This window comes from Sporosarcina sp. JAI121, assembly GCF_013408665.1.
In the GTDB taxonomy this organism is placed as follows: Bacteria; Bacillota; Bacilli; order Bacillales_A; family Planococcaceae; genus Sporosarcina.
The window spans coordinates 343663-401071 of record NZ_JACCCL010000002.1; the positions used below are offsets into that span (position 1 = coordinate 343663).

Annotated in this window: 62 protein-coding genes and 1 pseudogene (2 of these 63 running past the window's edge); 48 read left to right on the forward strand and 15 right to left on the reverse strand. The window is 44.5% G+C overall.

Going from position 1 to position 57409, the window contains the following annotated elements:
* From HDC33_RS13335 to HDC33_RS13395, 13 genes are all read left to right on the forward strand, one after another.
* Positions 1–442 carry the end of an ABC transporter permease gene (locus HDC33_RS13335; protein WP_179393060.1) on the forward strand. Its footprint begins 509 nt before the window's first position, so the window shows 442 of its 951 coding nt (coding positions 510–951); its start codon lies beyond the left edge, outside the window; the stop codon is at positions 440–442.
* Positions 435–1385, forward strand: coding sequence for an iron chelate uptake ABC transporter family permease subunit (locus HDC33_RS13340; RefSeq protein WP_179393061.1), 951 nt, complete (start codon positions 435–437; stop codon positions 1383–1385). Before HDC33_RS13335 ends, HDC33_RS13340 begins: the two co-directional genes overlap by 8 nt.
* Positions 1382–2143, forward strand: coding sequence for an iron ABC transporter ATP-binding protein (locus HDC33_RS13345; RefSeq protein WP_179393062.1), 762 nt, complete (start codon positions 1382–1384; stop codon positions 2141–2143). Before HDC33_RS13340 ends, HDC33_RS13345 begins: the two co-directional genes overlap by 4 nt.
* A gap of 86 nt (positions 2144–2229) precedes the next feature.
* Positions 2230–3204, forward strand: coding sequence for a siderophore ABC transporter substrate-binding protein (locus HDC33_RS13350; RefSeq protein ID WP_179393063.1), 975 nt, complete (start codon positions 2230–2232; stop codon positions 3202–3204).
* A gap of 286 nt (positions 3205–3490) precedes the next feature.
* Positions 3491–4300: a zinc transporter ZupT gene (zupT, locus tag HDC33_RS13355; RefSeq protein WP_179393064.1), complete on the forward strand. Its 810-nt coding sequence runs from the start codon at positions 3491–3493 to the stop codon at positions 4298–4300.
* Positions 4301–4382: 82 nt separating this feature from the next.
* Positions 4383–5585, forward strand: coding sequence for an MFS transporter (locus HDC33_RS13360; protein ID WP_179393065.1), 1203 nt, complete (start codon positions 4383–4385; stop codon positions 5583–5585).
* A gap of 136 nt (positions 5586–5721) precedes the next feature.
* On the forward strand, positions 5722–6369 hold the full coding sequence (locus HDC33_RS13365; RefSeq protein ID WP_179393066.1) for a uracil-DNA glycosylase: 648 nt from the start codon (positions 5722–5724) through the stop codon (positions 6367–6369).
* 102 nt (positions 6370–6471) lie between these two features.
* Complete coding sequence (locus HDC33_RS13370; protein WP_179393067.1) at positions 6472–7440, forward strand: ABC transporter ATP-binding protein; 969 nt, start codon at positions 6472–6474, stop codon at positions 7438–7440.
* Positions 7437–8075 (forward strand): ABC transporter permease, encoded by a 639-nt coding sequence (locus tag HDC33_RS13375; protein ID WP_179393068.1) that lies wholly within the window; start codon positions 7437–7439, stop codon positions 8073–8075. Before HDC33_RS13370 ends, HDC33_RS13375 begins: the two co-directional genes overlap by 4 nt.
* 14 nt (positions 8076–8089) lie before the next feature.
* Complete coding sequence (locus HDC33_RS13380; protein ID WP_255457417.1) at positions 8090–8980, forward strand: glycine betaine ABC transporter substrate-binding protein; 891 nt, start codon at positions 8090–8092, stop codon at positions 8978–8980.
* A gap of 192 nt (positions 8981–9172) precedes the next feature.
* Positions 9173–9766 carry a DNA-3-methyladenine glycosylase gene (locus tag HDC33_RS13385; protein ID WP_179393070.1) on the forward strand — a complete coding sequence of 198 codons (594 nt, stop codon included), beginning with the start codon at positions 9173–9175 and terminating at the stop codon, positions 9764–9766.
* 63 nt (positions 9767–9829) lie between these two features.
* Complete coding sequence (locus HDC33_RS13390; RefSeq protein WP_179393071.1) at positions 9830–10345, forward strand: type 1 glutamine amidotransferase domain-containing protein; 516 nt, start codon at positions 9830–9832, stop codon at positions 10343–10345.
* Between the two features lie 185 nt (positions 10346–10530).
* A complete protein-coding gene (locus HDC33_RS13395) occupies positions 10531–11586 on the forward strand; it encodes a YkvI family membrane protein (RefSeq protein WP_179393072.1) in 1056 nt (351 codons plus the stop codon).
* 95 nt (positions 11587–11681) lie between these two features.
* On the opposite strand, the gene hmpA is transcribed toward HDC33_RS13395, so the two are convergent.
* Positions 11682–12869 carry an NO-inducible flavohemoprotein gene (gene hmpA / locus HDC33_RS13400; protein WP_179393073.1) on the reverse strand — a complete coding sequence of 396 codons (1188 nt, stop codon included), beginning with the start codon at positions 12867–12869 and terminating at the stop codon, positions 11682–11684.
* A 162-nt stretch (positions 12870–13031) separates the two neighbouring features.
* On the opposite strand from hmpA, the gene HDC33_RS13405 reads away from it, so the two are divergent.
* Positions 13032–13475, forward strand: coding sequence for an RrF2 family transcriptional regulator (locus tag HDC33_RS13405; RefSeq protein WP_179393074.1), 444 nt, complete (start codon positions 13032–13034; stop codon positions 13473–13475).
* Between the two features lie 40 nt (positions 13476–13515).
* The gene (locus HDC33_RS13410; protein ID WP_179393075.1) at positions 13516–14442 is read left to right on the forward strand and encodes a manganese-dependent inorganic pyrophosphatase; all 927 of its coding nucleotides are present in this window, start codon (positions 13516–13518) and stop codon (positions 14440–14442) included.
* A 159-nt stretch (positions 14443–14601) separates the two neighbouring features.
* Here HDC33_RS13410 and HDC33_RS13415 read toward each other — a convergent pair whose 3' ends face one another.
* Both HDC33_RS13415 and HDC33_RS13420 read right to left on the reverse strand, forming a co-directional pair.
* A complete protein-coding gene (locus HDC33_RS13415) occupies positions 14602–15387 on the reverse strand; it encodes an AAA family ATPase (protein ID WP_179393076.1) in 786 nt (261 codons plus the stop codon).
* A gap of 49 nt (positions 15388–15436) precedes the next feature.
* Positions 15437–16810, reverse strand: a complete 1374-nt coding sequence (locus HDC33_RS13420) for an FAD-dependent oxidoreductase (RefSeq protein ID WP_179393077.1) — start codon at positions 16808–16810, stop codon at positions 15437–15439.
* A 103-nt stretch (positions 16811–16913) separates the two neighbouring features.
* Between HDC33_RS13420 and HDC33_RS13425 the strand changes: the two genes are divergently transcribed.
* Positions 16914–17555, forward strand: a complete 642-nt coding sequence (locus HDC33_RS13425; protein WP_179393078.1) for a DsbA family oxidoreductase — start codon at positions 16914–16916, stop codon at positions 17553–17555.
* A 130-nt stretch (positions 17556–17685) separates the two neighbouring features.
* Here HDC33_RS13425 and HDC33_RS13430 read toward each other — a convergent pair whose 3' ends face one another.
* The gene (locus tag HDC33_RS13430) at positions 17686–18213 is read right to left on the reverse strand and encodes a YceI family protein (protein ID WP_179393079.1); all 528 of its coding nucleotides are present in this window, start codon (positions 18211–18213) and stop codon (positions 17686–17688) included.
* 400 nt (positions 18214–18613) lie between these two features.
* On the opposite strand from HDC33_RS13430, the gene murB reads away from it, so the two are divergent.
* Positions 18614–19534 carry a UDP-N-acetylmuramate dehydrogenase gene (gene murB, locus HDC33_RS13435; RefSeq protein WP_179393080.1) on the forward strand — a complete coding sequence of 307 codons (921 nt, stop codon included), beginning with the start codon at positions 18614–18616 and terminating at the stop codon, positions 19532–19534.
* A 53-nt stretch (positions 19535–19587) separates the two neighbouring features.
* On the opposite strand, the gene HDC33_RS13440 is transcribed toward murB, so the two are convergent.
* A complete protein-coding gene (locus tag HDC33_RS13440; RefSeq protein WP_179393081.1) occupies positions 19588–20259 on the reverse strand; it encodes a universal stress protein in 672 nt (223 codons plus the stop codon).
* A 363-nt stretch (positions 20260–20622) separates the two neighbouring features.
* Here HDC33_RS13440 and HDC33_RS13445 point away from each other — a divergent pair, with 363 nt between their 5' ends.
* The 7 genes from HDC33_RS13445 to HDC33_RS13475 are packed head-to-tail and all read left to right on the forward strand — an operon-like array spanning position 20623 to position 26438.
* Complete coding sequence (locus HDC33_RS13445; protein WP_179393082.1) at positions 20623–23037, forward strand: Na+/H+ antiporter subunit A; 2415 nt, start codon at positions 20623–20625, stop codon at positions 23035–23037.
* Positions 23024–23446, forward strand: coding sequence for a Na(+)/H(+) antiporter subunit B (locus tag HDC33_RS13450; RefSeq protein WP_179393083.1), 423 nt, complete (start codon positions 23024–23026; stop codon positions 23444–23446). Before HDC33_RS13445 ends, HDC33_RS13450 begins: the two co-directional genes overlap by 14 nt.
* A 3-nt stretch (positions 23447–23449) precedes the next feature.
* Positions 23450–23788: a Na(+)/H(+) antiporter subunit C gene (locus HDC33_RS13455; protein WP_179393084.1), complete on the forward strand. Its 339-nt coding sequence runs from the start codon at positions 23450–23452 to the stop codon at positions 23786–23788.
* Complete coding sequence (locus tag HDC33_RS13460; protein WP_179393085.1) at positions 23781–25265, forward strand: Na+/H+ antiporter subunit D; 1485 nt, start codon at positions 23781–23783, stop codon at positions 25263–25265. Before HDC33_RS13455 ends, HDC33_RS13460 begins: the two co-directional genes overlap by 8 nt.
* Before the next feature lie 48 nt (positions 25266–25313).
* Positions 25314–25796, forward strand: a complete 483-nt coding sequence (locus tag HDC33_RS13465; protein ID WP_179393086.1) for a Na+/H+ antiporter subunit E — start codon at positions 25314–25316, stop codon at positions 25794–25796.
* Complete coding sequence (locus tag HDC33_RS13470; RefSeq protein WP_179393087.1) at positions 25796–26080, forward strand: Na(+)/H(+) antiporter subunit F1; 285 nt, start codon at positions 25796–25798, stop codon at positions 26078–26080. Before HDC33_RS13465 ends, HDC33_RS13470 begins: the two co-directional genes overlap by 1 nt.
* Positions 26058–26438, forward strand: a complete 381-nt coding sequence (locus tag HDC33_RS13475; RefSeq protein ID WP_179393088.1) for a Na+/H+ antiporter subunit G — start codon at positions 26058–26060, stop codon at positions 26436–26438. The genes HDC33_RS13470 and HDC33_RS13475 overlap by 23 nt, the downstream gene beginning before the upstream one ends.
* 176 nt (positions 26439–26614) lie before the next feature.
* Here HDC33_RS13475 and HDC33_RS13480 read toward each other — a convergent pair.
* A pseudogene (locus tag HDC33_RS13480) lies at positions 26615–26788 on the reverse strand (hypothetical protein); the annotation flags it as partial.
* A gap of 179 nt (positions 26789–26967) precedes the next feature.
* On the opposite strand from HDC33_RS13480, the gene HDC33_RS13485 reads away from it, so the two are divergent.
* The 3 genes from HDC33_RS13485 to HDC33_RS13495 are packed head-to-tail and all read left to right on the forward strand — an operon-like array spanning position 26968 to position 30571.
* Positions 26968–27336, forward strand: a complete 369-nt coding sequence (locus tag HDC33_RS13485) for an ArsR/SmtB family transcription factor (RefSeq protein WP_179393090.1) — start codon at positions 26968–26970, stop codon at positions 27334–27336.
* Positions 27323–29431 carry a heavy metal translocating P-type ATPase gene (locus tag HDC33_RS13490; RefSeq protein ID WP_179393091.1) on the forward strand — a complete coding sequence of 703 codons (2109 nt, stop codon included), beginning with the start codon at positions 27323–27325 and terminating at the stop codon, positions 29429–29431. Before HDC33_RS13485 ends, HDC33_RS13490 begins: the two co-directional genes overlap by 14 nt.
* Positions 29432–29458: 27 nt before the next feature.
* Positions 29459–30571 carry a GNAT family N-acetyltransferase gene (locus tag HDC33_RS13495; protein ID WP_179393092.1) on the forward strand — a complete coding sequence of 371 codons (1113 nt, stop codon included), beginning with the start codon at positions 29459–29461 and terminating at the stop codon, positions 30569–30571.
* 263 nt (positions 30572–30834) lie between these two features.
* Here the strand turns inward: HDC33_RS13495 and HDC33_RS13500 are convergent, their stop codons facing one another.
* The gene (locus tag HDC33_RS13500) at positions 30835–30990 is read right to left on the reverse strand and encodes a lmo0937 family membrane protein (RefSeq protein WP_179393093.1); all 156 of its coding nucleotides are present in this window, start codon (positions 30988–30990) and stop codon (positions 30835–30837) included.
* 121 nt (positions 30991–31111) lie between these two features.
* Between HDC33_RS13500 and mntR the strand changes: the two genes are divergently transcribed.
* The 5 genes from mntR to HDC33_RS13525 all read left to right on the forward strand — a co-directional run bounded on the left by mntR (position 31112) and on the right by HDC33_RS13525 (position 34577).
* A complete protein-coding gene (gene mntR / locus HDC33_RS13505) occupies positions 31112–31549 on the forward strand; it encodes a transcriptional regulator MntR (protein ID WP_179393094.1) in 438 nt (145 codons plus the stop codon).
* Positions 31536–32393: a CvfB family protein gene (locus HDC33_RS13510; protein WP_179393095.1), complete on the forward strand. Its 858-nt coding sequence runs from the start codon at positions 31536–31538 to the stop codon at positions 32391–32393. Before mntR ends, HDC33_RS13510 begins: the two co-directional genes overlap by 14 nt.
* Before the next feature lie 66 nt (positions 32394–32459).
* Complete coding sequence (locus tag HDC33_RS13515) at positions 32460–33350, forward strand: DUF1002 domain-containing protein (protein WP_179393096.1); 891 nt, start codon at positions 32460–32462, stop codon at positions 33348–33350.
* A gap of 61 nt (positions 33351–33411) precedes the next feature.
* Entirely contained in the window at positions 33412–33693 is a 282-nt protein-coding gene (locus HDC33_RS13520; RefSeq protein WP_179393097.1) for a GNAT family N-acetyltransferase, read from the forward strand.
* 413 nt (positions 33694–34106) lie between these two features.
* Positions 34107–34577, forward strand: a complete 471-nt coding sequence (locus HDC33_RS13525) for a DUF4064 domain-containing protein (RefSeq protein ID WP_179393098.1) — start codon at positions 34107–34109, stop codon at positions 34575–34577.
* 49 nt (positions 34578–34626) lie between these two features.
* On the opposite strand, the gene HDC33_RS13530 is transcribed toward HDC33_RS13525, so the two are convergent.
* Positions 34627–35121 carry a GNAT family N-acetyltransferase gene (locus tag HDC33_RS13530; RefSeq protein ID WP_179393099.1) on the reverse strand — a complete coding sequence of 165 codons (495 nt, stop codon included), beginning with the start codon at positions 35119–35121 and terminating at the stop codon, positions 34627–34629.
* 98 nt (positions 35122–35219) lie between these two features.
* Here HDC33_RS13530 and HDC33_RS13535 point away from each other — a divergent pair, with 98 nt between their 5' ends.
* From HDC33_RS13535 to HDC33_RS13560, 6 genes are all read left to right on the forward strand, one after another.
* Complete coding sequence (locus tag HDC33_RS13535; RefSeq protein ID WP_179393100.1) at positions 35220–35672, forward strand: GNAT family N-acetyltransferase; 453 nt, start codon at positions 35220–35222, stop codon at positions 35670–35672.
* A gap of 77 nt (positions 35673–35749) precedes the next feature.
* Entirely contained in the window at positions 35750–36103 is a 354-nt protein-coding gene (locus HDC33_RS13540) for a hypothetical protein (RefSeq protein WP_179393101.1), read from the forward strand.
* A gap of 136 nt (positions 36104–36239) precedes the next feature.
* Positions 36240–37028, forward strand: coding sequence for a helix-turn-helix transcriptional regulator (locus tag HDC33_RS13545; RefSeq protein ID WP_179393102.1), 789 nt, complete (start codon positions 36240–36242; stop codon positions 37026–37028).
* 82 nt (positions 37029–37110) lie between these two features.
* The gene (gene yidC, locus HDC33_RS13550) at positions 37111–37953 is read left to right on the forward strand and encodes a membrane protein insertase YidC (protein WP_179393103.1); all 843 of its coding nucleotides are present in this window, start codon (positions 37111–37113) and stop codon (positions 37951–37953) included.
* Positions 37954–38001: 48 nt separating this feature from the next.
* Positions 38002–38253, forward strand: a complete 252-nt coding sequence (locus tag HDC33_RS13555) for a hypothetical protein (RefSeq protein ID WP_179393104.1) — start codon at positions 38002–38004, stop codon at positions 38251–38253.
* Between the two features lie 245 nt (positions 38254–38498).
* Positions 38499–39401, forward strand: coding sequence for a M15 family metallopeptidase (locus tag HDC33_RS13560; protein WP_179393105.1), 903 nt, complete (start codon positions 38499–38501; stop codon positions 39399–39401).
* Between the two features lie 60 nt (positions 39402–39461).
* On the opposite strand, the gene cls is transcribed toward HDC33_RS13560, so the two are convergent.
* The gene (gene cls, locus HDC33_RS13565) at positions 39462–40913 is read right to left on the reverse strand and encodes a cardiolipin synthase (RefSeq protein WP_179393106.1); all 1452 of its coding nucleotides are present in this window, start codon (positions 40911–40913) and stop codon (positions 39462–39464) included.
* Between the two features lie 231 nt (positions 40914–41144).
* On the opposite strand from cls, the gene HDC33_RS13570 reads away from it, so the two are divergent.
* On the forward strand, positions 41145–42470 hold the full coding sequence (locus HDC33_RS13570) for an L-cystine transporter (RefSeq protein WP_179393155.1): 1326 nt from the start codon (positions 41145–41147) through the stop codon (positions 42468–42470).
* A 124-nt stretch (positions 42471–42594) separates the two neighbouring features.
* On the opposite strand, the gene HDC33_RS13575 is transcribed toward HDC33_RS13570, so the two are convergent.
* From HDC33_RS13575 to HDC33_RS13590, 4 genes are all read right to left on the reverse strand, one after another.
* The gene (locus HDC33_RS13575) at positions 42595–43770 is read right to left on the reverse strand and encodes an MFS transporter (RefSeq protein WP_179393107.1); all 1176 of its coding nucleotides are present in this window, start codon (positions 43768–43770) and stop codon (positions 42595–42597) included.
* Positions 43771–43982: 212 nt separating this feature from the next.
* Positions 43983–46391, reverse strand: coding sequence for a heavy metal translocating P-type ATPase (locus HDC33_RS13580; protein ID WP_179393108.1), 2409 nt, complete (start codon positions 46389–46391; stop codon positions 43983–43985).
* Between the two features lie 84 nt (positions 46392–46475).
* Entirely contained in the window at positions 46476–46685 is a 210-nt protein-coding gene (copZ, locus tag HDC33_RS13585; protein ID WP_179393109.1) for a copper chaperone CopZ, read from the reverse strand.
* A 12-nt stretch (positions 46686–46697) separates the two neighbouring features.
* On the reverse strand, positions 46698–46940 hold the full coding sequence (locus HDC33_RS13590) for a metal-sensitive transcriptional regulator (RefSeq protein ID WP_179393156.1): 243 nt from the start codon (positions 46938–46940) through the stop codon (positions 46698–46700).
* 341 nt (positions 46941–47281) lie between these two features.
* Between HDC33_RS13590 and HDC33_RS13595 the strand changes: the two genes are divergently transcribed.
* The gene (locus HDC33_RS13595; RefSeq protein WP_179393110.1) at positions 47282–47422 is read left to right on the forward strand and encodes an Lmo0850 family protein; all 141 of its coding nucleotides are present in this window, start codon (positions 47282–47284) and stop codon (positions 47420–47422) included.
* Positions 47423–47546: 124 nt separating this feature from the next.
* Here the strand turns inward: HDC33_RS13595 and HDC33_RS13600 are convergent, their stop codons facing one another.
* The gene (locus HDC33_RS13600; RefSeq protein WP_179393111.1) at positions 47547–48743 is read right to left on the reverse strand and encodes an FtsW/RodA/SpoVE family cell cycle protein; all 1197 of its coding nucleotides are present in this window, start codon (positions 48741–48743) and stop codon (positions 47547–47549) included.
* 196 nt (positions 48744–48939) lie between these two features.
* Between HDC33_RS13600 and HDC33_RS13605 the strand changes: the two genes are divergently transcribed.
* The 8 genes from HDC33_RS13605 (at position 48940) to HDC33_RS13640 (ending at position 57044) form a co-directional block, all read left to right on the forward strand.
* Positions 48940–49272 carry a DMT family transporter gene (locus HDC33_RS13605; RefSeq protein ID WP_179393112.1) on the forward strand — a complete coding sequence of 111 codons (333 nt, stop codon included), beginning with the start codon at positions 48940–48942 and terminating at the stop codon, positions 49270–49272.
* Positions 49272–49586, forward strand: a complete 315-nt coding sequence (locus HDC33_RS13610; protein WP_179393113.1) for a DMT family transporter — start codon at positions 49272–49274, stop codon at positions 49584–49586. The genes HDC33_RS13605 and HDC33_RS13610 overlap by 1 nt, the downstream gene beginning before the upstream one ends.
* 83 nt (positions 49587–49669) lie before the next feature.
* The gene (locus tag HDC33_RS13615) at positions 49670–50740 is read left to right on the forward strand and encodes a D-alanine--D-alanine ligase (RefSeq protein ID WP_179393114.1); all 1071 of its coding nucleotides are present in this window, start codon (positions 49670–49672) and stop codon (positions 50738–50740) included.
* A gap of 12 nt (positions 50741–50752) precedes the next feature.
* The gene (locus HDC33_RS13620; protein WP_179393115.1) at positions 50753–52132 is read left to right on the forward strand and encodes a UDP-N-acetylmuramoyl-tripeptide--D-alanyl-D-alanine ligase; all 1380 of its coding nucleotides are present in this window, start codon (positions 50753–50755) and stop codon (positions 52130–52132) included.
* Positions 52129–52824 (forward strand): alpha/beta hydrolase, encoded by a 696-nt coding sequence (locus HDC33_RS13625; protein WP_179393116.1) that lies wholly within the window; start codon positions 52129–52131, stop codon positions 52822–52824. Before HDC33_RS13620 ends, HDC33_RS13625 begins: the two co-directional genes overlap by 4 nt.
* A 387-nt stretch (positions 52825–53211) precedes the next feature.
* On the forward strand, positions 53212–54720 hold the full coding sequence (gene cshA / locus HDC33_RS13630; RefSeq protein ID WP_304625756.1) for a degradosome RNA helicase CshA: 1509 nt from the start codon (positions 53212–53214) through the stop codon (positions 54718–54720).
* A 346-nt stretch (positions 54721–55066) separates the two neighbouring features.
* Positions 55067–55546, forward strand: a complete 480-nt coding sequence (locus HDC33_RS13635; protein WP_179393118.1) for a PH domain-containing protein — start codon at positions 55067–55069, stop codon at positions 55544–55546.
* Positions 55539–57044 carry a PH domain-containing protein gene (locus HDC33_RS13640; protein ID WP_255457419.1) on the forward strand — a complete coding sequence of 502 codons (1506 nt, stop codon included), beginning with the start codon at positions 55539–55541 and terminating at the stop codon, positions 57042–57044. Before HDC33_RS13635 ends, HDC33_RS13640 begins: the two co-directional genes overlap by 8 nt.
* A 9-nt stretch (positions 57045–57053) precedes the next feature.
* Here HDC33_RS13640 and HDC33_RS13645 read toward each other — a convergent pair whose 3' ends face one another.
* Positions 57054–57409 carry the 3' portion of a rhomboid family intramembrane serine protease gene (locus tag HDC33_RS13645; protein WP_179393119.1) on the reverse strand. 256 nt of this gene lie beyond the right edge of the window, so only the last 356 of its 612 coding nucleotides appear in the window; the start codon falls outside the window, past its right edge; it ends in the stop codon at positions 57054–57056.

Sequence of the window (57409 nt, forward strand, 5' to 3'; positions counted from 1 at the left end):
TTTTTCGATGATTATGAAGGGGCGTTATGAACTTCTATACATAAGTATTCCTGTACTGATCGTCACTTATTTGTACGCAAACCGGTTTACGGTTGCAGGAATGGGTGAGGATTTCTCGAAAAACCTAGGGCTTGCTTATAGGCGAATCGTCAATATCGGACTTATCCTTGTTGCACTTATTACCACCACCGTCGTCTTGACGGTCGGAATGATTCCCTTCCTTGGGTTGATCATTCCGAATATCGTTTCAATCTTTAAAGGGGATCATTTACAGAAGACATTGCCACACACGGCACTGCTCGGAGCGATATTCCTGCTGATCTGCGATATTTTAGGCAGAGTGCTTATCTATCCGTATGAGATTTCTATCAGTTTGATGGTAGGCGTTATCGGCAGTGGAATCTTCCTCTATTTATTGTTTAGGAGGAAGGCCTATGCGTAACTCAACGAAACTCATCATCTTCACTGCATTGGCCGCTGTCTTCTGTCTGTTGTATCTTTTCCAAGGACTAAATGGAAGTTTCGATTATGCATTACCGCGACGCGGCATAAAAGTATTGGCGATGGCTATTACGGGCGTTGCTATTGCTTATTCGACAGTCATCTTCCAGACGATTACACATAACCGTATTTTGACACCAAGCATTATGGGGCTGGACTCACTGTATTTATTGTTGCAGACCACCATCATTTTCTTCCTCGGTTCAGGGCATGTAGCAATCGTCAATAAACATGTGAATTTCATATTATCTGTCTTTGCAATGGTTGTATTCGCGCTTATCCTCTATCGCTTTTTATTCCGGGGAGGCAAACAGCCAATTTACTTCTTGTTGCTTGTTGGAATCATTGTCGGAACATTTTTTGGAAGCATTTCGACATTTCTTCAAGTGCTCATCGATCCCAATGAATTCTTGCTCGTGCAAGATAAGATGTTTGCGAGTTTCAATAACGTAAGTGGGGAACTCGTCTGGTGGGCGCTCGGTATCGTCGTCTTCAGTCTCATTGTCGGCTGGAAATATTTCAGCGATCTCGATGTGCTATCGCTCGGGAGAGATACAGCCATTAACCTAGGCATATCCTACGATAAGGTCGTCAAGACGATGCTAGTTCTATCAGCCGTCTTAATTGCAGTCTCGACTGCGCTAGTAGGGCCAATCACGTTTTTCGGTCTAATCGTTGCGAATTTGTCCTATCAGTTTTTCAAAACTTATAAACATAGCGTCTTAATTGCTGGCGCGTCTATTATGAGTGTTATCGCTCTTGTTGGTGGACAATGGGTTGTCGAACGGGTCTTCACGTTTTCGACGACGCTCAGTGTCATCATTAATTTCATCGGCGGCATCTACTTCATCTACCTACTATTAAAGGAGAGTCGGTCTACATGATCCAAGTCCGTGAGCTATCGAAGTTTTATGGTAAAAAAGCGGTCGTCGAAAAGGTAAGTGTAAATATCCATCGTGGTAAAATCACATCCTTCATCGGGCCGAATGGTGCGGGTAAATCGACGGTCCTTTCAATGGTAAGCCGTCTGCTAGATGCAGATACGGGGGAAGTGCTCGTCGATAAAGACAATGTCAAACAAATGAAATCGAACGACTTTTCAAAAAGAGTTTCCATACTGAAGCAATCGAACTTCATGAATGTCCGTCTGACAATCCGTGAACTTGTGTCATTCGGCCGCTTCCCTCATTCGAGAGGCAGGCTGACAGCAGAAGATTTACGGCTTGTCGAGCAGGCAATGGATTACATGGATTTAATGGATATGCAACACAAATATCTGGATGAATTATCGGGTGGACAGCGCCAACGTGCATTCATTGCAATGGTTATCGCGCAGGATACGGATTATATTCTGCTGGATGAGCCACTTAATAGTCTGGATATGAAGCATTCCGTTCAGATTATGAAGATATTGAGAAGACTCGTTGATGATTTAGGAAAAACGGTTGTCATTGTTCTGCACGACATCAACTTTGCATCCGTCTATTCGGACCGGATTGTTGCTCTCAAAGAGGGGCGCGTCGTCAAAGATGGCCCGACCAATGAAATTATAACTTCCGACGCGTTGAAAGAAATCTACGATATGGATATTCCAATTAAACAGTTGGCTAATTGTCGAATATGTGTATACTTCAATTCTTAATAGGGAGGGCGTAAAGCGCTCGAACGTAAGACATCAATTTAAGTGGGAAAGTTTAAACTTACAATAAAACTAAAAGGATGGTAATGATGAAGAAAATACTAATGACAATGATGATGTTCGCATTAATGGCTGTACTTGTAGCTTGTGGATCGAAAGATAATGATGCAGCAGACGATAAAACAAATGGCGACAAAACAGAGCCAAAAGTTGAAGGAACAGAAACAGCAGAACAGATGGTAATTACGCACGAACTTGGCGATACAACAGTTGCGAAAAACCCTGAAAAAGTTGTCGTATTCGATTTTGGTATGCTTGATACTCTTGATGAGCTTGGCGTTGAAGTTGCAGGTGTCCCACAAAAGAACGTACCTTCATACTTGTCAAAATATGAGGATTCAAAGTATGAAAACGTTGGGGCACTTAAAGAACCTGATTTTGAAGCAATCCATGCAATGAAGCCGGATGTTATTTTCATCTCAGGACGTCAATCTGCAATGTACAAGGAACTAAGTGAAATTGCTCCAACGGTCTTTGTGGGAGTGGATACAACTAACTACATGGAATCATTCAAAGAAAACATGGAAATGGTTGCTGAACTCTTTGGCAAGGAAGATGAAATGAAAGCAGAACTTGCAGACATTGATGAGAGAATTGCATCGATTAATGAAAAATCAAGTAAAAGTGATGAAAAATCATTGATCATTCTTGGAAATGAAGGAAAAGTGAGTGCATACGGCCTGAATTCACGTTTCGGTATTATTCATGACGTGTTCGGTTTTAAAGCGGCTGATGAAAAACTTGAAGTATCGACGCATGGTCAAAGCATCACATTCGAATACATTCTTGAAACAAATCCAGATATTCTATTTGTTATAGACCGTGACGCAGCGGTTGGCGGCGATGCAAGTGCCAAAGATTCAATTGAAAACGATCTTGTTAAGAAAACAAGTGCTTATAAAAACGGTAAAATCATTTACTTAGATCCGGAATATTGGTACCTGTCTGGCGGCGGGCTTCAATCCGTGAAACAAATGGTTAAAGAAGTCGAAGAAGTATTGTGAAAATAACAAAAGAGCCGATCCACTGAAAAGTGGATCGGCTCTTTTGTTTTTCAAGATATTGGGTATAGTAATGGAAAGCGGGCGGATGGAAATTCATATCGAAAACAGGTCTTATACATTTATAAGTCGTGAAAAGGGTGTTTTACCTGTCTAAATGATGAAGGCTTGCTGTTGATAGACTAAAGCTTACCCTCCAATCATAATAGTTTTTTTCTTGTCATATGTTGCGTAAGGGAAACTCGTAGCATACAATAGTTCTAACTTAGAAATAGAAAGAGGATGTAGTATGGACGGAAATGTACTGTTTGCACTCGCCCTTACTCTTTTTGCAGGTCTTGCAACAGGAATCGGGAGCTTACTCGCATTTTTCACGAAAAGGACGAATACAAAGTTCCTTTCAATAGCACTCGGTTTTTCGGCAGGCGTGATGATTTACGTTTCGCTTGTTGAGATATTTGTGAAAGCGAAGGATGCGTTGGTGTTAGATCTTGGAATGACCAACGGCTATTGGGCGACAATCGCGGGTTTTTTCGGGGGTATGCTACTAATTGCATTAATCGATCGGCTGATTCCCGCGATCGGCAATCCGCATGAAGTAAAAAGTGTAGAGGACGTGGATGCCGGTCCGACAAATGCTGAATATGCGAAGCTGAAGAAAATGGGAATGTTAACGGCCCTTGCCATTGCCATACACAATTTTCCTGAGGGGATTGCGACATTCACTTCAGCATTGCAGGATCCAACGCTTGGAATCGCCATTGCCATCGCGGTTGCGATACACAACGTTCCAGAAGGGATAGCTGTTGCAATACCTATCTTTTATGCGACTGGTAATCGGAAACAAGCATTTAAACTTTCTTTTTTGTCGGGACTGGCAGAGCCAGTTGGCGCAATTGTGGCATTTCTCATTTTGATGCCCTATTTGAATGGGATTATGTTCGGCGTCATATTCGCCGCTGTTGCAGGCATTATGGTGTTCATTTCAATCGATGAATTATTACCCGCAGCGCGTGAATATGGTGAAGCACATCTGTCCGTCTATGGTTTGATGGCCGGAATGGCAGTCATGGCAGTCAGTCTTGTTCTTGTAGCATAAAAAAACGTTGTGTCTACCTGTTATATAGGGTATCATTACTGGTGTAAAGACACCACGCTATACAACGAGGGGTAGACAAATTATGAAGAAGAAACAAGGGATTTCGAGGAATAAGTTATTAGTGCTTGCAGGAACGGGCTGGATGTTTGATGCAATGGACGTCGGTATTCTTTCATTCGTCATTGCTGCATTAGCGGTGGAATGGCACTTGACGCCATCTGAGATGGGTTGGATCGGAAGTGTCAACTCAATCGGGATGGCTATCGGTGCATTCGGTTTTGGCCTGCTTGCGGACAGGGTCGGAAGGAAGAATGTGTTTATGATGACTCTCGTGTTATTTTCGGTCGCAAGTGGCTTATCAGCGCTGACGATGACACTTACTGCTTTCCTTATCCTGCGCTTTTTCGTCGGAGCGGGGCTTGGGGGGGAATTGCCTGTCGCGTCAACATTGGTATCTGAAAGTGTTGCGGCGCATGAAAGAGGACGCATCGTCGTCCTACTTGAAAGTTTCTGGGCGGCTGGTTGGCTGATTGCAGCCTTAATCGCTTATTTTATCATTCCACACTACGGTTGGCGCGTTGCATTGATTATTACAGCACTTCCTGCATTTTACGCCATTTATCTCCGAAGAAAATTACCGGATTCTCCGAAATACGAAGCAGAGGGAAAGCCGAAGCAATCTGCTGGTGAAAAGATCAGAACGATCTGGTCAAAGAAGTATGCACGGCGGACGCTTATGCTATGGATCGTCTGGTTCACAGTAGTGTTCTCGTATTACGGCATGTTCCTATGGTTGCCGAGTGTCATGGTAATGAAAGGTTTTGATTTGATTCATAGCTTCAAATATGTTCTCATCATGACGCTTGCCCAGTTGCCTGGCTACTTTACAGCCGCTTGGTTAATAGAAAGGGCAGGCCGGAAATTTGTTCTTGCAACGTATCTTTTGGGAACTGCGGCAAGCGCCTTGTTTTTCGGCAATGCGGAAACACTTCCATTGCTGCTCATTTCAGGTGCGTTATTATCTTTCTTCAACTTAGGTGCATGGGGGGCGTTATATGCGTACTCTCCGGAACAATATCCGACGGCAATCCGTGCGACAGGATCCGGAATGGCGGCTGCGGTCGGTCGGATCGGCGGTATTTTCGGCCCGCTACTTGTCGGTTCCCTTCTGGCGGCAGGCTACGGATTCGGTACTGTTTTCGGCATCTTCTGCGGAGCGATCATTATCGGTGTGTTAGCAGTCGTGTTTTTAGGAACGGAAACGAAACAACAGGAATTGGAGTGAGCAATGTGCCTGCCCTTTATTAAAGGGCAGGCACATTTTTTTATACTCAGTAGTGCCAATAATGGATGGTAGGGGCTTTTCTTTTGATGGGTATACTTGTTTTGTTAGAATGAAAAGACAAGAAAGAGGTGCTCTGATGTTCCGTATACCTGAATCGATTGCGAATCTTGGCCGAGAGCGTATTGAAGGTTTTCCTGTGGAAGGATTCATTTACGGTGAAGGTCCGAAAAAACCGAAGCTGATGCTAATCGGAGAAGCGCCAGGTGAATTCGAATTGGTCGATGGCATCCCGTTCATTGGCCGTGCCGGAAAAGAACTGATGAAATCCCTTGCGACAATCGGTCTGACGCGAGAAGATGTGTACATAACAAGTGCAGTCCGCAGCAGGCCGTATAGATGGGGGACGAAAAATAACCGCGATGGAACGAAGACTGAACGGAAATATAATCGGCCGCCGAAGATGAAAGAGATTTTGGCACATGCTCCCGTACTCGATTATGAGCTGGCGAACATTGAACCGGAACTCATCGTCACGCTCGGCAACGTCGGATTGCAGCGGTTGCTCGGCAAAGAAGCGAAAGTGACCGAACTGCATGGCCAATTGTTGAAGCGGCCGATCCAATATTTGAACGAACTGGATGATACGACATTCAACTGGACGCAGAAGTTGTATACAATCGTACCGACATTCCATCCGGCATCAATCTTTTATAGACCATCCCATAGACCTTCGCTAGAAGCGGACTGGCTAGAGATTGGTCGGATTTTACGAAGTAATGTGTGACTCCAAAGAATTGATTTTCGGACAAACGCTTGTTAAGCGTCGATATTTTAAATGAAGTGCGGCAGGATAATGATGTCGCAGATTTCGAAAGGATGGAACTTTATGATCCGCTTTGACAATGTAACAAAACGCTTTGATGATGGTACAGAGGCGTTGAAATGTGTTTCCGTGACAATCCCCGCGCATAAGTTGACGGCAATTATCGGTCCATCCGGCTGCGGAAAGACGACGCTCATGCGGATGATCAATCGGCTGGAAATTCCGACAGAAGGCGCCGTTTATATAGACGAGCTACCGATTTCCGAACGTGATGGGGTTGAGCTACGGCGCTCAATCGGCTATGTCATTCAACGAATCGGCCTCATCCCCCATATGACGATCGAAGATAATGTTGCGCTTGTTCCGGAATTGCTCGGGTGGGATAAAATGAAAATCGAAGCCCGTGTTGACGAACTGCTCGGTCTGGTGGATCTGGATCCGTCTGTATTCAAGAAGCGCTATCCGTTTGAACTGTCAGGCGGGCAGCAACAACGGGTTGGAGTGAGCCGGGCTTTGGCCAGCAATCCGAAAATCATTTTAATGGATGAGCCATTTTCAGCTCTTGATCCAATCAGCCGTGAACAGCTACAAAAGGAATTAAAAAAGCTGCAGAGGAAAATCCGAAAGACGATAGTTTTTGTAACGCATGATATGGACGAAGCACTAGCCATTGCCGATCAAATCATCATTATGCGGGAGGGGCAGATCGAGCAGATGTCTTCGCCTGCTGAACTGGTTGAAAATCAGGCGACCGATTTTGTCCGTGAATTTATCGGACAGGAACGGATTGACAGGCAACGGAACTTCGGTCAGAGGTCTATCAAGGAGTTCACCAGATTCTATGATGACACATGGAGCGGTGAAACTAGGAAAGTCGCTTCCACGCTGACAGTCGATGACGCGATAGCTGTTTTAGATGCCTATCCTACTAGCCGTTTGGCAGTTACTGAAGCTGAAGAGGTCATCGGTTACATCGGCCATCATTCACTCTTGCAGGCAGCGATGGAAAACGGGAAGTGGGTACAGTCATGAGGAACTTCATCGACACAGTGAACAGCCGTTCAGACATGATTTTTGAAGCTTTTCTCCAGCACATTTTCCTGTCTTTCGTGGCACTAGCCATCGGGATTTTCATTGCATTGCCAGCCGGGATGCTGATTGCCCGTCACCGTCGTTTTGCAGAACCAATCATCGGCGTGGCCGCCATATTACAAACGATACCGAGCCTTGCATTATTTGGATTTCTCGTACCATTAATCGGAATCGGCTCTAAAACAGCTCTTATTGCACTAATCATTTATGCGCTGTTACCGATTGTGCGAAATACATATGCAGGTCTAACAGGCGTCGATGAAGCGGTTGTAGACGCAGGGCGGGGAATGGGTATGACCCCGAATCAAATCTTGAAGAAAATTGAATTTCCGATTGCACTGCCCGTCATCATGGCAGGCATCCGGACGGCGACTGTACTGACGGTCGGTATTGCCACGCTTGCAACGTTCGTTGGAGCAGGCGGGCTTGGAGATGTCATCTACCGAGGATTGCAATCTTATAATAATGCGCTTGTCCTTGCAGGGGCGCTGCCTGTAGCATTACTCGCCATCGCTTTTGACTTTATCCTGAAATGGGTAGAGAAGAAAGTGACACCAAAAGGAGTTCGACAATGATAGGGGGAAGAAAGTTGAAAAAAGGTATTGGAATTATTCTGCTGTCCTTAACGTTGCTGCTAGGAGCATGCGGCGGTAAAGAAGAAATTGTCATTAGCGGGAAACCATGGACGGAGCAATTCATCCTGCCCCATATTTTAGGTCAATACATTGAAGCGGAAACAGATTATAAAGTGAAATACAAAGATGGTCTCGGTGAAATTGCAATTATGACGCCTGCAATTGAAAAAGGCGATATCGATCTTTATGTGGAATATACGGGATCTGGCCTAAAAGATGTTTTGAAAGAAGAATCGAAGGCGGGAGAGAGTTCTGAAAGTGTTTTGAAACGAGTTAGGAAAGGCTATGAAGATAAATTCAAAGTGACATGGCTTGAGCCGCTCGGTTTCGAAAACACCTATACACTTGCCTTCACCAAGGATAAGGAATACAAAGCGACAACCTATTCGGAGCTTGCAGCAATTTCAGAAGATGAAGAGATGGTATTCGGTGCACCGCATGCTTTCTATGAACGACAGGGTGATGGCTACGAGGATATGGTGAAAAGCTATCCATTCACATTCAAAGAAACAAAAAGCTTGGATCCGAATGTTATGTATGAAGCGGTGAAAAATGGAGATGTTGATGTTATACCGGCGTTTACAACTGACAGCCGCATCCAAATGTTTGATCTTTCGACAACGGAAGATGATTTAGGGTTCTTCCCGAAGTACGATGCAGTGCCAGTCATCCGTCAGGAAACATTGAAGAAATTTCCGAAGCTTGAAAAGGTACTAGGCAGCCTGGCAGGGAAGATTACAGAGGAAGATATGTTGAAAATGAACGCTCGCGTTGACTTGGATAAAGAGAAACCGGAAGACGTTGCAAAGGAATTCCTTCTAGAGAAAAAGTTGATTGAGAAATGAAAAGAAGCCGTTCCTGCTCATCCAGGAACGGTTTAAATTATTGCTGAAAAATTATTAAATACCGTACTGTGAATAATCTCCAACGTAGGGAATACACCTCCGGAATTCAGGTGTCCTGCGCTTTTGTTCAATACTCGGTATTGGTTCACGTGAATATAGGGAATAGTAAGTAGAAAGCGGAGGTTGATTGCCATGTATACACCCATAGACAAATCATTTTTTGAAGCGCCTGGCCTCGAACTGGCAAAAAATCTGCTGGGTCAATATATTGTTCATGAACAGGCGAGTGGTACGATTGTCGTCCGTATTGTCGAAACGGAAGCGTATCAAGGACCCGAAGACAGGGCGGCACATAGTTTTGACAATCGTCGGACGAAACGGACGGAAATCATGTTCGGAGCCCCGGGCCTTGTTTATACCTATCAAATGCATACGCATACCTTGATGAATGTTGTGGGGGGACCCATCGGCACACCCCACGCCATTCTTATCAGAGCTGCAGAACCGGTAGAAGGATTGGATTTGATGCGGGAAAATCGTGGAGATCACTTGAAAATGAAGGATTGGACGAATGGTCCTGGTAAATTATCGAAAGCAATCGGAGTGACTATGAAATATTATGGTCATCATTGGACTGAAAAACCTTTATATATTGCTGAAGGCGTCGCACCGGAAGAAATTATGGCGGGTCCCCGTGTCGGCATCGGGAATTCAGGCGAGGCGGTCCATTATCCATGGCGCTTTTTTGAGAAAGATAATCAATATGTCTCGAAATATCGACCCTAAGTTTAGTAATTATCAGGGCAGGGAATAGAAAGAGAGTATTATCAAAAAGGGAGTGTATTTTAATTGGCTAAAATAGCGACTTTAATCACAGATCTATTTGAAGACTCGGAGTACACGGAGCCGGCGAAAGCCTTTAAAGAGGCCGGTCATGAAGTAGTGGCCATTGAAAAAGAAACCGGTAAAACGGTGAAGGGAAAGCAAGGAAATGCAAAAGTGACGACGGACCATGGGATAGATGATGTGAAACCGGAAGAATTTGACGCATTGTTCATCCCAGGTGGATTCTCGCCCGACCAGCTACGTGCGGACGAGCGTTTTGTGCAATTTACGAAAGCATTCATGGATGATAAAAAACCTGTATTCGCAATTTGTCATGGCCCTCAGCTATTAATTTCAGCGAAAGCGCTTGAGGGAAGAGACGCAACGGGCTATCAATCGATAAAAATCGACATGGAAAATGCAGGGGTGAAATATGCGGATAAAGAAGTTGTCGTGTGCCAAAATCAGCTCGTTACAAGTCGTTCGCCCGAAGATATACCAGCGTTTACCCGTGAATCACTTAAACTGCTCAAAGGGTAAAAGATTCTCCATAAATAGTATATGTATTGAGAAAGGTCAGGTAACTGGCCTTTTTTGTTGTTGAAAAGCTTTCAAAAGCGTGATAAGTTAGAAGAGTACCAAAACACGCGGAGTTGTGAAGAATGAATTCTAACTATTTTGTAGAATTGGTAATTTCGGGTGTGGTGAAATAATGGGGGGACATCATGAAGAACATACTTAAAATGGGAAGCGCTTTCATCGGTATTATCGTTGGGGCAGGATTCGCTTCCGGACAGGAAATTCTACAATATTTTACAAGTTTCGGCCTTCTTGGAGTTATGGGGGCAATTATTTCGACAGCATTATTCGCATATCTTGGAATGGTTCTCACTCGACTTGGAAGTCGCATGCGGACGACTTCGCATAAAGAGGTAATTTACAAAATAAGTGGTCGTTTTTTAGGGGTTATTGTTGATTATATAATTATTTTCACTTTGTTCGGCGTTGGGGTCGTCATGATTGCGGGGGCGGGGTCAAACTTGAACCAACAGTTCGGATTACCGTCGTTTGTAGGCAGTCTTCTGATGGTTGTTCTCGTCATGTTGACGGTTGTTCTAAATGTCAATAAGGTGGTTGGGATAATTGGAAGCATCACGCCATTCCTAATTATTGCGGTTGTTCTAGTATCGGTTTACAGTTTGATGACAATGGAAGGTTCATTCGCTGATCTCAATTCAACTGCACTGCAAGTGAAAACGACATTGCCGAACTGGTTCATATCCTCCATCAACTATGTCTCTTTTAACATCGCGGTTGGTGCTTCAATGGCCTTAGTTATGGGTGGGGCGGAGAAGAATGAGAAAACAGCTGCATGGGGCGGACTTGTCGGTGGACTCGGTCTTGGGATTCTAATTTTGCTTAGCCATTTGGCGATATTTGCTAAAATAGAAACAGTTGGGGATGCTCAAATGCCGATGCTGGCAATCATCGACGATATTTCTCCTATCCTTGGTATTTTCATGGCGTTTGTCCTATATGGTATGATCTTCAATACTGCTGTTAGTATGTTCTATTCTTTCGGAGCGCGTTTCGTACAAATTGATACGAAGAAATTCAATGTTTTCGTTTTTGTTACACTCATTATCGGATTCTGCTTAAGCTTTGTCGGCTTTACTAAGCTTGTAGCTTATTTTTATCCACTTATCGGATATCTCGGCCTGTTCCTTGTTGCAGCGCTTATATTTGCATCGTTCAAGCTTCCGACCAAAGTCGGAAAATAAGGTTATTTTCTGCAATGAAACAGGGACCCCCACGAAGTATTTCTTCGTAGATGGACCCTGTTTTTTTGTTCGTATTTTTTTATTAGTCATTCTGTTTATACAGTTACAAGTTCCATTTCTTCTGCGGGACCGAAGAATTCGAAGTTGATTTTCTCTTTTGAAATGCCTAGTGCATATAAATCTTTAATGACGGACTGCATGAATATTGTCGGTCCGCAGACGTAGATGTCGCTGCCTTCTATGACGTGGGCTGCAAGGAACTCACGGTTGATGAAACCATCGCCTTCATCGGAATATAGAACAGCATATGTTGAGGCAGGCATCGATTCATTCAATTCGCGTAATTTTGCATCGAACGCTTGGTGTTTCCGAGTACGTGCCGAGTGTAAGAATGCAGCCGGGCGTTCCGGTTTGTTTTTAGCGATCGAATCAAACATGCTCATCATTGGGGTGATACCGACACCTCCACTGATTAGTGTAACAGGATTGGTGCTTTCGGTATCGAGGTGGAATACACCTGCGGGAACACTAACTTCAACTATATCGCCTACATGCATTTCCCGGTGAAGGTTAACCGACATTTTGCCGTTTGGAGTGGTTTCATCCTCACGTTTGACTGAAATTCGGAAAAATTCCTCAGTCGGTGCTTGTGATAAACTGTATTGACGATTCAATACATACTCTTCACCAGGGATTGTAACGCGTAACGTAATGTATTGTCCCGGTTTGTACGAAGGCAGTTTTTGACCATCGACAGGTTTTAAATAAAATGATGTAATAACATCGCTTTCGACAACTTTATCCGCAATTTTGAAGTCCTTGAAAGTTTTCCATCCGCCGTCCATTTCCTCGGCTTGTGTGTACATCTCTTTTTCGATGCCAATAAAGACACTGGCGATGACTTCGTAAGCTTCTCCCCATGCGCCGATAATTTCAGGAGTTGCGGCACTTCCTAATACTTCTTTAATGGCACCTAATAGGTGATAGCCGACAATCGGATATTGTTCAGGCGTAATGTTAAGTGATTTATGTTTGTGGGCAACTTGAACGACAGCCGGTAAAACCGCTCCGAGGTTATCGATGTTTGCGGCTGCCGCGTAAACCAATCCTGCAAGTGCATTTTGTTGGCGCCCTTGTGATTGATTGGCGTGGTTGAAGATATTTAAAAGTTCCGGATGCGCCTCGAACATGTTTTTATAAAATACTGTTGTAATTGTCTTGCCGTGTTGCTCCAATACAGGTACTGTCGATTTGATAATGTCAATGGTCCCTTGTGATAGCATGTGGTAGCACGACCTTTCGTATTTGTTACCTTAACTTTAAACCATAAAGAAGTTTAAATATATATTTAAAATATATCTTTAAGGAGTGTTAGAAATTTAGCCACATTTCTTTCACGCAATTGCCACAAAGGTTATGATAGTATTTGAAAGAGCGGTGAAGTTATGCGTCTGACGATGTATACAGATTTTTCTTTACGTGTTTTAATTTACCTTGGTGCGAAAGAACCTGAAGAAATTTCGACTGTACAGGAGATTTCAGATACGTACAGCATATCGAAAAATCATTTGACGAAAGTTGTACACGAACTTGGCAAGATGGAATTGATTGAAACAATTCGGGGACGAGGGGGTGGCATCCGGATGAAGGTGAAACCTGAAAACATCAACGTCGGTGAACTTATTCGAAAGACGGAGGATGACTTTCATCTCGTTGAATGTTTTAAATCAGAATCGGTCAGCTGTATACTTTCACCGGTTTGCCGGCTGAAAGGTGCATTACACGAGGCGTTGAATGCTTACTTAGCGGTTTTAGATAAATATACGGTTGCCGATTTCATTAGTAATAAAGATGAACTTGCAGCGATTTTGTTTAACCGTCCATTATGATAAAATGAAAAAGAATATAAAAAGCAGGGGGTTATTTTACATGGAAAAGGTTTTTGTATTTGGACATAAAAACCCTGATACCGATTCAATCTCTTCGGCGATCAGTTATGCGTATCTGAAGCAACAATTAGGGTTGAACGCGGAAGCGGTAAGACTTGGCGATATAACGAGCGAGACGGCATATGCACTTGATTATTTCGGTTTTGAAGCGCCGCGTCTTATCGAGAAGGCTGCCCCGGAAGTGGCGCAAGTCATTCTTGTCGACCATAATGAAAAACAGCAAAGTGTGGATGATATCGATGACGTGCAAGTAATCGAAGTTGTGGATCACCACCGGATCGCCAACTTTGAAACGAATGACCCTCTGTATTATCGTGCAGAACCGGTAGGGTGTACGGCAACGATTTTGATTAAACTCTATAAAGAAAACGGTATTGAAATACCTAAAAACATTGCGGGACTTATGCTGTCTGCACTTATTTCAGATTCCCTGCTATTCAAGTCGCCGACATATACGGATCAAGATCGTATTGCAGTCGAGGAAATGATTGCTATCGCAGGTGTGGACGCGCAAGAGTATGGACTGGCCATGTTGAAGGCAGGTGCAGATTTGAGCGATAAAACGCTCGAAGATCTTGTGAAACTTGACGCAAAAGAATTTACGATCAATGACGTAAAGATTGAAATTGCACAAGTAAATGCAATCGACATAAATGATGTCATGAACCGGCAGTCGGATTTGGAAGACCTTCTATACCGTGTTATCGCTGAAAAAGGTCTTGATCTGTTCTTGTTCGTTGTTACGGATATACTGAACAATGACTCGATGGTCCTAGCGCTCGGTAAAGAAGCGGAACGCGCCAGTGCTGCATTCAACGTTGTCCTCCTAAACAATACGGCAACATTGAAAGGCGTCGTATCCCGGAAAAAGCAAATCGTTCCGGTATTGACCGAAGCATTGAAATGATATAAATAAAAGGTTGCAGTCCATGACAAATGGATTGCAACCTTTTTTGTTTTAATGGCGGGTGGGATTGAGTAGTGTTTTGGGTTTGCTATCCCAGTTTTCGAGATTGTCCTTGCAGTTCATGCTGGAGCAATGCCTAACCAAAATGCATCGAATCGCTCACTTAAACAAATGCCGCAAATATCTTTCGGGGTCATCTAAAAAAGTCTTCGTCATGCTGACATGTTCGATTTCATTAAACGACACATTCACAAGATTCCCGTCTTGAATTTCATATAAATCTGCGCCTGGGTACGCCATTAGAATCGGCGAATGAGTAGAGATGAGGAACCGTGCGCCTTTGGCAACCATATCATGGAGGATTGCCAGCAATGTCAGTTGCCTGCTGGGTGACAAAGGTGCTTCAGGCTCATCCAGAATATAAAAGCCGTCTGGCCGAAATTGTGCTTGGAACAAGTCGAGAAAGCTTTCTCCGTGCGACCGTTTTTCAAGTCCTTCGCCGTATAAATCCCGAAGTTCATAATAGGTTCTTGCATAGGGCAACACTTCAAGGCTATTCGGGTCGCGTTTTCGAATCTCTTCCATTGTTTGTCGTGCTTCTTCACGGATATTGGCGATGCTTCGTGTATAAGTAACGAAGTCGGATGCTCTGAAGAAGAAGCCGTTGCCTGTCTTTACTGACCAAATTAGCTTTAATTCATCTGCCAATTCAAACGCCGGGGACAAGGAACGGTCCAATTCCATATGTTCTCCACTGATTAACGTGCTACCAGCAGCAGCTGCAATGCCTTCAAGCAGCGTCGTTTTGCCGCTCCCATTATCCCCGGCAATGATCGTCACTGGGGACTTCAATGTAAGGGCTTCAAAATTTTGAATGACATCCGGATTGAAAGGATAGCGGTCTTCATCAGATCGACGGACACGCTGGACTTCACGTAAAGTCATTACATCACCCCTTTCCGACAGTATACCTTAAGTAGGGAGGGTTATCAGATTACAAATTTAGCGGTTTTGTCGCGGGGCCTTCGAGGACGGATCCATCTTTGCGAAAACGTGAGCCATGACATGGGCAATCCCATGTTTCATCGCCATTATTCCATCTCGTCCGGCAACCCATATGCGTACAAATAGGGGAGTCTGTCCGAGTAATGTGGCCGCTCGTGAACTCTTTTAAGACAAGTCCCGTAGTTTTCAATGCTTGTAATAAAAATGAACCAAAGCCTGTCCGGTCAGGAGAATAAAGGCCGGAAGCCCGATTAGGTTTTCCGACGATAAGGTCAGTGATGATACGTGCGCTTGCAATCGAATTGGATAAGCCCCATTTTCGATACCCCGTGCTTAAATAGACGTACGGCATGCTGGACGAAATAATTCCTGCGTACGGAATCAGATCCGGTGTTTGTGGGTCTTGTGCGGACCAACCGTGCGTCATCGTTGATAAGTTATACAATTCTTTCACATCGGTATAAAGCCGATTGTAGTGGACTAGTGTTTCACGCTCCATTCCCGCCTGGTGGCTTTCACCAGATAGCAGAAAAAATGTTTTTTCGTCAATTTGGGCTGTCCGGATGGATCGTTTCGGCTCGTCGACTGCAATGTATTGGCCACGGAGCGCCATATTTCCTTCTGCTGAGACGATATAAGAACGATCGACGGATAGCTTCATGATTTGCAGACCGCGCAGTGCTTCAATTGGATAATGTGAACATAAAATGAGTTCAGTGAATTGGACTTCATGTCCCGATTGTAAAGAAAGTAGGCGTTTTTTCAAATCCATCAGTATGACATCCGATTGCTCGTATATTCGCGCGCCGGCTTCAACTGCAAGTTGTGCAAGATGTTGTCCGAATCGTACAGGGTGAATCTGGTTTTCATTTTTCAGTGTGATAGTTGCGTCAATCTGAATCGGTAATTCCGAGTTCTTCCCGAATTCACCCGGAATACCGAGTTCCTCGTAGGCTTTCATTTCATAACGAAGCAAATCGGTGCCCAGTTTTGATTGGGAATACAGAATGGAGTCGGCTGCGCGCAATTCATCTTTTTTTGCAATGGATTTCCCGAATTGTACGGCTGCATCGTTTATATCGAAATAGAGTTTCGCGTTGTCCTGTCCGAATTGTTTCAGTAATTTTGCGTAAACGAGGTCATGCTGGGCGGTCAGTTTTCCCGTGGAGTTTCCCGTCGCGCCGGATAGGATTGTATCTTTTTCAAGAAGGATAACGTCTTTTCCTTCTTTCGCCAGGAAGTACGCATTTGCAATTCCGCTCAAACCGCCCCCGATAATACAGACATCGCAAGTGATATCCTCGTCAACTTCAGGATATGGTTTACGTGGATATGCGGTACTCAGCCATAATGAATTAGACATTATATTACCTCCGTCAAGTATGCTTGAAATTATAGTAAGCATATTTATTGTTACCCTCTTTGATCGAATTTAAAATGAAGATACGAGAGGTGGTTGGAATTGAATGAAAATTGAAATATGGTCGGATTACGTCTGCCCGTTTTGTTATATCGGCAAACGTAGATTAGAAGAGGCGCTAGAGCAAACGGGTCTTGGGGACAATGCTGAAATAGTATTCAAAGCGTACGAGTTGGATCCGAATTCGCCCGCCGAATCAGATGCACCGATACAAGTAGGCCTTGCGAAGAAATATGGCATGAGCGTTGAAGAAGCGAAAAAGATGACGGATAACGTGGCGGCGCAGGCACAAACGGTTGGATTGATTTATGACTTCGACAAGATGACACCAGCCAATACATTCAATGCACACCGTCTTGCAAAACTTGCTGAGCAGGAGGGTGTCGATAAAACCGTATCGGAAAATTTACTGAAAGCCTATTTCGTTGATGGGGAAAAGATAGGAGTGGACGACGTGCTACTTCGAATTGCAGAAGAGGCGGGGATTTCTCGCAACCGTGCGAAAGATATGCTGGAGTCCGAAGAATTTACCGAAGAGGTTAAAATGGATATCTCAGAAGCTGGACAACTTGGCGTGAAGGGTGTTCCATTTTTTGTGATTAATCGTAAATATGCAATTTCAGGAGCACAACCGGCTGATGCTTTTGCGAATGCGCTACGACAGGCTGCGGAAGAAGAAACCCAATAAAATCGGCCATGCAATCATAATGATTGCATGGCCGATTTTTATTTATTGCTTTGTATTATTATCTAGACTACAAATGCCAATCCGATTGATGACTGTCAGGATTAAACGGCGCCCTACGCTTTAGTTTATTTTATTCAGCAGGGTTAGCTTGTAATTCGATTGTGATTTTTATGTCGTCGCCTACAAGAACGCCGCCTGCTTCCAGCGCTTGGTTCCATGTAAGACCGAATTCTTTTCTTGAAATTTTACCTTCAACTTCGAAAGCCGCTACACCTACGCCCCAAGGGTTTTTGCCTGAACCTTCGTATTCCGCTTCAAATGTAACTTTTTTCGTTACGTCTTTAACGGTCATATCGCCAGTTACGTCGTATTTGTTGTCACCTTTTTTCGCGATATCCGTTGAAACAAATGTAAGGTTCGGATATGTTTCTGCATCGAAGAAATCTGCGGAACGAAGGTGATTGTCACGATCATCGCTATTTGTGTGGATTGAGGAAGCATCGATTTTAAAGTTGATTTTCGCGCCTGTCAAATCTTCAGGGTTTCCTTCGATTGTACCTTCTACTCCTGTAAAACGCCCTCTAACTTTTGAAACCATCATATGTTTAACTGAAAAACCAACGTTTGTATGTGAAGCGTCTACTGTCCATTTTGTCATTATGAAAAACTTCCTCTCTGTTTAAGATATGTTCCTACTATATTCGGTATTTATCTTGAAGTCAAGGTATTTATACGGATTGATTTTAAATAGGGGTAATAGTATGACTACTATTCGATGAGAATTCCTTGTCAAAAGAAGAGTTTGCAAGCATACTATTAAAGATGAAAAGCTTTAACTTGAATCAGCAAAAGTCTGCGACATCATAGTCGGTGGATGAATGCAAAAATACGTATAAATCAGTGGGGATGCAAACTCCCTGCTGATAGGGGAGGAATGAAGTTCAATTCCTCCTTGTTAAGCCTCCGGCGGATGTCACAAATTTTGAAAGGAGTTAATCTCGCAAAATTTGGACGCAATTACGCCGAGAAGTAATTGATTTTGAAAGGGTTGAATGTTGATGTCGAAACATCAATGGTATGAAGATCTTCAGGAAAAAATGCCACAAGGCACTCTACTAATAGACGAACCACTAGGCAAATATACGATGACAAAACTTGGGGGAGCAGCTGACCTACTTGTCATCCCGGGAACGATAGATGAATCAGAAATCGCGGTTCGCTACGCATATGAAAATGAAATTCCTTTGTTATTGCTTGGAAATGGGTCGAACATGGTTGTCAGGGATGGCGGTGTCAGAGGTATTGTCCTTCATCTGTCGGAGCTCAGTGACATAAGGATTGAAGGTTCATTTGTGCATGCAGAAGCGGGTGCCCTAATTATTGATGTATCAAAACGTGCAGCCGCCGCAACCTTGTCCGGCATTGAATTTGCCTGCGGGATTCCAGGTTCTATTGGAGGTGCAATGGCGATGAATGCCGGTGCATATGGCGGGGAAATAAAAGATATCATCGTACAGGCGACGGTACTGACGAAAGCAGGCGAGCGGTTGGTTCTTTCTAAAGACGAACTCGAACTTGGTTATCGTCGAAGCATCATTTCGAAAAATGGCTACTTTGTTCTATCTGCACTTTTCCAACTTGCGCCGGGAGACCGGGATGTCATTGATGCAAAAGTGGCAGACCTTACCCACCAGCGTGAGTCAAAGCAACCGCTGGAATATCCTTCTGCAGGAAGTGTGTTCAAACGTCCACCGGGTTATTTTGCAGGCAAGCTTATTCAGGACTGTGGCATGCAGGGGAAAGGGCATGGGGGAGCGGAAGTTTCATTGAAGCATGCTGGCTTCATTATTAATAAAGACAATGCGACCGCTTCTGATTATATTCAGACAATCGAAATGGTACAGGCGGAAGTGAAAAAGAAGTTTGATATCGAGCTGGAGCTTGAAGTGAAAATTGTAGGCGAAGAAACAGCAGAATAACAAAAAAGCGGATAACCCATAAATGGGCTGTCCGCTTTTTGTTATATCTTTGATCAATTCGTTTTACAAGAGAACAGGGAAGGATCGGTCACTTGGTCATCTGTAACGTGAACTTGGCACATTTTATTGTTGCTCATGAATTTGAAAATGCCATTATTGAAATCAGTACCGACTTCCTTAAAGAAAATACCCTCAAAGCGGGCTTCTTTCGACAGTGTGAATTTGACGCTGAAACCGGTACCGTCCTCGACTAAGTAGGCACGAACACCTTTTTCAAACATGCCGTCAATTTCATCTTTGATGGCACGATCGACAGAAACGACATGAAAGTCAACGAATGTAATCTCGCGTAGCAACACGTTCATGAACGAACCTTTCGTAATTTCCTCCCATCTGCTTTGGGCGGTTTGTCCGATAATGATTTGTGTGATGTTATTTTCATGCGCCACTTCTTTAATCACTTTTGCAGAAGGGCGTTTTTCATTATCTCGGATGATGAATTCTTCTACTTCCAACTCTTCGGCCAGTTCTTTCCATCGATCCACGTAGTCGGATTTTTCCGCGTCAAATTCATCATAAGGTAGCGGGTCAACAGTTAAAATATACATTGGACAATCCATGATTGTTGCGATTTTATGTCCTCGTCTAATGAGACGTTCACCATTTGGACCGTAGTAGACACAAACGAGAATACTCTCGTCCATACGACCTTTTACTTTGCCCATGACGGTAGTCACCTCTTAATTAATATTTGTTATCTGAATTCATGCTTGAAGTTTATGTTGATTGAAAACCAAGCTATTATATACGAAAATGCGTCATTTGACAAGAAGAGGTTAATTCGAAATGCTTTAAAGTGTTAATTATACATTTATAGTGTATAATTTTTTGTATAAACTCATCGAGTTTCCCCTCATACTGTTATCTATAGCTCCCTATTATCCCGTCAGTAACGACGCAGGTCAAGTATGCTCGTTACAATTTAATGAAACTTTACAAACCCACATACTAAGAGCTGTATTTTTCTGTATACCTTTTCGGTGATTTAATTCTACCGGTTTAATCTTTTTAGCATTGGAGGTCTGTATTTGTTAACAATTACGATAGCTATTTTCATCCCGTTTTTGGCCGCCATTTTTGTTCCGTTCATTTACAAGCGGGTGCGGAGCCGGAACATCGGTTGGTTTGTCATGGCCGTTCCGCTGACGTTGTTCATCGCTCTCGCCAGTTTCATTCCGTCTGTTGCGGGCGGGAAAACGTACATACATACAATTAGCTGGATTGATTCTGCAGGAATCAATTTCACTACATATCTTGACGGTCTTAGTATGATTTTTGGGCTTTTGATTACTGGGGTCGGGAGTCTTGTCATTCTCTATTCCATATATTATTTATCCGAACGTGAAGCATTAGGGCGTTTTTACGTTTATCTTCTTATGTTCATGGGCGCGATGCTTGGTGTCATCTTTTCGGATAATTTAATGGTACTATACGTATTTTGGGAATTGACGAGCATTTCGTCGTTTCTATTGATTGCGTTTTGGTATCACAGGAAAAAGTCCAGGTCCGGAGCACAAAAGTCGATGATCATCACCGTGTCAGGCGGGGTGGGGATGCTTGCCGGTTTCATCATGCTGCATACGTTGACAGGTTCGTTCAGTGTACGCGAAATTATCGCCACGATTGGTCAGTATACGGGCGAAAGTCTTTTCTTGCCGGCCATGATGCTCGTGTTATTTGGTGCATTTACAAAGTCCGCACAATTTCCGTTCCATATCTGGTTGCCTGATGCAATGGAAGCGCCTACGCCGGTCAGTGCTTATCTGCATTCTGCAACAATGGTCAAGGCGGGGATCTATCTCGTTGCACGCTTTACACCGGTGTTCGGAGGGGAAGCGGTGTGGTTTTACACAGTAACTGGTGTCGGGATATTTACCTTATTCTGGGGTTCAGTGAACGCGGTTCGACAGACGGACCTCAAGGCGCTGCTCGCTTACTCGACAATCAGTCAGCTTGGTCTGATCATGAGCCTTTTCGGCCTTGGTTCCGCGGCGCTCAACGGAGGCTACAGTGCGGACTCGGTCATCTATACGCAGGCAACGTTTGCCGCTTTGTTCCACCTTATTAACCACTCCACGTTCAAAGGTGCTCTCTTCATGGTTGTCGGTATCGTCGATCATCAAGTGGGAACACGGGATATCCGAAGGCTTGGCGGACTGATGTCCCTTATGCCTGTAACGTTTACTGCCGCTGTCATCGGAAGTTTTTCGATGGCGGGATTGCCACCGTTTAACGGTTTTCTAAGTAAGGAAATGTTTTTTGAATCGGTTCTGATTATACGTAACCTTGATATTTTTGCGATGGGTCCCTTATGGGGGAGCATAATACCTGTCGTTGCATGGATTGCAAGCGTACTAACGTTCGTTTATAGCATGATTATCGTTTTTCAGACGTTTTTGGGGAAACATCAGCCGGACCGTCTTGACCGGAAAGCGGTTGAAGCTCCAGTCGGAATGCTTGTCGCTCCGTCAATACTTGCCACTTTTGTTGTCGGAATTTTCTTCTTCCCGAATATAATCGGAAATTACGTATTGCGTCCGGCGATGGCGGCGGTCTATCCACCGTTTAAAGGAGCTGAAGGACTCGTGCCACATATATCTGCGTGGCACGGTTTCAATGCGCCTATACTGATGACGATTGGCGTTGTCGTACTGGGCGCGTTGCTCTACTTTTTCCTTCGTTATTGGCGCGGAATCTATTCGATTGCCCCGATGCGATGGAACCTCGATACTGTGTACAATGGTCTTTTATTACAGTTGGAAAAAGGTTCTGCTTTCTTGACGCGAACCTATATGACGGGTTATCTGCGGGATTACCTTGTTTATATCTTTATATTCTTCATCGCGACAGCAGGCGGGGGGCTCTTATGGGCTGGCGGTTTTTCGATTGATCTGTCCAATGATGCTTCCGTCACAATCAATGAATACATCATCATTTTAGTAATGATGGGGGCAAGCGTTGTAATCCTCTTTGCGAAGTCACGTATAACTGCAATTCTATTGAATGGTGTTCTTGGCTATTCAATCGCTATTCTCTTTGTCGTGTTCAGGGCACCGGATTTAGCTTTGACGCAAATCATAGTGGAAACTGTAACGACAGCATTATTTCTCCTCTGTTTTTATTTTTTACCTGAATGGAGCAAGGAGAAATCAACATTATCGTCTAAAATGGGTAGGGGAATCATCGCCATTTCAGTCGGAAGCGTTGTCACTGTTCTGGCACTCGTTGTGCAAGGTAATAAAATGTTCGAGTCGGTTTCCGTCTACTTTGAAGATGCTTACGAGTTGGCAGGAGGAAAAAATATCGTCAATACGATACTGGGCGACTTCCGTGCATTCGATACGATGCTTGAAGTTGTCGTGCTTTTCATCGCCGGGATCGGAGTGTTTACATTAATCAAACTGAAGGCGGGAAAGGGGGATAAGGACGTTGAAGATCAATGATGTCATTTTACAAACAGTGACGAAAATTGTTGTATTCATCATTTTGACGTTCGGCGTTGAATTATTCCTGTCGGGCCACAATAATCCCGGAGGTGGATTCATAGGCGGTCTGGTCCTTTCCTCCGCTTTCGTTCTGCTCTATTTGGTGTTTGATATCGAAACGGTCCGTAAAGGTATTCCATTCGATTTCAAGAAGATTGCGGCATTTGGTGCATTGCTTGCGGTCGGGACGGGTTTAGGATCAGTACTATTCGGTTCTGCATTCCTAACCCAGACGGCCAGCCATTTTAATTTACCGGTATTCGGAGAAACGGAACTGTCGACTGTGGTTCTATTCGAGGCTGGAGTGGCACTGACTGTTGTTGGTGTCGTCGTAACAATTATTTTAAGTATTAGTGAGGATGTGTAGCGGATGGAAACGTTAATAACGATACTCGTTGGAGTGCTGGTAACGGTCGCTGTCTACTTGCTGCTATCCAAAAGCCTAGTTCGTGTCATATTAGGAACAGCTATCTTGTCCCATGCTGTGCATTTACTTTTGATGACAATGGGCGGGCTGAAAAAAGGGGCCGTTCCGCTGTTGGGTGAAAATGCGGAAAACTATGCGGACGCTCTTCCACAGGCACTTATCCTGACGGCAATAGTTATCAGCTTCGCAGTGACTTCATTTTTACTGGTACTTGCTTATCGTACATATAAAGAGACTGGATCGGATAATCTCGCTGTATTGAGAGGGTTCGAAGATGAATAATATTGTTGTAATGCCAATGGTCGTACCTTTATTGACAGGAATATTGCTCGTTTTTTTGAGGTCCCAAGTAAAAATCCAACAGTTGTTGAGCATTTTTTCAATCATAACAACCGCTGTAATCAGCGTTTATATTTTAAACCTCATTCAGGAGGACGGTGTTTTACGGATTGATTTTGGTGGATGGATGCCTCCGTATGGAATTTCGTTCGTCGCCGATTCATTTTCCGTCCTGCTCGTACTGACGACAGCGATTGTAACTGGAATTCTCTTAATCTATGCATTTTCATCCATTGGGCGGGCGCATGAGAATATGTTCTTTTATCCGTTCGTCTTTTTCCTCATTGCAGGTGTTAATGGGTCGTTCTTGACAGGTGACCTGTTTAACCTATTCGTCTGTTTTGAAGTGATGCTTTTATCTTCCTATGTGCTCATTACACTTGGGGGCAGGAAGGTCCAGCTCGTAGAATCAATTAAGTATATTTCTATAAATGTATTGTCATCCTGGTTTTTCCTTGTTGGAATAGCCTACTTGTACGGTACGGTTGGTACGTTGAACATGGCGCATCTTTCAGTGCGTATTGCCGAGGTCGGGCAAGGACCATTGCTGACGGTAATCAGTATCATCTTTCTCCTCGTCTTCAGTTTGAAGTCAGGTCTTCTCCTCTACTTCTGGTTGCCGGGATCGTACAGCGCGCCGCCGACAGTGGTTGCGGCTTTGTTCGGAGCGCTGCTAACAAAGGTTGGTATCTATGCGATGTTCCGTGTGTTTACACTCATTTTTTATCACGAGCAGGGTGTTACGCATTTGCTGATCGGTATTATGGCAGCCCTTACGATGATCGGTGGAAGTATCGGTGCAATCGCCTATAATGACGTACGGCAGATTGTGTCTTATAACGTCGTCATTGCGGTCGGATTTATACTAGTAGGACTTGCCGTTTCAACGGAAATAGCGTTTCAAGGGTCAATTTATTATCTGATCCATGACATGATCATAAAAGCATTGCTGTTCCTAATTGCAGGAACGATGGTCTACTTGACCGGAACGGCAAGGATTGAGCAGATGAGCGGATTGATTCGTAACTATCCATTGCTCGGCTGGCTGTTTTTCATTACAATGCTGTCACTTGCGGGGATACCTCCGCTGAGCGGCTTCATCGGGAAGGTCTATGTCGGACAGGGAGCGATTGAAGCAGGTTCATATCTTTTGCTGGCAATCGCCTTCCTGTCAAGTATTTTCGTTTTGTACTCGCTGCTACGCATTTTCATGAACTGCTTCTGGGGTGAGACGATTATTAATGAAGATGATGATGTCCCGCTTAAAAAGGGCATGCTTATTCCACTCGTCCTATTCGGTATACTGACGATTGTGCTGGGAATAGGAGCGGAGGGGCTTGCGCCATATGTTACGGATGCAGCTCGCACACTGGCAAATCCTGAAATCTATATAGACGCGGTTTTGAATGGCGAGGGTTAATCAGAGACAGTCCCACGTCCATTGACCGGAAAGAAGAGGTGAACGTTGATGCCTGCACAGTTACTGTTAAATTTATTCATAGCTTTTCTTTGGATGCTCCTGATGGACGAAGATGAGCTGAAATTTACGACATTCTTTGCCGGCTTCCTTGTCGGGATTGGAATCATATTTTTCATGCACCGGTTTTTCGGAACGCAATTTTACTTGCGCCGTTTGTATGCAACAATCAAGTTGCTGTTCATCTTCATATCAGAGTTGACTAAATCGAGCATAGTCGTATTGGAACAAATCCTCAGCCCGACATTGAAAATCAAACCGGGTATTTTCAAATATGAAACGGTTTTGGAAAGCGATTCGGAAGTGACCATGCTTTCACTGCTTCTGACATTGACTCCAGGGTCAGTCGTCATGGAAGTGTCACCAGAGGGAAATGTTCTTTATATCCACGCGATGGACGTCGAACAATCCCGAGATGGACTTTTAATGCAGCTACATAATTTTGAAAAAGCGATCATGGAGGTGACCCGCTGATGATTGAAATGATGCTTACAACTTCGCTTGTATTATTCTCAATAACGATTGCTATCGCCGTAATCCGGATCGTTCTCGGTCCATCGATGCCGGACCGTGTCATCGGGCTCGATATGATCGGTGTAAATCTGATTGCCACAATAGCAGTCATTTCAGTGATGATGAACACAAAAGCATTTTTGGAAGTCATTCTCATATTGGGGATTCTCTCGTTCATCGGAACAATTGCCTTCTCAAAATTCATCGAGAGGGGTGTTATTGTTGAGCGTAAACACGATCGGTGAATTCATTGGGGCGTTTCTAATTTTGACGGGCGGGATTGCCAGTGTGATTAGTGTCTTCGGGCTTCTTCGGCTGCCTGATGTCTACACGCGATCCCATGCTGCAACGAAAAGTTCGACCCTCGCTGTATTGCTCACTTTGTCAGGTGCTTTCCTGTATTTTTTATTCACTCAACATTTTGTAAGTGTACGTCTGCTACTTGGGATTGTCTTCGTCTTTCTGACTGCGCCGGTTGCGGGACATGTAATTGTTAGGGCGGCTTACAGGTCGAACGTGAAACTGGCGGATATCTCCACTGAGGACGAATTGTATGAGGTTTTGCATAAGGAAAAAGTGGAAGAGGATGGAGCTGGCCGATAACGGGCTGGCCCGTCCTCTTTTATTTGTTTATTTTGGTGGGGGAATGCGGTCGACCATATCCCAGCCTACACACAGACCCTTTAACATCAAAAGCGGAACGCCGATAATGGCGTTCGTAAATGCCCGATTGGCCACGTATTCTCTTGTTTTTATCAGAAGCAGTCTTAGTCAGATCATCGATGGATGAATTTCATGAACCGCGCAATTTTCAGCACTCCCAAAAGGACTAGCAACATGCCGGTTAAAATAGTAGCAGCAAACAAATACTGTGATTCATGCTCATTTACCAATAAAACCATAGCGACTGCCATTGCATCGGTTGCAACGGAACTCATTTCTGGCCGTCCGCCGCCGAATCCGTATTAACCGTGCCGTACTATACCGGGAAACGGTAACTTCATTCCTATTGATAACGTAGAATTTCATCGATAAGAAAAATATTCAAACAACCGTTTGATTAACCTTGCAACTTCAGAAAAACTTGCATATACTGAACACAATCAAACAAATATTTGAATGAGGTGTAACCATGACGATAAAAGAAGTATGTGAAGTGACAACGGTTCATGAAGAAGTTGTTGGCCGTGTGCGGAAAATGCTCCCTGACGTGGGTGCAACGGTCGGGATTTTCAAGGCGTTGGCTGATGAAACGAGATTGAAAATCGCTTTTTCGCTGACCATAGAAGAAGAAATGTGTGTCTGTGATGTTGCAGCTGTAATCGGTTCTTCGGTTGCAACCGCCTCCCATCACTTGCGTTATTTGCGGGAGCAAGCACTTGCCACCTCCCGGAAAAAAGGGAAAATGGTATACTATTCGCTCGCGGATAATCACGTTCACCAGCTAGTGAAGGTTGCGCATGAGCATACGATAGAAGGTGTTGAAAATGGCAACGGTTGAAAAGAAGGAGTATCGATTGGAGAATTTAACATGCGCAAGTTGTGCGATGAAATTCGAGAATAACGTCAAAAGTCTGCCATCTGTCCAGGACGCGCAAGTAAACTTTGGTGCATCCAAATTAGCATTCAGCGGCTGTGCAACTGTGGAAGACCTGGAAGCAGCCGGCGCTTTTGACGGCATTAAAGTCATTCCGCTTCAGGGTAAGAAAACTGAGCCTAAGACGCCTTTCTTTAGACGCAAGGAAAATCTTGTGACAATTTTTTCGCTAATGTTCTTACTGATAGGAATGGCTGTATCATTTCGCTATGCAGAGACGCATCCGGCGGCAATCGTTCTTTTCGCCATCGCCATTGTGATTGGTGGAACAGGCATCTTTAAGACAGGTTTACGAAACCTAGTGCGGTTCGAATTCGATATGAAAACACTGATGACAATCGCCATCATCGGGGCGGCAATCATTGGAGAATGGCGTGAAGGTGCTGTCGTTGTCTTCCTGTTTGCGGTCAGTGAAGCATTAGAAGCCTACTCAATGAATAAAGCGCGCCAGTCCATTCAGAAACTGATGGATATTGCTCCTCCATCCGCCATAGTGAAACGCGGGGAAGAGTTTGTGGAACTACCGACAGAAGATATAATTGTCGGTGATATCCTCATCGTGAAACCAGGGCAGAAAATCGCCATGGACGGCGCTGTACTAACGGGGACCTCCACGGTGAACCAGGCGGCAATTACAGGTGAATCGACTCCCGTTCTGAAAAAGTCGGGCGATGATGTATTCGCTGGGACGCTTAATGAAGAGGGAGCACTGGAAGTGACGGTTACGAAGCTTGTCGGCGATACGACAATTGCGAAAATCATCCATCTCGTGGAAGAGGCACAGGCCGAAAAAGCGCCGTCGCAAAAGTTCGTCGATAAATTCGCTAAGTATTACACGCCAATCATTATTGTGATTGCGATTCTTGTGGCCATCGTTCCACCGCTGCTCGGCGGGGAGTGGCATATATGGGTCTATCAAGGCCTTGCTGTACTCGTCGTCGGTTGTCCATGTGCACTGGTCGTATCCACGCCAGTTGCGATTGTCACGGCGATTGGAAACGCAGCACGTCAAGGAGTGCTTATCAAAGGTGGCATCCATCTTGAAGAAACAGGGCGGCTTAACGTTGTCGCTTTCGATAAAACGGGAACATTGACGAAAGGGTATCCGGAAGTGACGGATTTTATCGTCCATGAAACTGCAAATCAAAAACAATTACTGAGCGCGATTGCGGCCGTCGAATCGATGTCACAGCATCCGCTGGCGAAAGCGGTCGTCGATTACGCCCGTGAAAACGGGGCGCAGAAAATCGATGTGACCAATTTCCAATCGGTTACCGGAAAGGGCGCCTACGCTGAAATTGATGGTGTGACAACTTATATCGGCAGCCTTAGCTGGGCGGGGGAATTATCTTCATTGCCGGAAATGATGTTGCAAAAAGCGGCAAGTCTTCAACGGCAAGGGAAGTCAGTCATGGCGATCGTCACTGGTGAAAGTTTCAGTGGATTGCTTGCCGTAGCAGATCCGGTCCGTGGGGAAAGTCGTAAAGTCCTGCAACAATTGAATAGCATCGGTATCCGTCATACGGTCATGTTGACAGGCGATCACCAAGTGACGGCGGAAGCGATTGCTGGTGAGCTGGGTGTTACGGATGTACGCGCCGGTTTAATGCCTGAAGATAAATTGATGGCCATAAAACAATTGAACGACCAATATGGCCGTGTCGCCATGGTTGGTGACGGCATCAATGATGCACCTGCCTTAGCTGCTGCGTCCGTCGGGATTGCGATGGGTGGAGCAGGCACGGATGCAGCATTGGAAACGGCAGATATTGCATTGATGGCGGATGATTTAGGAAAACTGCCTTATACAATAAAATTAAGCCGAAAAACGTTGCGAATCATCAAAGAAAACATTATGTTTGCATTAGGTTTAAAAATTATAGCGCTGCTTCTGATCATTCCCGGCTGGCTGACATTATGGATTGCCATCTTTGCGGACATGGGCGCAACGCTGCTTGTCGTGCTGAACTCACTACGGCTGTTGCGCATTCATAAGTAAGCAGTTTTTATACGGAGGCGAATTCTGATGCATTTACAGGAATGGACAATGGAAGAGCAGGAACAGCTCATTCATTTCATGACAACGAATACATGGCCTTACCATGGCAACTCCGACCCCGGTCGCCATCTCATCGAGAAAGCGATTGAAGAAGGCGGTTATGGGTCGGATGAAGTGAAGACGTTCTGGGTGGAAAATGACGACAAAGCAAAAGTGGGCATTGTGAAAATTTATGATTTGCAAGATGCCATTCCATTATTCGACCTACGGATTGCGGATATGTCCAGAGGAAACGGCTACGGTCCGAAAGCACTGCGGCTTGTGGCTGAATATGTATTCGGTTTGTCCGGCAATAAAATCCGTCTTGAAGGTCATACGAGGCAGGACAATCTGGCGATGCGAAAAACATTCGAACGTGCGGGTTTTGTCAAAGAGGCGCATCTTCGAAAAGCATGGTTTTCGCCAAAAGAGAATTCGTATTATGACGCAGTGACTTACGGTATTACTCGGGAAGACTTTATGGCGGGTACAACAACACCTGTCATTTGGGAAGATGGGGAAAAGCAACGGGACTCTGCAAGGTCCCCGCGTATACCGGAATTTTCGAATACATTCGAATCGGAGAGACTAGTTATCCGGGCGCCGGAACTTGGCGATGCATTGGATGCTTGGAATGCAATCCGTGACTCGCTGCCCGCTCTGCGAAAGTGGATGCCGTGGGCACAACCGGACCCTGAGTTACACATGACGGAAGAGAGTTTGCGAAAAGCGGTGGCAAATTTCATCACTCGTGATGACTTGCGCTTTCATCTTTATCAAAAAGAGAGTGGGAAATTCATCGGTTCGTCGGGTCTTCATCGAATCGATTGGTCGATTCCGAAGTTTGAAATCGGCTATTGGCTTGCTACGGAATTTGAAGGTCAAGGCTATATGACGGAAGCCGTGAAACGGATTGAACAATTTGCATTCGAGGAACTAGGAGCACGCAGAGTGGAAATTCGTTGTGACGAAGAAAATATGAAGAGCCGCAGTGTCGCGGAACGTGCAGGTTTCACGCTGGAAGGGGTTTTAAAACAAGATTCCTTATCACCCGACGGTAATATTTTACGAAATACATGTATCTATGCGAAAATAGACTAATGAAAAGCGGAAGGCGCCGTTTAGCCCCGAAAAGTAGGCGGGATGTAGTTCAATCCCGCCCTACTGGAAGGCTTGAAGTTAAAGGCGTTCTTTGCCTTTATCAGCAAGACTGAAGCGACTCGAGGGGCTGGCGCCTGTAGCTAGACAAGAAAAGCGGAAGGCGCCGATTAGCCCCGAAAAGTAGCCGGGATAAAGTTCAATCCCGCCCCGCTGGAAGGCTTGAAACTGAAAAGGGATGCCGACATTCGTCGACATCCCTTTCGTTACACGCTCCGTCTTCCGGTCACAATGTTGATAATAAATACGATAACTGCGATGACTAGAAGAATGTGGATTAGCCCTCCACCTATTTTGAAAACTAGTCCTAATAACCAAAATACGAATAGTGCTACAATGAGTAGCCATAGAATTCGGCCCATGTGATTCACCCCTTTATTAATCTACTCTGAATTTACCCCGTCTATGGATTAGGTAAACATGGAATTCTAGAATTGGAGTAATTGGGGAAGAGTTCGGGCATACATACTGGAGGCGGTACGATTGGCAACACCAGGTATGGAAGACTATCTTGAACAGATTTATTTGCATATCGAAGCGAAGGGCGTTGCGCGTGTATCAGATGTTGCGGAAACATTGGCGGTCCTCCCTTCATCCGTCACGAAAATGGCGCAGCGTCTTGATAGAGAAGGTTATATTGTCTACGAACGCTACAAAGGTCTGGAATTGACGGAAAAAGGCTCTAAATTCGGGAAAAAGCTTGTCCGGCGCCATGTGCTTCTGGAACAGTTTCTACGAATCATCGGAGTTGATGAGGAAAATATTTATGGCGACGTGGAAGGGATTGAACACCATCTGAGTTGGAATGCGATGGATCGAATAACCGATCTTGTCGAAGCGATGGAACAAGACGATGTGTTTGTCAAAAAATTACGGGTAATGGATCAGGAGAAAGAGGTAGATAAAAATGGAACGACTTAAATCAGGCTATACAGCTGAATTGGAAGTATTGGAGCAAGACGGTTCAAGATGGGCATTGGATGGCGATGGCGATCATATTATGATGAACGCATCCGATGCAGATGAAAATATTCAATCTGGGGATATGGTCAACGTCTTCCTTTATACGAACAGGCGCGGAGAGCTCACTGCGACGATGCAGATTCCGAATATGACTGCCGAGACATTTGGCTGGGCACGCGTAATCCGTGTGGATGATCATGAAGGCGTCTACGTGGATATTGGTTCATCAATCGAAGTACTTGTGAATAAGAATGATATGCCGAAAGTGCGTGCGCTTTGGCCGAAGACGGACGACGCGCTATATATGACGCTGCGGATGGATTTAGGCGGTACGATTTTCGGCAGACTCGCAACAGAAGAACGGGTAATGGAACAAATTATCGAAGCACCGACATCCCTCTTTAATAAGGACATAAAGGCCCGAGCTTACCGATTGCTGCCAGTCGGTTCATTTCTGCTCAGTGTCCCGGAAAATTACCGTATTTTCATTCACAATACGGAACAGGCTCGGGAACCTCGTTTAGGCCAGGAATTGAATGTGCGCATTATTGGCGTCCGTGATGATGGAACGCTGAATGGATCGATGCTGCCACGCAAGGAAGAGCGACTGGGGGACGATGCAGAAACGATTCTCCGTTACTTGAACGATGTTGGAGGGCGGATGGCGTTTACTGATAAATCGACGCCTGAAGAGATAAAAGAAATGTTTAACTTAAGCAAAGCGTCCTTTAAACGTGCACTCGGCAAACTTATGAAAGAGGGCAGAATTGAACAGGGCGATGGTTGGACCATCCTGAAATGATACTTGAACGAGGGAACTTTTCTGACTGCGAATCGTATTAATTCGTATAAAGAAGGAGTGAATATCATGAAACGTCTACTGATAATGATGGCGTCTGCCTTACTTGCAATGGGAGTTTTGGTTCCCGGAACGGTAAAAGCGGAAGAACCGGTCATCAATGAAAAACTTGGTGTGCCGATCGTCGTTTACGGTGCAAACTTATCCGATGCTGAAAAAGAAAGTGTGAAGAACAGTTTAGGCGTTGCAAACGAGGCGGAAGTTGAAGAAATAACCGTCGACGGCAGCGACCTTGTGAAATATATCAAAAATGGCAATAGCCAGGCAAGAATGTATTCTTCTGCAAAAATCACAAGGCAGGAAGAAGGCAAAGGACTTGTCATCTCAATTGTCACGCAGGATAATATCACACAAGTGACACCGGAAATATATTCGACTGCAATGTTGACTGCTGGAATCGAAGACGCGATTGTTGAAGTGGCATCGCCGAAAAAAGTGACAGGCCATTCCGCGCTCGTCGGCATATACAAAGCATACGAAGTGACGGGCGAGACACTCGATACGGAACGGACAGATGTCGCAAATGATGAATTGAATCTTGCAACGAAATTTGCAAAAGAAACCGGTGTCGATAGTGACAAAGTGGCCCAGCTATTAACAGGCATAAAAAAACAAATCGCTGAGCAAAATCCCGCGACAAAAGAAGAAGTTGAAAAAATCGTCGCTGAACAATTACAAAAATACAAAATCGAGCTAAGCGATGCAGACCGGCAATTGCTGATCGACTTAATGGATCGAATACGCAACCTCGACATCGATTTCAATAAGTTATCCGAACAGTTGTCGGATATGACAACGAAAATCAGAGATACTATCGGAGAGATCGACCCGGGATTTTGGGATAAAGTGAAAGAGTTTTTTGCTAACTTGTTCGAATCAGTTCAATCTTGGTTTAAGTAATAAGACCGCGATTCAGTGTATAATGGCTGGAAACCAAGTAAATGGAAAAGGGGTAGTATATATGGAATTCAAATTTGTTGAGCTGGGCGGGGATGCATTCGCATTCCGTTATGATGAGAATGGAAAAATGCTGGCGGAAATTACATGGACAATTCTTGGGGATGTCATGGTTATGGACCATACTTACGTATCCCCGGACCTGCGCGGGCAAGGGGTTGCCAAGAAAATACTGGATCGCGCGGCGGATTACGCACGTGAACAGGATCTAAAAATGGAGCCCGTTTGTTCGTATGTTGTTACGGCATTTGAAAGATACAAAGAATATGAAGACGTTAAAGTGTAAAATGGACACAATAAAAGGCAATCCGATTATTTGTTAATACCGGATTGCCTTTTACATGTCAATAGAAGAAGGTAGAGTCATTCATATCCCTCACAGTAATGTAATCAAGTACAAAATACCTGTCAATACAGATGCACCGGCGACAGTATACATCATGTCGGCTTGACTGAAAATCAGTTTTTTCTCCATTTGTAGTGTCCCCTTTCTTAAAAAACTAATAGTGGTGTGTACATATCAAATACCCCTTTCCGCTTTCATTAAACGTCTAGTCTTGCATAATGGCTTATTTAATACTGTAAGGAAATATGAAACTTATTCTTTTGTAAAACGTATAGACATATATATAATAAGTTGAAGTATTGGTGGGAATCTTTACTTTAGCCTACATAGATTAAGATAGGGAGGTGCATATCATGAATCGTACAGCAGAGAAAGTATTGGCGATAATAAGTGCTGTTTTGACGGTGATTGGTATTATTCTAAGCTTTGTTTCATTGGCTTTCTTTAACTATTTGAAATCAGATCCGATGATTCGTACCGAAATTGAGGCGGAGTTGCTGATGGATGCGACTTTAACCCCTGCGGATGTCGATATGTTTTATTCCATTTCCAATTTCATCGGCGGCTTTATATGGTTAATCATAATTGGTTTACTAATAAGTTTGATTCTGATAATCATTGGATTAGTAAATATTTGGAGCAACAAAAATCCGAAGCTTGCCGGTACATTGTTCATCATTGCCGGTTTAACGGGAGGAATTCTTAACCTGACATCGATTCTGCTTTATATCGCGGGAATTCTTTGCATTACCAAGAAACCACCGACGCCGCGTGAAACACAATTTGTAGATGAGCAGTATGACGGGACGATGAGACCGCTATAAACAAGAAAAATCGCTTTCCCCATTATGGAGGAAAGCGATTTTATAATTTCTAAGCAAGTACGGGACTGTGAATATAGTATACGTATTGTGCAGTCTCCACGGGATGACCTTCAAATTGTTCTTCGAAGACATCCAATAGACGGAATCCCTGCTTTTCACAAAAGGCTCGTCCGGTTTCATTGTGTCCGTCTATATAGACGAACAGCTGCTGTGCATCTGAAAGCATGGACAGAGCGTACTCAAGCAGCTTTTTTCCGTATCCCTTTTGCTGATAGGAGGGCAAAATACACATCGCAGTCAATTCAGAATCGCCATCTTCGTCTCTTTTAGTGAAATTGGCAAAACCGATAGGGACCCCTTCACATTCGGCTACGAGTACATATGTCCTCTCCATGCGCATCAACATCATCGCGTCCGAATAAGAGCGGTCAATAAATGATTTTTGGATTTCTTCGGGAATAGTATCTTTATACGTTTCGCTCCAAGTATTAAGAACTATCTGTTGAACGTGCATACTATCCTTAGCTGTCATCAGTCGGATCATTGCACTGTCACCTCTGCATTTCTTTTCGTTATTATAGCAAAAAACGTGGGTAATAACTACCGCTGTAATGAAAATGATATATATGGGAGAGATTAGGTATGAAGTGGACGTATAACAAATTTGAAGCATTAACCAGTCGTGAAGTATATGAAATGTTGAAATTACGGGTTGATGTATTTATTGTTGAACAAAATTGTGCATATCATGAAATTGATAATTTCGATTACGAAGCACTCCATATATTTTGTACGGATGAGGCGGGTTTGTCTGCATATGCACGACTCCTTCCAGCTGGTGTGAAATATCCGGAACCATCCATCGGTCGTGTGATTATCAGGCAGGACAGAAGGGGTCTTGGACTTGCACATGAGCTGATGAAGCGTTGCATTCTGCACATTACAAAAGAATGGATGCCAGGAAAAATCAGACTGCAGGCCCAGCAGCACCTTGCCGGTTTCTACGGGAAACATGGATTCAAGGCGGTTTCCGAACCTTATGATGATGATGGTATCCCGCACGTTGATATGTTTTTAACGATCGAAGAGAAATGATAGTTTCTAAATTGGAATATAAGGGTATACTCATCACAGTAAATGTATCTTCATTATATTTGGGAGGAATGATAGTAATGGCTCGTAAAAAGAATAATAATTTATTGCTTGCGACGATGGCGGCAGGTGCTTACGCATATTTCAGTAAAAAAGAAAACAGGGATAAGGCACAAGTGGCTTTCAATAATATGAAAACAAAGGTCGATTCCTTCATTGAATCACAAAAATTGAACCGTTCCGCAGAAACGAAAAAAGGTCATTCAGACCCGTACGATCTTCAGGATAATAAAATGGTCAGTGAAGGTGCACAGACTAGCGTCCATTATTATAACCAGGAAGTGGAAGACAATGTCGATATGCATTCGGAAACGGACGGGCTTTATCATAAGAAAGAATCAAAAGAACTTGGTGCGGAACAAACTAGCAAATGACGCTGAATGATTTCTTCAAAGACGCTTCCCGCGAGGGGGCGTCTTTTTAATAAGATAAGAGGGGAACTCTTCTATGTGGGTATCTCTTGAAGTGTACAACTAAAAAATGCCGAATGACGGGGTGGGTGGTGAATAGATGGAAATGATTCAGGGCGGTCAATATTTGGGGACGAGCAATAACGTGCATATTACTAAAGTGAAGCGGAATTCCTCTTGCGGCGAAGTTGAGAACTTCTTCAGAATAGAGGAAGAGTTGTTGCATCACCTGTTTCAATCTGAAAAAGAAGAGGCGCAACGGGCGATAAAAGAGGCCCTGGCACATGTTTTCACACGCGTGGAAATTAAAAAGTTTGACGCAATTAAATATTATTTGATTACGCTCTCTTCGATTGTGGCAAGACAGTTGGAGAGGACTTCGCGTAATCCGGGAAAGGCCTTCCATTTCAACGTGGATTGTTTCATGCTCATTAATACAAAATTGAATGAAAAAAACATGGTTGAACTAGTGGATGACATGATAGAATTTTATGTGCATGTATTGTCGGATGAATATCAGCCGGGACTTATGCATAGTACAGTGAATGATGTCATCATTTATATTAATGAAAAAGTGGAGTCTTCTATAACAGTTGAAGAAATTGCAAATAACTTTGGCGTCAGTGTGAGTCATTTATCGCGCATTTTCCGGGAATATGCAGGGGTTACGCTTGTAGAATACATAATGATTCGCAAGATCGAAGAATCCCAATATTATTTGCGTTTTTCTGAAGAAAAAATAGCGAGTGTATCTGACAGGTTTCATTTTTGTAATCAAAGTTACTTCACACGCGTATTTAAAAGGTATACCGGACAAACCCCTAGACGATTTCGAAGCAGCTTGGCGGGAGAATATTTTCGTTATACGCTTCCAGGGGAAGAAAAGTAGTTCGATGAACGGTCAAACGTTGTAATTAGGGGACCAGGTAAGGTATACTTTTTAGTAGTTTGAAATAGTGAAGGTGAGTCTATTGAAGAAGAAAATTGGATTAGTGACGATGTTAATGACCACCGCCGTTTTTCTAAGCGGTTGTGCGGGCATCCAGAACAAAGAAGGTACTTTTTATAATCTTTTTGTTAAGCCAATGGATTGGTTACTGAGTTTCTTCAGTGATTTCTTCAATGGAAGTTACGGTCTGGCAATTATCCTTATCACAGTATTAATAAGAGTCATCCTTATGCCGCTAATGTTGAAAAACTATAAGGCGCAACAGAACATGAAAATTAAAATGGATGCTCTTCGTCCCGAGATGGAAGACATTCAGAAGCGATTGAAAGAAGCGAAAGAAAAGGAAGCAAAAGATGAGCAAATGAAGCTTCAGCAAGAAATGATGGGGCTTTATTCAAAACACGGTGTCAATCCGCTCAACATGGGTTGTCTTCCGTTGGTCATTCAGATGCCAATCATCATGGGCCTTTACTTTGCTATCCTGAATTCTCCTGAAGTACAATCACACACGTTCCTCTGGTTCAACCTTGGGGAACCGGACATGATTATGATGGTGCTTGCAGGTGCAGTCTACTTCGTTCAAGCACGTGTTTCGCTCTGGACGATGCCTGAAACGCAACAGAAACAGATGAAGGCTTTCATTTATTTGTCGCCGATCATGATTATGTTTATTTCATTCAAAGCGATGGCGGCATTACCGCTCTACTGGGCGGTTGGCGGACTTCTTCTGATTTTCCAAACGTATTTAGGTCGAAAGTTCTATTACAAGCATCCTGAACTTGCAGTGGAAGGTGCCGAGGAAGTTGTAACGGCGGAGAAAGAAGAAACAAAGGAAACAGAAACCGGTAAAAAAGACGGTAAATGAAAGTAGGCTGGAGAGAAATCTTCGGCCTATTTTTTGGAGGTTTTACTCATGCAAACTAAATGGTTGTTTGGAATCGGAATCGTGATTGCCGCAATTTCTTCCATCTATTTCATCATCAAGCTCAACTTGGACTATGCCGTTCTGTCGATGGTGGCGCTTTTTTCCTTGACGAACGGAGCACGGGCAAAATCATTTCACGCTAAGGGCATGGTACGTGAGTCGAAATGGATGTTATGGATGTCCCTCTTTTTCGGAGCAGCATTTCTTGTATTGTTCGTTGTCAGTTTTGTTGCTTCATAATAAGGCGCTCAACGGGAACTGAAATTTCCGGTGGGCGTTTTTTGTGTAATGGATTTGTTCTGGCCGTGTCAAAATAAATGCATCGCTCTCGACGGCGGGAAGTACCATCAGCCCGCCTTGGTTCTTCATCATATCGCTCCTGATAAGGCCTTTACTTGTTGCGAAATTAAATAATAGCGCATACACTGACCGTAAAGAAAAATGGTGGTAAACTAGAAAGATATAGTGGGAAAGTAGGCTCAATCATGAAACAGAAAAATAACTATTATACGAAAAAACATAAAAAGAAAAAACAAGGAAAAACCTTGACGATTACATTGCTTATTTCGGGTATCGTCATGACAGGTTTGCTAGTTTGGCTCGGATTGAATGACTGGAATGTGGGGAAAAGCATGAAGAAAGCACAGGAAGTCATCGGTATGTCAGTCCCTGAGGAAGATGATAATACGGCAGAACCTGACGAGAAAGCTGAACCCGTAAAAGAGCAAGGGGGAACATCCGAACAGAAACCTGCAGAGCAAACACCATCCAATCCTGCTGGAGATGATAATGCAGAATCCGGCACTGCGGAAAAACCGGAACCGTCGATTGATAATGGTGGATATGTCGAAGGTCAGCAGCTTCCTGAAGAACCAAAATACATCAACGAGATTTTGATTGCCAATAAAAAATATCCACTTCCCAAAACATATGCTCCTGGTGAAGACAAAGAGGCGCGCGCAGCATTTGAAAAGATGGCCGCGGAAGCGAAACTATCGCAGTTTAATTTAACGGCATTCAGCACATACCGCTCGTTCGACTACCAGACCACACTGTATGAACGCTATGTGGCTCGGGACGGCAAGGAGGCGGCCGATACTTATAGTGCGCGGCCGGGCTATTCCGAGCACCAAACGGGGCTGGCATTCGACATTGGCGAAGTAAACTTCGAACAGCACTTTGCATCTGCATCGTTCGGAGAAACGGAGGCAGGAAAATGGGTGGCAATGAATGCGCATCGTTTCGGTTTCATCATGCGGTATCCTGCCGGTAAGGAACACGTGACCGGTTATATGCATGAATCCTGGCATTTCCGCTATGTTGGAACGGAAATTGCAACTGAAATCTATAATCGGAAGATCACATTGGAAGAGTATCTAGGGATTTGATGAATAAAATGAAATAGAAAGGGACGTACCGGAATAGCGGTACGTCCCTTTCTTCTGTGGTCATAGGATTGGTGAAAGCAAACGTGAAACAGATTCCTTTAATTTAATAAGCCGAGTACGTTCCAAATACATGTCATATGTCAATTCGGTTGATAATTGTATATCCTGTTCAAACAACTCTGCTAATTCTCGAGACTTTTCACGGTCATATATGAATGCATTTACTTCAAAATTCAGTTTGAAGCTGCGTACATCGATATTGGCAGTTCCCACCGTCGAAAGTTCATCATCGACGACAATTTGCTTTGTATGCAAGAATCCGTTTTCGTAAATATACACCCTCGCGCCTGCCTTTAATAATTTACCAACGTTCGAGTAGGTGGCCCAGTACACAAACATGTGATCAGGTTTGTTCGGGATCATTATCCGGACATCGATTCCAGAAAGGCACGCGATGCGCAGGGCATCCAGGAAGCTGACATCGGGGATGAAGTAAGGCGTTTGGATATAAATATACTTTTTTGCAATGAAGATCATTTTCAAATAACCGTCTTTAATCTGTTCCCACTCAGAATCAGGTCCGCTTGAAACGATTTGCATGCCGACCGAACCTTTCCGCGGGATAGCCGGGAAGAAATGTTCCGCGTATTCGATATCATTCTTTTCGGACGCCTGGTTCCAGTCCAATATGAACCTTGTCTGAAGCGGATGCACGGCACTTCCTTCAATCCTGAGGTGTGTATCCCGCCAATAGCCGAACCTTTTGTTGAACCCCAAGTACTCATCGCCGACATTGAATCCGCCGACATAGCCGATTCGACCATCGATGACGACAATCTTCCGATGGTTGCGGAAATTCATGCGAGGGTTGATGAGCGGCATAGTAGCCGGAAAGAATGCTTCAACATCCCCGCCGTTATCGATCAGTTCCTGTAAATGCCTTTTGCGCAGTCCCCGAGAACCGATATCATCGAATAACACACGCACTTTAACGCCTTGCTTCGCTTTTTGGATTAATACGTTTAGTATCCTTTTTCCAAGAGTATCCAGTCTCAAAATGTAGTATTGAAAATGGATATGATCTTTAGCTTGTTCAAGGTCATTGATCAGTGCATCAAATTTAAGTGCACCGTCGTTGAAAACTTGAACGTCATTGTCTTGCGTCAATACAGCGTGATTGTTTCTCAGGTGAAGGTAAATCATATCTTTATAGTGGGCGGTGTCGTCGAGTCTGAATTCGAGGGTTTCATCTTCGATTGCTTCAATTTGATAGTCAATCAACTGATCGATACCAATTTTGCTCCGTCCCTCCCAACGGAAAAGATGTTTTTCCCTAAGCTGTCTGCCGAGTAAAAGATAGATGAAGAAGCCGAAAAATGGAATGAAAAATATAACAAGGAGCCACGCCCAAGTTGAGGTAGGGTCTCTTCTTTCTAGAAAAATAAGGGCAATCGCAAGAAATATATTCAAGATGAAAACTGCCGTCACTGAAATACTGATTAGTTGAGCCATAAGCGACCTCCTTTAGAAATGATGCCTATATTACTAGTATAACGGATAACAAAGGAAAATGATGATAATAGTGACAAGTAGAAACGAGAAAGCATACTTGACTGATAGGTATTGATGGTATAAAGTGTGATTTATGCTTATTTAAATTATTAGGAGGAACAAAAAGTGGATACATTATTACTTATCTTGAACATTGTCGGGTTACTCATACTCGTTGGTATACTATATAGTATGCATCGCAAAAAGGTTTCGTTTTCGAAACGTGTTTTCACAGCGCTAGGACTTGGGATTGCATACGGACTTATCTTACACTTTGCTTATGGAACCGATTCATCCGTATTGCAGGAATCAATGCCTTGGTTCAACATAATCGGGACGGGGTACGTCAAGTTGCTCCAAATGATAGTTATGCCACTCGTTTTCATTTCAATCCTTGGGGCATTCACGAAAATAACAATCGGCAAGAACTTTGGGAAAATGGCAGGATTGATACTAGGACTTCTAGTAGGAACGACTGCCATTGCTGCAATCATCGGGATTGCAGCTACGCTTCTATTCGGTCTTGATGCATCTGAAATTGTGCAAGGGGAAGCGGAAGTTGCGCGTGGTGCTTCGATTGAAGAACGTTCCGCGGAGGTGGCGGATCGGGCATTACCGGACCAATTGATTGACTTGCTACCAGCGAATCCGTTTCTTGACCTAACGGGTGGGCGTCCGACTTCAACAATCGGTGTCGTTATCTTTGCCGCATTCCTTGGATTTGCGTATTTGACGCTTACGAGAAAAGATGAGAAGAATGCCGCTACCGTGAAAAAAGGGATCGATGCGGTTTATTCCTTGATCATGGGCGTCGTGAAAATTGTATTGCGCTTGACGCCATATGGTATATTGGCGATTATTGCGCGCACCGTCGCTACATCCGATTTTGCCGCAATTTATAGTCTCGGTAAGTTTGTACTTGCCTCGTATGTAGCGCTTTTAGTTATGTTCGGAATTCACTTAATCATTATTTCACTGTCGGGATTGAACCCGATCACATACGTGAAAAAAGTCGGGGAAGTATTAATATTCGCATTCTCCTCACGTTCTAGTGCAGGGGCACTTCCACTTAACATCGATACGCAGACAAATCGTCTCGGTGTTCCTGATGGTATTGCCAACTTTGCCGGATCATTCGGCCTATCAATCGGTCAGAACGGCTGTGCAGGAATCTATCCCGCAATGCTTGCGGTGATGATTGCGCCGTCAGTCGGTCAGAATCCGCTTGAACCTACGTTTTTAATTACATTGATCGCTATCGTGGCAATCAGCTCGTTCGGAGTTGCCGGTGTCGGCGGGGGAGCGACATTCGCTGCCATCCTCGTTCTCTCGGCGCTTAACTTACCGGTCGTATTGGCAGGACTTCTGATTTCAGTAGAACCGCTAATCGATATGGGCCGCACAGCATTGAATGTCAGCGGCTCGATGACAGCCGGCGTTACAACAGCACGTGTAACGGGCGAACTGGATAAAGATATATATAATGCTCCACTTGAAAAACAGACTGCCGAAGCGTAAACCGGCAGACCGACCAGATAACATTTGAAACCTACGATAAAAATACCGCAGAAGACACCATTGTCTTCTGCGGTATTTTTTCTGTTGTTATCATTTCATGTGTTGCCTTTTCCGTTCTCGCTATTTATTCCACAGCTGTTTCCAATTTCCGGAGCGATTTAGCAGACTTGCTAAACGCAAAGATCAGCGTAATGGATAGGACCGCAAGAATCGCGGAGATGAAATACATATTGCCGGCTTCTTGCGTGAAAATCCATGTGAATAACAGCGGACCAATGATGCGTCCCATATTGTCCATGGAATATGTCATCCCGGCGGCCGTGCCGTATTTTCCGCCAGACTCTTTCGTTGTTAATGAAACGAGTACTGTACGGGCAAGTGCGTTCCCGGCTGTGAAGATACTAAGCGCAAATCCTGCCCAGAAGAGGTTGGATGAGAACGGAATAAGAAGAAGCCCCAGTGCAGTAATGATCTGTGCCCCGATGATCCATTTCGTTTCAGTTCCGTTCTTCACGCGTCGGACGACACCGCCTTGAATCGCCGCATCGACAAAACCGCTGGCCATGAACAAGTAACCAAGTTGAAGGGGAGTGATTTCAATTTTTGCTATTTGGAACAGCTGGAACGTCGATTCAAGCCCGGCAAGAAGGAACGTCACCATGAATGAGAACAAAAACAGATAACGGATTCTGTATTGCCATAGCGTAGCGCCTCCTTTAGGAAGGATAGCGCGTTTATTCGCCTCGCCTCGTCGTTCAGGCTCTTTCAAAATGATTCCTGCATAAACCATCAGGAGCAATGTGAGGGTTCCGGACGCCAGGAACGGTAATTGAAGACTGACATTACCGAGCACCCCACCGATTGCCGGTCCGAAGATGAAACCAAGACCAATTGACATCCCAAGCAGACCCATGTATTTATTACGATTTTCTTCATCTGTCATGTCTGCAACGAATCCAGTGACAGCGGTGTAAAGTGCACCAGAGAAAATACCGCCGACAACGCGGGAAGCATACAACAGCGGCAAGTTCTCAATGAACAATGCAAACAGGAAGAAGCTTAGGCTGAAGCCGATAAGTCCTATAAAAATAAGCCTCTTCCTGCCGGTGCGGTCTGACATTGCTCCCCACAGAGGTGCAGTGAAAAATGATGCGAGGGCGTAAACGGTCAAAAGTCCGCCGACATGCACTTCGGAATAACCTTGTTGCAAAATGACTTCGGGAAGAATTGGAATTATGATACCGAACCCGAGATAAACGAAAAATTGCACGGACATAAGAAGAAGGATCGCTTTTTTCATCATTAAACCTACTTTCTTTCAAATCACTACTTTCATTTTACCCGTCATCACCTAAACGTACAAAGGATAAGTGTATTTCTCTGATTGCTTGAAAGTCGAACGGTAAGTGTCCGACGAAGTTCTCGAAGTGACCAACCATTTGAAGAAAGCCTCCAACAACGCAAACAATAGACACCGCAGAAAAAACGCGGTGTCCACTAAATCATTCCATATCAATCCCTCAATTTAATCCGCTGCAAACGCAAGGCATTCAGCACGACAGATACCGAACTGAACGCCATCGCAGCTCCAGCCACCCACGGTGCCAGCAGTCCTGCAGCGGCAATCGGAATTCCGACCGAGTTGTAAGCAAGCGCCCAGAACAAGTTCTGTTTAATATTTCGCACCGTCAACCGGCTCATCTTAATCGTATCGGCAACGCGCAATAAATCACCATGCATCAGTGTAACGTCAGCCGCTTCCATCGCAACTGCGGTTCCGGTTCCCATCGCCATTCCGATATCCGCGACCGCAAGCGCCGGTGCATCATTAATGCCGTCGCCGACCATCGCAACCCGTTTTCCTTTCGCCTGTAACTCAGCGATGACTTCCGCTTTGCGTTCGGGAAGGACACCGGCAACGATGTGTTCGATGCCTGCCGCTTTCGCGATGGCGTGCGCTGTACGTTGTTGATCGCCGGTAAGCATAATAACGTCGAGACCTAGCGCACGCAGTTCCGCGACAGCCTGCCTCGATGTATCTTTCAACGTGTCTGCAACTGCGATTGTCGCCACATGTGCACCCGAAACCGCCATATACATAACGGTCTTGCCGTCATTTTCAAGTTGCCTCGCTTCTGAAATAGTAGCGTTGAGCGTAATCTCATTGTCCGTAAGCAATTTCCGAGTGCCCATGAAAACTGTAGAACCGCCTATCACGCTCTTGATACCGTGGCCAGGAATTGCTTCAAAATGCTCAACAACAGGTAACTTGCTACCCGATTCCAAACCAAAAACCGTAATTGTTTTTGCAACGGGGTGTTCGGAATCGCTTTCTGCCGCTGCGGCCATTGCAATGAGCCAATCCCGATTCGCTTCTTCCGCAACGATGAAATCGGTCACTTCAGGTGCACCTTTTGTAATCGTTCCGGTTTTATCCAATACAACTGTGTCAGTCGCTTTTGTATTTTCCATCGCTTCCGCTGTTTTAAATAAAATCCCTTGTTCCGCGGCGCGTCCGGAGCCCGCCATGATTGATGTCGGCGTAGCCAGTCCAAGTGCACACGGACAGGCAATAACGAGGACGGCAATCATACTCGTAAGCGCTTCAGCAAAATTACCCGGTGAAACAATGAAATACCAAACTAGGAAAGTCAAGACAGCCATCCCGACGACTACAGGTACGAACACGCCAGAAATCCAATCAGCAAGGCGCTGGATAGGTGCTTTTGATCCTTGTGCTTCCTCAACGACACGAATGATACTGGAAAGGACCGTTTCCTTACCGATACTTTGTGCACGGACACGCAACACTCCGTTGGCATTCACAGTAGCGGCATAAATCGTATCGCCCTCCGCTTTATCGACCGGAAAACTTTCTCCAGTTAACATAGATTCATCGACAGCGGAAGAGCCGGAAATAACCACTGCATCCACTGGAATTGAAGAACCTGGACGAATGACAAGAATATCCCCGACATGCACAGCAGAAATCGGGATTTCGTCAGTGATACCATTGCGTTCCACTATCGCCATCGTCGGCTGCAAGCCCATCAATTTCTTAATCGCGTCTGATGAATGCCCTTTAGCACGAGCTTCAAACACTTTCCCAAGGAGAATCAACGTAATTAGCACCGCACTCGTTTCGAAATAAAGGCCGAGTAAAGGATCGGAATCACTTAAAACAAGGTAGACCGAATAGAAATAAGCGGCGGATGTGCCAAGTGCAACGAGAACATCCATATTTGCGCTTTTATTGCGAAGTGAAAAATAGGCGCCTCTGTAAAAAATCCATCCGATCGAAAATTGTACCGGTGTCGCAAGTGCCCATTGTACATACGGATTCATCAGGAATTTAGGCACATACATCCAAGACGTGAAGGAGAAATGTGAAAACATTGTCCAAAGAAGCGGGAAGGAGAGCGCCGCAGCGATAAAGAACAAGCGTGTCAGGTTCCGAATCTCCACTTGCCGGTGATCTTCCTGACCTTCTGAACTATCATCCCTTAGTTCGGCGTCATAACCCATATTTTTTATTTTGCTAATAAAGTCTTCAGCGTTCAAATGGGTCGGGTTGTATGTCACTTTCCCGGTTTCAAGTGCAAGATTGACATTTGCTGAATACACACCTTCCATACGGTTTAACCCTTTTTCAATCCTTGCAGAACAAGCGGCACATGTCATGCCTGAGATTTGAAAATCAACTTCTTCCTTTACGACGTCATACCCGAGTGAACGGATTTTATCTTGTAAGGCGGGAAGATCGACTTTTTCGTTGTCGAATGACACGGCTGCTTTTTCCGTAGCGAAGTTTACGTTAGCGGACGTTACGCCGTCCATCCGTTGCAACCCTTTTTCTACCCGATTGGAACAGGCAACACAGGTCATTCCAGTAATCAGAATGTCCGTTTTCTTTTCGCTCATATGAATAAACCTCCAAACTTACCCTCCGGGGGTATATGTCGTTTAAAAAATAACTGCGGATGTCCGCAGTATGGTACAACGATATTACTGCACGTCATACCCTTGGTCTTCAATGGTATCTTTAATTTTTTTCAAATCAACCTTATCGCTTAGGTAGTCTATTTCAACGCTACTTGATTCGAGGTCGACTTTCACATTTTCGACGCCGGAAAGTTTTCCGACACTTTCTTCTACAGCTTTTACACAATGTCCACAAGTCATTCCTGCCACATTGAGTGTTGTTTTTTCAGCCATTATTTATCCTCCTCATTTTCGCATCAGTTTTGTAATGGTAACAAGCAGTTCATCTAAAACTTCATCTTCGCCTTCAGCGAGACGGTCTTTGACACAACCTTTCAGATGACCATCGAGCAGCACTTTTGCCACACTGTTGAGCGCGGACTGTGTCGCGGACAGCTGTGTAATGATGTCGTCACAGTACACATCTTTTTCAACCATCCCTTTTATGCCCCTGATTTGTCCCTCGATTCGGTTAAGGCGGTGAATCATATTTGTCTTCACTGTTTCCGGGTGATGGCTCTTCCTGCATGATTGTATCGCGGACTCCTCTGGAAATTCATCTAAAATTAAGTCTTTGGTCACTATTCCGCCCCCTATCGTTACTATAACAATAATGTACCTGGTGGGGGTATGTCAATAAAACCGTCTTTTTTACTTTCGAGTATAAATCATTTATAAAAAGTCTACAATTGTAATAAAAATGAAAGATTAAAAAGTGGACAGAAGTGGTATGATTGTAGTAAGAGCGAAATAGAACCATTTGTAATGATGATAGAAACTTTATTTATGCGTATTCGTCTATACCTAATAGAAAGGTCGAGGTGGAAAAGATGGCTAAAGAAGTTGATTTGAAAACAATCATCTCCAACTTGGCGAAGTTGGGTGTTTCGGCTACGATGACGAAATCCCGTCTAGAAATGCTGAAAGCCCTTGCGCCACCTGTACAAGACCCACAAATTCAATCGCAATAAAAAATGATTATCTGGACAAAAAGCTCCGACGGATTTTTCCGTCGGAGCTTTTTGTCTTAAAAAGGAAAGAAAATATAAGTTTTTCTACTCGTGTCGGTTTCTAGGAGGCGCCTTGCGCTTATCCTCATTCATCATCATCCGAACTGAACATATACGTCCGATGGTGGTATTTCATACTGAACACAAGTCCGATTGCAAGCATGTTCCCCATGAGCGAACTTCCGCCATAACTGATGAACGGCAACGGAATCCCTGTAATCGGAAGCAGCTGTATCGTCATCCCGATGTTTTCAAATACATGGAACGCGATCATTGCGATAATGCCAGCGCATATGTATGTACTAAAGGGATCTTTTAATTCAAGTGTAATCTTGGTCAAATGATAAATGAGGAAGAAATATAGACAAATGACCAGACTCGTACCGACAAATCCCCAATCTTCCCCGATTGTGGTGAAAATGAAATCGGTATGACTTTCTGCCACATACACTTCGCGGCCTTTGTAGCCTTTACCGAACATTTCTCCTGAGCCGATTGCATTGAGTGATGTAATAAGGTGTCGTCCCTCATTGGATGAATAGGAATACGGATCGAGCCATGAATAAATTCGTTCAAATTGGTAAGGGGAGAAACCAAGTTTGTTCTGAAGAAAATCCTGTGCATAAAGAGCCATCCAAAGTAGAGTCGCCCCAATTGTTGCAGTCCCGACAAATACCGGTAAAATGATTCGCCACGTAATGCCCGCCACAATGACGAACACCGCTGTAATCGCAATGAAGACTAGCCCCGTTCCGAGATCTGTCTGGAGCATGATGAAAAATAAGGGAACGAATAGAACGGCAACGATTTTTCCGAGTAAATAAAAATCAGTTTTCAATGTCTTGTTAACGAATGTTTCGTGATGTTTCGTAATCATACGTGCCATGCCGATGATGAAAAATGTTTTCATAAATTCAGCCGGTTGAATACTTCCTACACCAGGTATATGGAACCAACTTTTCGCACCGTTTCTTCTTGCAACTAGTTCCATACCTTCGGGAAGTATGAAGAGTAGTGCTAAAATAAACACACCTCCGCCATAGATGATCCAGGCAGCCTTCTTATATTGGTCCGGTTCCAAAAACATCGTGATAGCTATGATGACACAGCCGATAATGTACCATTGAATTTGTGATGGTATGAAGCTGATGGGCATCGAATTTATATCCTTGTATTGCCCTGTCGTCTGGGCTGAAGCAATCGCAAAAAGGCTTACCAGAAAAAACAGCAGCAGGATGAATGCGAGCGTCCAGTCGAAACGGTCTGCAGGTTTGTTATTCATTTTCATATATTCACCTATATTCCAAAGTTTGATAGTTTAGTTTAGCATCCATTAGTATAACTCATAAAGGACGAGTATGCATGTCCTCATTATGGACGAATTGACACCCGTGAAGTTGCCCCTCCAAAGCCTGGCGTGCTAAACTTGTGGGAAATTTGAGGGATATTTTAACCCTTAATAGAGAGGGGTTATTATTGTGGCATGGATCTACTTACTAATTGCAGGCATGACTGAAGTCGTTTGGGCAATTGGATTGAAGGAAGCACAGGGTTTCACGGTACTTATCCCCTCGTTGGTGACGCTATTCTTCATCGTGGTCAGCTTTTTTCTGTTTGCGAAAGCACTGGAAACAATACCTATCGGCACAGCCTATGCTGTATTCACGGGGATAGGTGCAGCTGGAACGGCAATTGTCGGCATCCTGGCTTTCAATGAAGGGGCGGGAGCCGGGAAGCTTTTTTTTCTTTTACTTCTGCTTATTGGCATCGTAGGTCTCAAGCTGGCCGATGGAAAGGGGGAGGCTGAATAATGTCTTGGTTCATCCTCGTTATTGCCGGCCTTTTCGAAGTGGCGTTCGTCATTACGATGAAATTATCCGAAGGGTTCAGGAATAAAAAATATACTGCACTGACTGTTTTGTCCGGGGCACTCAGTTTCTTTTTACTTTCGGTCGCCATGAAAGAATTGCCAGTCGGAACAGGGTACGCGGTTTGGGCGGGCATCGGAGCGGCAGGCAGTGTGCTGGTCGGTATGTTTTTCTTCCGTGAAGAACGGAGTGCGTTGAAATTCCTGTTTTTATCCTGCATTATCGCAGGTGTTGTGGGACTTAAGTTATTTGGTTGAATAACATACATATATTAATCATTATAGAGAGCCGTTCATGGTAAACTGATGTAATGAAAACTACTAGATGGTGAGGGGAAAATATGAAAAGAAGATTAGGTTTAGTCTACGGTGGAAAGTCTGCGGAACATGAAGTATCACTATCGACTGCACGTGCAGTAACGCAAGCGGTGGACTTTGGAAAATACGAAGTGGTACCAATTTATATAACTTACAATGGCGAATGGAGAAAAGGGGAACCGCTCGAGGGTGCTGTTGAAACACTGGAAGAACTGCGTATCGAAGGGGATGGTGGCAGTAAACCGGACAGCATCCATGATTTTCTGAACGGAGGAACTGGTGACCTGGATGTTATTTTCCCGCTTCTTCATGGAACGAATGGTGAAGATGGAACGGTTCAAGGACTTTTTGAAGTGATGAATATCCCTTACGTAGGAAATGGTGTACTTGCATCATCTGCTGGAATGGACAAAGTCGTCATGAAGCAATTATTCGCTCAGGCAGGATTGAACCAAGTGCCTTACGTTCACTTTATCCGGACTGGATGGGTCAGTGGACAACAGCAGTTAGTCGACAAGATGGAGCAGGAGCTAGGCTGGCCGATGTTCGTAAAACCCGCGAATCTTGGCTCCAGTGTAGGAATCAGCAAAGCGACGGACCGAAAAGGGTTAATCGAAGCAGTGGAAACGGCTTTGAAATTCGACCGGAAAATCATCGTGGAGCAAGGCGTGACTGCCCGTGAAATAGAAATGGGTGTTATGGGCAACGACGAGCCGTTATGCTCGGTATCGGGGGAAATAAAACCTGTAGCTGCATTTTACGATTATGAAGCAAAATATAAGGACGGTAACACTACGCTGGCCATACCGGCGGAAGTGGCGGAGGACGTCAAAAAGACAATGGAAGACGCAGCTGTTCGTGCATTTAAGGTGCTTGATTGTTCAGGTCTTGTCCGCGCAGACTTTTTCGTCACGGCAGATAACGAAGTGCTTATAAATGAGGTGAATACGATGCCCGGTTTCACACCGACGAGCATGTTCCCGCTTCTATGGCAGAAAACAGGCGTGACGTATCCTGAATTGATCGATAAGCTGATTGAACTTGCAGTGGAACGACATGCGGAAAAACAGACAATACAATATATGATGGATTGAGCGTGGTTTAACATGAAAAAATCTTTAACTGAAATCGCAGAATGGATTCAGGCGGCGGGGCAAAATATGAACGGCACATTCATAACAGGCGTGTCAATCGACTCCCGTACAGCGACGGCTGGGGATTTGTTCATTCCTTTCCGCGGCGAGCAAGTGAATGGCCACAACTATGTAGAGCAAGCGATTAAACGAGGTGCAGTCGCGTCTCTATGGATGAAAGACGAACCCGATCCACCAGCTGACCTACCACTGATCTTTGTCGAGAATCCTGAGATTGCGCTCCAGGAAATGGCACGTGTTTACCGGGATCTGCTTCATTGTAAAGTTGTAGGTATTACGGGTTCAAATGGGAAAACATCGACAAAGGACCTTATTGCGAGCGTGTTATCCCCTTACTTCAAGGTGCAAAAAACGGAGGGTAATTACAACAACGAGCTCGGCCTACCGCTGACGATTTTATCGCTTGAAGAGGATACCGAGTTCGCCATCCTGGAAATGGGCATGAGCGGGTTCGGAGAAATCTCCTTTTTATCGAAACTCGCAAAACCCCATTTTACCGTTATTACAAATATCGGGGAAGCGCATATGCAGGATCTTGGCTCGCGTGCTGGAATTGCCAAAGCGAAATTCGAGATCATTGACGGATTGCAAGTCGGCGGGAAATTGTTTTATGACGGAGATGAACCGCTGCTGCAAGAACTCGTCGACCAGCAAAATACTATTCAAGCCATTTCATTCGGCTATGACAAGGGAACCGCATTATCCCTAGAAAAGATTGAATCGGGCGATGAAGGTAGTCGATTCACGGTTTCGGGGTTGTTGGATGGTGAATTCACAATTCCTGTATACGGAGCCCATCAAGTGAAAAATGCACTTGCAGCAATTCTTATCGCCGATGAAGCAGCTGTCAGTGCAAACGACATTCGAGCCGCTCTTCTCCAGGCATCATTAACAAATATGCGCATGCAGCCGGTTGTTGCTGAAAACGGTGCGCTGTTCATCAACGATGCCTATAATGCAGCGCCGACTTCGATGCGTGCAGCACTCGCTTTCATGGAGGAAACGGGATTACGGGAAGAAAAGTGGGTCGTTCTTGCCGATATGCTCGAACTCGGTGAAGAAGAGCGGTCGTACCATGAAAATCTCGCCGGTCAGATAATGGTAATGAATCTCGAAGGTATCCTGCTTTTTGGACCGCGCATGAAGTGGCTGTATGATGAACTACAAAAATACGGCATCGAAACGCGGCTCAAGTGGTCAGAGAGGAGTTATACTCCAATTTCAAACACACTCCGGGAATTTACAGGAAAAGATTCCATCATCCTTTTGAAGGGGTCGCGCGGAATGGCTCTTGAACGCATTCTTGAGGATTTGAAGGGTGAAGGGGAATGAAGACAGGTGTGCTTCTCATACATGGCTTCACAGGCGGCCCGTTTGAAGTGCGTCCACTTGTCAATTTCTTGAAAAGGGAAACAAGTTGGCGGATTTCCGTGCCGACTCTGCCGGGCCACGGCCTGTTGCTGGATTTTGAAAAGGTGTCCGCGGCATCTTGGCTCATGGAAGCGGAACTTGCGCTTAAAAAGTTACAAAAAGAAGTCGACCGTGTCATTGTGGTCGGCTTTTCGATGGGGGGACTTATCGCGATGTATCTTGCGCTCCGTTATAGAATCGACAAACTCGTCCTGTTAAGTGCGGCAGCCAAATATATTAGTCCCCGAATCCTTCTGAAGGATTTAAGAATCATGTTGGTGAAGCCGATTACAAAAAAGTACCCGCCGAATACGTTTTATCATTTGTACGAGTACAAATTGACCCACACACCATTTCGGGCAGTAATCGAATTTCTACGCGTTGTAAAACTGGTGGAACCCTATTATGGTCTTATAAAAACGCCGGTATGTATCGTTCAAGGCGGGAAAGATGGAATTGTGCCGTTTACTTCCGCGGAACACCTTTTTAAAAAGCTTGGCTCCGAAAAAAAGGAATTCATAAAATCACCTAACGGGAAGCATCATATCTGTTACAGCGACGACTGTGACAATTGGTTCAATGAAGTGCTTCGGTTCATGCAGGATGATATCTAAACTCCAGGCGCCAGCGGTTTGACGCAAACGACGGCTTCCGCTTTCCAATAAGTAAACTAACTATTACCACTTAAACGGATTGATTGCATGGGGCATTTATCCATGGTATACTATGTTGAACATTGGATACATTTACGTAGCGCTCTTCATTATGTGGAGAGTACTTTTTTTTGAATTTAACGGTTTGCTCATATAAGTTGGACAACTTGTCCGTTGATCGAACCGCTCGGCAAAGACCGGGCTTTCCTTTTCAACCATAACCTCTACTTATACTATAGAGAATGCAAAATATCGGAAACGTTCCCTTTTACCAGGCTCGAATTTGCCGTGCCTTCATTTGCAAATGTAACCAATTGTCAAATGAAAAAACAAAGGAGATTGATAAGTTTGACTAATTTTTCAGAATTGAACATCAGTGAATCTACACAACGCGCACTAAGCAAAATGGGGTTTGAAGAAGCGACACCAATCCAAGAAGGTACTGTCCGTTTTGGTATGGAAGGTCGTGACGTTATCGGCCAGGCACAAACTGGTACTGGTAAAACAGCTGCATTCGGTATTCCAATCATTGAAAAAATCGATACAAGCAACCCGGCGGTACAAGCACTAGTAATTGCACCAACACGTGAATTGGCTATCCAGGTTTCAGAAGAAATCTACAAAATCGGTGCTGACAAACGCGCACGTATCCTTTCTGTTTACGGTGGGCAAGAAATCGGACGCCAGATCCGCGCATTGCGCAATAACCCGCAAATCATCGTTGGTACGCCAGGACGTATTCTTGACCATATCAAACGTAAAACGTTGAAGTTGGACGGTGTACAAACACTTGTACTTGACGAAGCGGATGAAATGTTGAACATGGGCTTCATCGAAGATATCAACACGATTCTTGCGAGCGTGCCATCTGAGCGCCAAACACTTCTATTCTCGGCTACAATGCCTGGACCTATCCGTAAAATTGCGGAAACGTTCATGAAAAATCCGGAAATGGTTAAAATTAAGTCGAAAGAAATGACTGTTGAAAATATCGAACAGTTCTTCGTTAAATCACAAGAACGCGAAAAGTTCGACATTCTTTCACGTTTGCTTAACGTTCAACAGCCGGAGCTTGCAATCATCTTCGGACGGACAAAACGTCGCGTTGACGAACTATCTCATGCACTAAGTATCCGCGGATACATTGCTGAAGGAATCCACGGTGACTTGACACAAGCAAAACGGATGTCAGTCCTTCGTCAATTTAAAGAAGGTAAAGTCGATATTCTAGTTGCAACTGATGTTGCGGCACGTGGACTTGATATTTCTGGCGTAACACATGTTTACAACTTCGATATTCCACAAGACCCTGAAAGCTATGTTCACCGTATCGGTCGTACAGGACGCGCAGGAAAAAGCGGAATGGCAATTACATTTGTAACACCACGCGAAATGGGTTACCTTCGTATTGTTGAAGAAACGACTAAAAAGCAGATGACTGCTTTGAATCCGCCATCTTCAGACGAAGCAATCCTTGGTCAGCAACGTGTCGCTGTAGAACAGCTTACAGAAATTGTTAATAAAAACGAATTGAGTGATTACACGCATCTTGCAACTGAATTGCTTGAGAAATACGAAGCAAAAGACCTAGTTGCAGCGGCAATCAGATCATTAACACGTGAACCGAATGATACACCTGTATCGATTTCGGAAGAGCGTCCATTGCCGGCACGCGGAAACTCTCGCGGCGGTGGCGGTGGCTATAAAGGCAATCGCAGCGGCGGACGTTCAACAGGTGGCGGCCGTGGTTACGGCGGCGGTGGAGCACGTCGTAGTGGCGGTGCTTCTGGTGGCGGTAGCCGTGACGGAGCAAGAAGAGAAAGTAGCCGTACAAGCAGACCTAAATCAACTCGTTAATATATAAACACACACAAAAGCCAGGTATGTGCAATTTGCGCATACCTGGCTTTTTGCATTACTTAAGAAGTTCACAACATCAGGAGTAAGAAAAACAACGTAGCCCCGAAAGTAGACAACGCTTCTGTAAAAGTAAGCAACACACCACCGACAAAGCAACGTAATCCTAGAAGTTCGCAACATCAGGAGCAAGGAAACCAACGCCGCCCCAAAACAAAACAACGTATCCGTCAAACGACATAACACTCCGGCGACCAACCGACGTAATACCATCCACAATCCCCAAAAAATGAAACATATCACATACTCAATCGTATAGAATAAGTAGAAGGAAAGAGGTGTTCATATGAGAGCGCAACCGGTGAACCGGATATCGGAAAAAGGATTGAAAGTTTGGAGACTGTACGGCATCATGCAAACAGGTCTACTTTTGCTCGTGTTACTAGGCGGCGGCGTATTAGCTTACATATTTGAAGCGCCACGGTGGTTTTACATTGTCGCCGCTGCGGTGGTTATTGTATTCGCTTATTTTTTCATTTATTTATTTCCGAAGGTAAGATGGCTGCGGTGGCGCTATGAAGTGCGTGAATCAGAAATTGAACTGCAGCATGGTATATTCATCGTAAAACGGACATTGATTCCGATGGTGCGTGTTCAACACGTAGATACGGCACAAGGACCGATTCTTCGAAGATATAATTTAGGGGAAATCACGATTTCGACAGCGGCGACGAATCATACCATTCCGGCACTTGTTATGGAGGAAGCGGATGAGCTGCGGAGCAGGATTTCCGTTCTTGCAAGGGTGGCGGAAGATGATGTCTGAAACGCGATATAAATTACATTGGATCACTGCGATTATTGAAGTGCTGAAAACAGCTAAAGAAGCGATTTTGCCCATCATCGTACTCGTTTTTGCGAACGGCCTGAATGATGTGGGATCTGGAAAATGGTATTTGGATTATTTATCTTTCATTATTTTCGGTGTACTCATGATCATGTTTTTCATCACGGGCATCATCAAGTGGAAACGTTTTGAATACTGGTTTGAGGACAATGAACTTCGCATCGAATATGGGTTGTTTATAAAAAAGAAGCGCTATATTCCATTCGATCGGATTCAAAGCCTTGATTATACAGAAGGAATTTTGCATCGGCCTTTCAAATTGATCAAAGTGAAAGTGGAAACAGCAGGCAGCTCTTCCCCCAAAAAAGCTGAAGCGGAACTGACTGCCATTACGAAAGCTGCGGCGAACCGGATTGAAGCTGAAATAGCGATGGCGAAAGTCGGTAAGAAAATAGTGTTACAAGCGGAAGATGGGGAACAGACGGAAGAAGTCCGTATGGCGGAAAAAATACCGTCGAAATCGGTCTTTAAGATGACTTCAAAAGGCCTTTTGATTCTTGCAACGACATCGGGCGGGATCGGAATCATACTATCGGGCGTCGGCGTCTTTTTATCGCAGTTTGCCGAAATGATTCCTTTTGAATGGATGTATGAGGAGGTATCCGGCTTCATCAAATTCGGGCTTCTCGTCGTTGCGATTGTGGTGTTTTTGGGATTTGTCTTCGTATGGGGAATATCAGTAGCCATGACATTTTTGGCGTATTACGGTTTTTCGGTATCGCTTGAATCGGAAGACATTGTCATTACACGTGGACTTCTGGAGAAAAAGCGGATGACGGTGCCGCTGAGAAGGGTCCAAAGCGTGCGAATTATCGAAAATCCCTTCAGACAACTATTCGGCTATGCGTCGGTCGTTATCGACAGTGCCGGCGGGGGCGGAGCGGAAGGTGCGAAAATCAGTTTGTTTCCCCTAGTGAAAAAAGCGGATATCTCCGGTCCGTTAAAAGAGATATTTCCTGATCTTATACTAGAAGAACCGATGGGGAAATTACCGGCACGCGGGAAGCACTTTTTCTATCGTATCGACTTTCTCTGGATGATACCGGTGATCGGTGTGATTACGTACTTTTTCTATCCATATGGTTTATTATCACTTCTTATCGTTCCGGTCATCATCCTTTTCGGATTATGGCAGCACAAATCGGCAGCATATGGCATATCGGGGAATCAGCTAACGATACGATTCAGGAACTTCAGTTTGCAGACCGCTTTCCTGATGAAAAAAAGGATTCAGTCGATGGAAATGAAACAAAACCATTTCCACAAGCGGAAGCGTGTAGCGACGCTGGCTGCCGGCATCAAGTCCGGCATGAGTATTTTCAATGCCCAAGTGCATCATATGGAAGAGTCCGAAGCTGAGAGGATACTTTCTTGGTTCGAACCTTCCTTGAAAAATCAAGAAAGAGAGCAGGGTTAACCTGCTCTCTTATCGTCTTCTCTTATTCCAGCTGCCGATCCGTTTTGGATGGAAATAACTGAGCCCGATTAAAAAACCGACTGCCAGCCCCGCGATATGTGCTGTAGCATTAATACCCGGCTGGATAAATGTCATCACGATACTGATAAGAATCATCGGCAAGATGATCTGTCTCAACTGCGGAAGAATATGCTTTGTGTAATAAACAAGTGCTCCAAACGCTCCCAAAATCCCGAATATTGCTCCGCTGGCACCGACACTGGCATAGTCGGGATCTTGCAGGAAGAATGTTGCGATGTTAGCGAAAATACCTGAAAGCATATAAATCGTAAGGAAGCGTGCTTTGCCTGCAATTTTCTCAAGTT

What these genes read in the sequence shown, in the direction of transcription:
- HDC33_RS13340 (WP_179393061.1), top strand. Translation starts at nt 435, where the DNA reads ATGCGTAACTCAACGAAACTCATCATCTTCACTGCATTGGCCGCTGTC.
- HDC33_RS13345 (WP_179393062.1), top strand. Translation starts at nt 1,382, where the DNA reads ATGATCCAAGTCCGTGAGCTATCGAAGTTTTATGGTAAAAAAGCGGTC.
- HDC33_RS13350 (WP_179393063.1), top strand. Translation starts at nt 2,230, where the DNA reads ATGAAGAAAATACTAATGACAATGATGATGTTCGCATTAATGGCTGTA.
- zupT (WP_179393064.1), top strand. Translation starts at nt 3,491, where the DNA reads ATGGACGGAAATGTACTGTTTGCACTCGCCCTTACTCTTTTTGCAGGT.
- HDC33_RS13360 (WP_179393065.1), top strand. Translation starts at nt 4,383, where the DNA reads ATGAAGAAGAAACAAGGGATTTCGAGGAATAAGTTATTAGTGCTTGCA.
- HDC33_RS13365 (WP_179393066.1), top strand. Translation starts at nt 5,722, where the DNA reads ATGTTCCGTATACCTGAATCGATTGCGAATCTTGGCCGAGAGCGTATT.
- HDC33_RS13370 (WP_179393067.1), top strand. Translation starts at nt 6,472, where the DNA reads ATGATCCGCTTTGACAATGTAACAAAACGCTTTGATGATGGTACAGAG.
- HDC33_RS13375 (WP_179393068.1), top strand. Translation starts at nt 7,437, where the DNA reads ATGAGGAACTTCATCGACACAGTGAACAGCCGTTCAGACATGATTTTT.
- HDC33_RS13385 (WP_179393070.1), top strand. Translation starts at nt 9,173, where the DNA reads ATGTATACACCCATAGACAAATCATTTTTTGAAGCGCCTGGCCTCGAA.
- HDC33_RS13395 (WP_179393072.1), top strand. Translation starts at nt 10,531, where the DNA reads ATGAAGAACATACTTAAAATGGGAAGCGCTTTCATCGGTATTATCGTT.
- hmpA (WP_179393073.1), bottom strand. Translation starts at nt 12,869, where the DNA reads ATGCTATCACAAGGGACCATTGACATTATCAAATCGACAGTACCTGTA.
- HDC33_RS13405 (WP_179393074.1), top strand. Translation starts at nt 13,032, where the DNA reads ATGCGTCTGACGATGTATACAGATTTTTCTTTACGTGTTTTAATTTAC.
- HDC33_RS13410 (WP_179393075.1), top strand. Translation starts at nt 13,516, where the DNA reads ATGGAAAAGGTTTTTGTATTTGGACATAAAAACCCTGATACCGATTCA.
- HDC33_RS13415 (WP_179393076.1), bottom strand. Translation starts at nt 15,387, where the DNA reads ATGACTTTACGTGAAGTCCAGCGTGTCCGTCGATCTGATGAAGACCGC.
- HDC33_RS13420 (WP_179393077.1), bottom strand. Translation starts at nt 16,810, where the DNA reads ATGTCTAATTCATTATGGCTGAGTACCGCATATCCACGTAAACCATAT.
- HDC33_RS13425 (WP_179393078.1), top strand. Translation starts at nt 16,914, where the DNA reads ATGAAAATTGAAATATGGTCGGATTACGTCTGCCCGTTTTGTTATATC.
- HDC33_RS13430 (WP_179393079.1), bottom strand. Translation starts at nt 18,213, where the DNA reads ATGACAAAATGGACAGTAGACGCTTCACATACAAACGTTGGTTTTTCA.
- murB (WP_179393080.1), top strand. Translation starts at nt 18,614, where the DNA reads ATGTCGAAACATCAATGGTATGAAGATCTTCAGGAAAAAATGCCACAA.
- HDC33_RS13440 (WP_179393081.1), bottom strand. Translation starts at nt 20,259, where the DNA reads ATGGGCAAAGTAAAAGGTCGTATGGACGAGAGTATTCTCGTTTGTGTC.
- HDC33_RS13455 (WP_179393084.1), top strand. Translation starts at nt 23,450, where the DNA reads ATGGAAACGTTAATAACGATACTCGTTGGAGTGCTGGTAACGGTCGCT.
- HDC33_RS13460 (WP_179393085.1), top strand. Translation starts at nt 23,781, where the DNA reads ATGAATAATATTGTTGTAATGCCAATGGTCGTACCTTTATTGACAGGA.
- HDC33_RS13465 (WP_179393086.1), top strand. Translation starts at nt 25,314, where the DNA reads ATGCCTGCACAGTTACTGTTAAATTTATTCATAGCTTTTCTTTGGATG.
- HDC33_RS13470 (WP_179393087.1), top strand. Translation starts at nt 25,796, where the DNA reads ATGATTGAAATGATGCTTACAACTTCGCTTGTATTATTCTCAATAACG.
- HDC33_RS13485 (WP_179393090.1), top strand. Translation starts at nt 26,968, where the DNA reads ATGACGATAAAAGAAGTATGTGAAGTGACAACGGTTCATGAAGAAGTT.
- HDC33_RS13490 (WP_179393091.1), top strand. Translation starts at nt 27,323, where the DNA reads ATGGCAACGGTTGAAAAGAAGGAGTATCGATTGGAGAATTTAACATGC.
- HDC33_RS13495 (WP_179393092.1), top strand. Translation starts at nt 29,459, where the DNA reads ATGCATTTACAGGAATGGACAATGGAAGAGCAGGAACAGCTCATTCAT.
- HDC33_RS13500 (WP_179393093.1), bottom strand. Translation starts at nt 30,990, where the DNA reads ATGGGCCGAATTCTATGGCTACTCATTGTAGCACTATTCGTATTTTGG.
- HDC33_RS13510 (WP_179393095.1), top strand. Translation starts at nt 31,536, where the DNA reads ATGGAACGACTTAAATCAGGCTATACAGCTGAATTGGAAGTATTGGAG.
- HDC33_RS13515 (WP_179393096.1), top strand. Translation starts at nt 32,460, where the DNA reads ATGAAACGTCTACTGATAATGATGGCGTCTGCCTTACTTGCAATGGGA.
- HDC33_RS13520 (WP_179393097.1), top strand. Translation starts at nt 33,412, where the DNA reads ATGGAATTCAAATTTGTTGAGCTGGGCGGGGATGCATTCGCATTCCGT.
- HDC33_RS13525 (WP_179393098.1), top strand. Translation starts at nt 34,107, where the DNA reads ATGAATCGTACAGCAGAGAAAGTATTGGCGATAATAAGTGCTGTTTTG.
- HDC33_RS13530 (WP_179393099.1), bottom strand. Translation starts at nt 35,121, where the DNA reads ATGATCCGACTGATGACAGCTAAGGATAGTATGCACGTTCAACAGATA.
- HDC33_RS13535 (WP_179393100.1), top strand. Translation starts at nt 35,220, where the DNA reads ATGAAGTGGACGTATAACAAATTTGAAGCATTAACCAGTCGTGAAGTA.
- HDC33_RS13540 (WP_179393101.1), top strand. Translation starts at nt 35,750, where the DNA reads ATGGCTCGTAAAAAGAATAATAATTTATTGCTTGCGACGATGGCGGCA.
- HDC33_RS13545 (WP_179393102.1), top strand. Translation starts at nt 36,240, where the DNA reads ATGGAAATGATTCAGGGCGGTCAATATTTGGGGACGAGCAATAACGTG.
- HDC33_RS13555 (WP_179393104.1), top strand. Translation starts at nt 38,002, where the DNA reads ATGCAAACTAAATGGTTGTTTGGAATCGGAATCGTGATTGCCGCAATT.
- HDC33_RS13560 (WP_179393105.1), top strand. Translation starts at nt 38,499, where the DNA reads ATGAAACAGAAAAATAACTATTATACGAAAAAACATAAAAAGAAAAAA.
- cls (WP_179393106.1), bottom strand. Translation starts at nt 40,913, where the DNA reads ATGGCTCAACTAATCAGTATTTCAGTGACGGCAGTTTTCATCTTGAAT.
- HDC33_RS13570 (WP_179393155.1), top strand. Translation starts at nt 41,145, where the DNA reads ATGCATCGCAAAAAGGTTTCGTTTTCGAAACGTGTTTTCACAGCGCTA.
- HDC33_RS13575 (WP_179393107.1), bottom strand. Translation starts at nt 43,770, where the DNA reads ATGAAAAAAGCGATCCTTCTTCTTATGTCCGTGCAATTTTTCGTTTAT.
- HDC33_RS13580 (WP_179393108.1), bottom strand. Translation starts at nt 46,391, where the DNA reads ATGAGCGAAAAGAAAACGGACATTCTGATTACTGGAATGACCTGTGTT.
- copZ (WP_179393109.1), bottom strand. Translation starts at nt 46,685, where the DNA reads ATGGCTGAAAAAACAACACTCAATGTGGCAGGAATGACTTGTGGACAT.
- HDC33_RS13590 (WP_179393156.1), bottom strand. Translation starts at nt 46,940, where the DNA reads ATGATTCACCGCCTTAACCGAATCGAGGGACAAATCAGGGGCATAAAA.
- HDC33_RS13595 (WP_179393110.1), top strand. Translation starts at nt 47,282, where the DNA reads ATGGCTAAAGAAGTTGATTTGAAAACAATCATCTCCAACTTGGCGAAG.
- HDC33_RS13600 (WP_179393111.1), bottom strand. Translation starts at nt 48,743, where the DNA reads ATGAATAACAAACCTGCAGACCGTTTCGACTGGACGCTCGCATTCATC.
- HDC33_RS13610 (WP_179393113.1), top strand. Translation starts at nt 49,272, where the DNA reads ATGTCTTGGTTCATCCTCGTTATTGCCGGCCTTTTCGAAGTGGCGTTC.
- HDC33_RS13615 (WP_179393114.1), top strand. Translation starts at nt 49,670, where the DNA reads ATGAAAAGAAGATTAGGTTTAGTCTACGGTGGAAAGTCTGCGGAACAT.
- HDC33_RS13620 (WP_179393115.1), top strand. Translation starts at nt 50,753, where the DNA reads ATGAAAAAATCTTTAACTGAAATCGCAGAATGGATTCAGGCGGCGGGG.
- HDC33_RS13625 (WP_179393116.1), top strand. Translation starts at nt 52,129, where the DNA reads ATGAAGACAGGTGTGCTTCTCATACATGGCTTCACAGGCGGCCCGTTT.
- HDC33_RS13635 (WP_179393118.1), top strand. Translation starts at nt 55,067, where the DNA reads ATGAGAGCGCAACCGGTGAACCGGATATCGGAAAAAGGATTGAAAGTT.
- HDC33_RS13640 (WP_255457419.1), top strand. Translation starts at nt 55,539, where the DNA reads ATGTCTGAAACGCGATATAAATTACATTGGATCACTGCGATTATTGAA.